50 protein-coding genes and 4 pseudogenes (1 of these 54 running past the window's edge) are annotated in these 57,671 nt (G+C 32.3%); 16 read left to right on the forward strand and 38 right to left on the reverse strand.

Translation table 11 applies throughout. The features are described from left to right. The first annotated feature begins 71 nt into the window (after positions 1-71). Together ACTG3Y_RS01725 and ACTG3Y_RS01730 are read left to right on the forward strand one after the other, a co-directional pair. The gene (locus ACTG3Y_RS01725) at positions 72-761 is read left to right on the forward strand and encodes a hypothetical protein (protein ID WP_439151200.1); all 690 of its coding nucleotides are present in this window, start codon (positions 72-74) and stop codon (positions 759-761) included. Between the two features lie 80 nt (positions 762-841). Then, entirely contained in the window at positions 842-1,060 is a 219-nt protein-coding gene (locus ACTG3Y_RS01730; RefSeq protein WP_439151201.1) for a hypothetical protein, read from the forward strand. Here the strand turns inward: ACTG3Y_RS01730 and ACTG3Y_RS01735 are convergent, their stop codons facing one another. Continuing rightward, entirely contained in the window at positions 1,061-1,735 is a 675-nt protein-coding gene (locus ACTG3Y_RS01735; protein ID WP_439151202.1) for an ABC transporter ATP-binding protein, read from the reverse strand. It lies immediately after the preceding gene. Between the two features lie 39 nt (positions 1,736-1,774). Beyond that, positions 1,775-4,138, reverse strand: a complete 2,364-nt coding sequence (locus ACTG3Y_RS01740) for a DUF5916 domain-containing protein (RefSeq protein ID WP_439151203.1) — start codon at positions 4,136-4,138, stop codon at positions 1,775-1,777. Positions 4,139-4,451: 313 nt separating this feature from the next. Between ACTG3Y_RS01740 and ACTG3Y_RS01745 the strand changes: the two are divergent. Beyond that, positions 4,452-4,730 (forward strand): annotated as a pseudogene (locus tag ACTG3Y_RS01745) (hypothetical protein). Here ACTG3Y_RS01745 and ACTG3Y_RS01750 read toward each other — a convergent pair. From ACTG3Y_RS01750 to ACTG3Y_RS01805, 12 genes and pseudogenes are all read right to left on the reverse strand, one after another. Then, a complete protein-coding gene (locus tag ACTG3Y_RS01750) occupies positions 4,725-5,486 on the reverse strand; it encodes a CDP-alcohol phosphatidyltransferase family protein (RefSeq protein ID WP_439151204.1) in 762 nt (253 codons plus the stop codon). The pseudogene ACTG3Y_RS01745 and the gene ACTG3Y_RS01750 overlap by 6 nt on opposite strands. 37 nt (positions 5,487-5,523) lie before the next feature. Continuing rightward, positions 5,524-5,991, reverse strand: coding sequence for a DMP19 family protein (locus ACTG3Y_RS01755; RefSeq protein WP_439151205.1), 468 nt, complete (start codon positions 5,989-5,991; stop codon positions 5,524-5,526). A gap of 127 nt (positions 5,992-6,118) precedes the next feature. After that, the gene (locus tag ACTG3Y_RS01760; protein ID WP_439151206.1) at positions 6,119-6,673 is read right to left on the reverse strand and encodes a type 1 periplasmic binding fold superfamily protein; all 555 of its coding nucleotides are present in this window, start codon (positions 6,671-6,673) and stop codon (positions 6,119-6,121) included. A 24-nt stretch (positions 6,674-6,697) separates the two neighbouring features. After that, positions 6,698-9,097: a TonB-dependent receptor gene (locus ACTG3Y_RS01765; RefSeq protein WP_439151207.1), complete on the reverse strand. Its 2,400-nt coding sequence runs from the start codon at positions 9,095-9,097 to the stop codon at positions 6,698-6,700. 79 nt (positions 9,098-9,176) lie between these two features. Beyond that, positions 9,177-9,518, reverse strand: a complete 342-nt coding sequence (locus ACTG3Y_RS01770) for a hypothetical protein (RefSeq protein ID WP_439151208.1) — start codon at positions 9,516-9,518, stop codon at positions 9,177-9,179. Continuing rightward, on the reverse strand, positions 9,515-10,009 hold the full coding sequence (locus ACTG3Y_RS01775; RefSeq protein ID WP_439151209.1) for a DUF6787 family protein: 495 nt from the start codon (positions 10,007-10,009) through the stop codon (positions 9,515-9,517). Before ACTG3Y_RS01775 ends, ACTG3Y_RS01770 begins: the two co-directional genes overlap by 4 nt. 26 nt (positions 10,010-10,035) lie before the next feature. Beyond that, the gene (locus ACTG3Y_RS01780; RefSeq protein WP_439151210.1) at positions 10,036-10,470 is read right to left on the reverse strand and encodes a DUF6146 family protein; all 435 of its coding nucleotides are present in this window, start codon (positions 10,468-10,470) and stop codon (positions 10,036-10,038) included. A 212-nt stretch (positions 10,471-10,682) separates the two neighbouring features. Further along, positions 10,683-10,958 carry a hypothetical protein gene (locus ACTG3Y_RS01785; protein WP_439151305.1) on the reverse strand — a complete coding sequence of 92 codons (276 nt, stop codon included), beginning with the start codon at positions 10,956-10,958 and terminating at the stop codon, positions 10,683-10,685. A 3-nt stretch (positions 10,959-10,961) separates the two neighbouring features. Next, positions 10,962-11,317, reverse strand: a pseudogene (locus tag ACTG3Y_RS01790) (DUF937 domain-containing protein); the annotation flags it as partial. A 91-nt stretch (positions 11,318-11,408) separates the two neighbouring features. Continuing rightward, positions 11,409-12,362, reverse strand: coding sequence for a D-2-hydroxyacid dehydrogenase (locus ACTG3Y_RS01795; protein ID WP_439151211.1), 954 nt, complete (start codon positions 12,360-12,362; stop codon positions 11,409-11,411). Between the two features lie 96 nt (positions 12,363-12,458). Next, positions 12,459-13,520: a 3-phosphoserine/phosphohydroxythreonine transaminase gene (gene serC, locus ACTG3Y_RS01800; protein ID WP_439151212.1), complete on the reverse strand. Its 1,062-nt coding sequence runs from the start codon at positions 13,518-13,520 to the stop codon at positions 12,459-12,461. A gap of 63 nt (positions 13,521-13,583) precedes the next feature. Next, positions 13,584-14,660, reverse strand: a complete 1,077-nt coding sequence (locus ACTG3Y_RS01805; RefSeq protein WP_439151213.1) for an acyl-CoA reductase — start codon at positions 14,658-14,660, stop codon at positions 13,584-13,586. Positions 14,661-14,830: 170 nt separating this feature from the next. Here ACTG3Y_RS01805 and ACTG3Y_RS01810 point away from each other — a divergent pair, with 170 nt between their 5' ends. Continuing rightward, on the forward strand, positions 14,831-15,184 hold the full coding sequence (locus ACTG3Y_RS01810; protein WP_439151214.1) for a 4Fe-4S dicluster domain-containing protein: 354 nt from the start codon (positions 14,831-14,833) through the stop codon (positions 15,182-15,184). A 123-nt stretch (positions 15,185-15,307) separates the two neighbouring features. Next, on the forward strand, positions 15,308-15,484 hold the full coding sequence (locus ACTG3Y_RS01815; protein WP_439151215.1) for a hypothetical protein: 177 nt from the start codon (positions 15,308-15,310) through the stop codon (positions 15,482-15,484). Positions 15,485-15,554: 70 nt separating this feature from the next. Here the strand turns inward: ACTG3Y_RS01815 and ACTG3Y_RS01820 are convergent, their stop codons facing one another. Further along, the gene (locus tag ACTG3Y_RS01820; protein ID WP_439151216.1) at positions 15,555-16,661 is read right to left on the reverse strand and encodes a carboxypeptidase-like regulatory domain-containing protein; all 1,107 of its coding nucleotides are present in this window, start codon (positions 16,659-16,661) and stop codon (positions 15,555-15,557) included. Between the two features lie 136 nt (positions 16,662-16,797). Here ACTG3Y_RS01820 and ACTG3Y_RS01825 point away from each other — a divergent pair, with 136 nt between their 5' ends. The 6 genes from ACTG3Y_RS01825 (at position 16,798) to ACTG3Y_RS01850 (ending at position 24,147) form a co-directional block, all read left to right on the forward strand. Then, positions 16,798-17,238, forward strand: coding sequence for a lipocalin family protein (locus ACTG3Y_RS01825; protein WP_439151217.1), 441 nt, complete (start codon positions 16,798-16,800; stop codon positions 17,236-17,238). Between the two features lie 143 nt (positions 17,239-17,381). Continuing rightward, positions 17,382-18,476, forward strand: a complete 1,095-nt coding sequence (gene ychF, locus ACTG3Y_RS01830) for a redox-regulated ATPase YchF (protein ID WP_439151218.1) — start codon at positions 17,382-17,384, stop codon at positions 18,474-18,476. Positions 18,477-18,549: 73 nt separating this feature from the next. Continuing rightward, the gene (locus tag ACTG3Y_RS01835) at positions 18,550-19,014 is read left to right on the forward strand and encodes an SRPBCC family protein (RefSeq protein WP_439151219.1); all 465 of its coding nucleotides are present in this window, start codon (positions 18,550-18,552) and stop codon (positions 19,012-19,014) included. Positions 19,015-19,135: 121 nt separating this feature from the next. Next, positions 19,136-20,995, forward strand: coding sequence for a DNA topoisomerase IV subunit B (locus ACTG3Y_RS01840; protein WP_439151220.1), 1,860 nt, complete (start codon positions 19,136-19,138; stop codon positions 20,993-20,995). After that, positions 20,992-21,465 carry a hypothetical protein gene (locus ACTG3Y_RS01845; RefSeq protein ID WP_439151221.1) on the forward strand — a complete coding sequence of 158 codons (474 nt, stop codon included), beginning with the start codon at positions 20,992-20,994 and terminating at the stop codon, positions 21,463-21,465. The genes ACTG3Y_RS01840 and ACTG3Y_RS01845 overlap by 4 nt, the downstream gene beginning before the upstream one ends. Then, on the forward strand, positions 21,466-24,147 hold the full coding sequence (locus ACTG3Y_RS01850) for a DNA gyrase/topoisomerase IV subunit A (RefSeq protein ID WP_439151222.1): 2,682 nt from the start codon (positions 21,466-21,468) through the stop codon (positions 24,145-24,147). Here ACTG3Y_RS01850 and ACTG3Y_RS01855 read toward each other — a convergent pair. The 6 genes from ACTG3Y_RS01855 to ACTG3Y_RS01880 form a co-directional block, all read right to left on the reverse strand. Next, positions 24,139-25,104, reverse strand: coding sequence for a hypothetical protein (locus ACTG3Y_RS01855; protein WP_439151223.1), 966 nt, complete (start codon positions 25,102-25,104; stop codon positions 24,139-24,141). The two genes, ACTG3Y_RS01850 and ACTG3Y_RS01855, sit on opposite strands and share 9 nt — an antisense overlap. Before the next feature lies 1 nt (position 25,105). Continuing rightward, entirely contained in the window at positions 25,106-26,554 is a 1,449-nt protein-coding gene (locus tag ACTG3Y_RS01860; protein WP_439151224.1) for an MBOAT family O-acyltransferase, read from the reverse strand. Positions 26,555-26,661: 107 nt separating this feature from the next. Beyond that, positions 26,662-27,486 carry a sialate O-acetylesterase gene (locus ACTG3Y_RS01865; RefSeq protein WP_439151225.1) on the reverse strand — a complete coding sequence of 275 codons (825 nt, stop codon included), beginning with the start codon at positions 27,484-27,486 and terminating at the stop codon, positions 26,662-26,664. Next, entirely contained in the window at positions 27,486-28,277 is a 792-nt protein-coding gene (locus ACTG3Y_RS01870) for a TerC family protein (protein WP_439151226.1), read from the reverse strand. Before ACTG3Y_RS01870 ends, ACTG3Y_RS01865 begins: the two co-directional genes overlap by 1 nt. 5 nt (positions 28,278-28,282) lie before the next feature. Next, positions 28,283-28,669 carry a hypothetical protein gene (locus ACTG3Y_RS01875; protein WP_439151227.1) on the reverse strand — a complete coding sequence of 129 codons (387 nt, stop codon included), beginning with the start codon at positions 28,667-28,669 and terminating at the stop codon, positions 28,283-28,285. A gap of 41 nt (positions 28,670-28,710) precedes the next feature. Then, the gene (locus tag ACTG3Y_RS01880) at positions 28,711-29,079 is read right to left on the reverse strand and encodes a helix-turn-helix domain-containing protein (RefSeq protein WP_439151228.1); all 369 of its coding nucleotides are present in this window, start codon (positions 29,077-29,079) and stop codon (positions 28,711-28,713) included. 303 nt (positions 29,080-29,382) lie between these two features. Between ACTG3Y_RS01880 and ACTG3Y_RS01885 the strand changes: the two genes are divergently transcribed. From ACTG3Y_RS01885 to ACTG3Y_RS01895, 3 genes are all read left to right on the forward strand, one after another. After that, the gene (locus ACTG3Y_RS01885; protein ID WP_439151229.1) at positions 29,383-30,537 is read left to right on the forward strand and encodes a M14 family zinc carboxypeptidase; all 1,155 of its coding nucleotides are present in this window, start codon (positions 29,383-29,385) and stop codon (positions 30,535-30,537) included. Positions 30,538-30,602: 65 nt separating this feature from the next. After that, positions 30,603-31,082 carry an Lrp/AsnC family transcriptional regulator gene (locus ACTG3Y_RS01890; RefSeq protein WP_439151230.1) on the forward strand — a complete coding sequence of 160 codons (480 nt, stop codon included), beginning with the start codon at positions 30,603-30,605 and terminating at the stop codon, positions 31,080-31,082. A gap of 73 nt (positions 31,083-31,155) precedes the next feature. Next, positions 31,156-31,671 (forward strand): DinB family protein, encoded by a 516-nt coding sequence (locus tag ACTG3Y_RS01895; protein WP_439151231.1) that lies wholly within the window; start codon positions 31,156-31,158, stop codon positions 31,669-31,671. Here ACTG3Y_RS01895 and aroB read toward each other — a convergent pair. Further along, the gene (aroB, locus tag ACTG3Y_RS01900) at positions 31,668-32,741 is read right to left on the reverse strand and encodes a 3-dehydroquinate synthase (RefSeq protein WP_439151232.1); all 1,074 of its coding nucleotides are present in this window, start codon (positions 32,739-32,741) and stop codon (positions 31,668-31,670) included. The genes ACTG3Y_RS01895 and aroB overlap by 4 nt on opposite strands. A gap of 91 nt (positions 32,742-32,832) precedes the next feature. On the opposite strand from aroB, the pseudogene ACTG3Y_RS01905 reads away from it, so the two are divergent. Further along, positions 32,833-34,005, forward strand: a pseudogene (locus ACTG3Y_RS01905) (proline dehydrogenase family protein). Between the two features lie 22 nt (positions 34,006-34,027). On the opposite strand, the gene ACTG3Y_RS01910 reads toward ACTG3Y_RS01905, so the two are convergent. The 16 genes and pseudogenes from ACTG3Y_RS01910 to ACTG3Y_RS01985 form a co-directional block, all read right to left on the reverse strand. After that, positions 34,028-36,406, reverse strand: a complete 2,379-nt coding sequence (locus tag ACTG3Y_RS01910; RefSeq protein WP_439151233.1) for a GumC family protein — start codon at positions 36,404-36,406, stop codon at positions 34,028-34,030. Positions 36,407-36,426: 20 nt separating this feature from the next. Further along, positions 36,427-37,203 carry a polysaccharide biosynthesis/export family protein gene (locus ACTG3Y_RS01915; protein WP_439151234.1) on the reverse strand — a complete coding sequence of 259 codons (777 nt, stop codon included), beginning with the start codon at positions 37,201-37,203 and terminating at the stop codon, positions 36,427-36,429. Positions 37,204-37,231: 28 nt separating this feature from the next. Continuing rightward, on the reverse strand, positions 37,232-39,127 hold the full coding sequence (locus ACTG3Y_RS01920; RefSeq protein ID WP_439151235.1) for a polysaccharide biosynthesis protein: 1,896 nt from the start codon (positions 39,125-39,127) through the stop codon (positions 37,232-37,234). Continuing rightward, complete coding sequence (locus tag ACTG3Y_RS01925; protein ID WP_439151236.1) at positions 39,124-40,248, reverse strand: DegT/DnrJ/EryC1/StrS family aminotransferase; 1,125 nt, start codon at positions 40,246-40,248, stop codon at positions 39,124-39,126. The genes ACTG3Y_RS01920 and ACTG3Y_RS01925 overlap by 4 nt, the downstream gene beginning before the upstream one ends. Positions 40,249-40,453: 205 nt before the next feature. Then, complete coding sequence (locus tag ACTG3Y_RS01930; protein ID WP_439151237.1) at positions 40,454-41,434, reverse strand: polysaccharide deacetylase family protein; 981 nt, start codon at positions 41,432-41,434, stop codon at positions 40,454-40,456. After that, a complete protein-coding gene (locus ACTG3Y_RS01935; RefSeq protein WP_439151238.1) occupies positions 41,435-43,522 on the reverse strand; it encodes a peptidoglycan bridge formation glycyltransferase FemA/FemB family protein in 2,088 nt (695 codons plus the stop codon). It lies immediately after the preceding gene. 33 nt (positions 43,523-43,555) lie between these two features. Next, positions 43,556-44,169, reverse strand: a pseudogene (locus tag ACTG3Y_RS01940) (sugar transferase). A gap of 6 nt (positions 44,170-44,175) precedes the next feature. Beyond that, positions 44,176-45,327 carry a glycosyltransferase family 4 protein gene (locus tag ACTG3Y_RS01945; protein WP_439151239.1) on the reverse strand — a complete coding sequence of 384 codons (1,152 nt, stop codon included), beginning with the start codon at positions 45,325-45,327 and terminating at the stop codon, positions 44,176-44,178. 4 nt (positions 45,328-45,331) lie between these two features. Further along, positions 45,332-47,233: an asparagine synthase (glutamine-hydrolyzing) gene (gene asnB, locus ACTG3Y_RS01950; protein WP_439151240.1), complete on the reverse strand. Its 1,902-nt coding sequence runs from the start codon at positions 47,231-47,233 to the stop codon at positions 45,332-45,334. Between the two features lie 4 nt (positions 47,234-47,237). After that, positions 47,238-48,389 carry a glycosyltransferase gene (locus tag ACTG3Y_RS01955; RefSeq protein WP_439151241.1) on the reverse strand — a complete coding sequence of 384 codons (1,152 nt, stop codon included), beginning with the start codon at positions 48,387-48,389 and terminating at the stop codon, positions 47,238-47,240. Between the two features lie 5 nt (positions 48,390-48,394). Next, entirely contained in the window at positions 48,395-49,474 is a 1,080-nt protein-coding gene (locus tag ACTG3Y_RS01960; protein WP_439151242.1) for a glycosyltransferase, read from the reverse strand. Next, the gene (gene asnB / locus ACTG3Y_RS01965) at positions 49,461-51,311 is read right to left on the reverse strand and encodes an asparagine synthase (glutamine-hydrolyzing) (protein ID WP_439151243.1); all 1,851 of its coding nucleotides are present in this window, start codon (positions 51,309-51,311) and stop codon (positions 49,461-49,463) included. The genes ACTG3Y_RS01960 and asnB (ACTG3Y_RS01965) overlap by 14 nt, the downstream gene beginning before the upstream one ends. Positions 51,312-51,315: 4 nt before the next feature. Continuing rightward, the gene (asnB, locus tag ACTG3Y_RS01970) at positions 51,316-53,166 is read right to left on the reverse strand and encodes an asparagine synthase (glutamine-hydrolyzing) (RefSeq protein ID WP_439151244.1); all 1,851 of its coding nucleotides are present in this window, start codon (positions 53,164-53,166) and stop codon (positions 51,316-51,318) included. Positions 53,167-53,172: 6 nt separating this feature from the next. Continuing rightward, positions 53,173-54,297 carry an O-antigen ligase family protein gene (locus ACTG3Y_RS01975; protein WP_439151245.1) on the reverse strand — a complete coding sequence of 375 codons (1,125 nt, stop codon included), beginning with the start codon at positions 54,295-54,297 and terminating at the stop codon, positions 53,173-53,175. A 6-nt stretch (positions 54,298-54,303) separates the two neighbouring features. Beyond that, positions 54,304-55,683 (reverse strand): murein biosynthesis integral membrane protein MurJ, encoded by a 1,380-nt coding sequence (gene murJ, locus ACTG3Y_RS01980; RefSeq protein ID WP_439151302.1) that lies wholly within the window; start codon positions 55,681-55,683, stop codon positions 54,304-54,306. Then, a complete protein-coding gene (locus ACTG3Y_RS01985) occupies positions 55,670-56,761 on the reverse strand; it encodes a glycosyltransferase family 4 protein (RefSeq protein ID WP_439151246.1) in 1,092 nt (363 codons plus the stop codon). The genes murJ and ACTG3Y_RS01985 overlap by 14 nt, the downstream gene beginning before the upstream one ends. Before the next feature lie 413 nt (positions 56,762-57,174). Here ACTG3Y_RS01985 and ACTG3Y_RS01990 point away from each other — a divergent pair, with 413 nt between their 5' ends. Further along, positions 57,175-57,671 carry the 5' end (the start) of a T9SS type A sorting domain-containing protein gene (locus tag ACTG3Y_RS01990; RefSeq protein WP_439151247.1) on the forward strand. 3,439 nt of this gene lie beyond the right edge of the window, so the window shows 497 of its 3,936 coding nt (coding positions 1-497); it begins with the start codon at positions 57,175-57,177; its stop codon lies off the right edge, out of view.

Consider the following 57,671-nt stretch of genomic DNA (forward strand, 5'->3'; position numbering starts at 1 on the left):
AACAATGTATAAAAGCCATTGAAACGGCTTTTATACTGGACCGTTAAGCGCAATATTTATAAACATATTAAATGAACAGATTTTCACTTTTTATTTTTACTGTTTTGCTAATTTCATGTGGAGTTCAGAAAAAAGCAGTGACTCCTGAAATGGCGACAAAATTCTCGCCTAAAATAAATGAAATCAATAATGCGGAGATTGGTATTACTCTTGTAACGAAAGAAAAAGGACGGTTTAATGATGCAATTGAAATAACAAAAGAATTTAAAACAAAAGTAGGTTACGATTTAAAGACTATTGCAGCTGGAACGGTATTTATTAATTATCACTATACCAATAAATACAATTTATATAGTAATCCTAATTTTAGAACATTCGGTATAGCAATTCCAAGAAATGGAGATAACACTATAATTTACAATACCAATAGCGACCCTAATGGAATTTATACTTCTAGAATGGGAAGTAATAACGTAGTCTTTATACCACTTAAAGAAAAAATTGAATTTAAAAAAATACTATTTCCAGATAAGCAAAAAGATTACTTTAAACAAGAATTTATTTATAATGGTCGTGTTAGCGACGCTATTAAATTCACTTATCGAGAATATGCAGATAACTATGCCAGACCTGCCTTTACGCAAGATTTACAGTATGACTTATCTGAGAGTGAGATTATTGGATTTCGTGGATTAAGAATTGAAGTTATTGATGCAACTAATACCAAAATTGAATATAAAGTGTTAAATCACTTTGATTAAAAACATGCAGCGCAACAGTCTGTGTAAATACATTCAAGCATAACCTGTTAAACCCCAACCCTAAAAAGAATATCTAAAATATGAAAGCAAAATTTTTAGTAAATGCCATAATTATAGGTTTTCTATTAAAGATGGCATTCAACTTATCTATGGAATTACTTTTAAGTGATTTAAAAATAGATATTATTACCTATGGTTTAATTGGTGGAGCTATAAACTTATTTTTATTTGTGTCGGTTGCTGGCTTACTCATTAAAATTTTTAGATATCACAACAAAAAGGATTTTCTAAACTCGTGATTAACCCACAATCTTCCCATCGACCATAGTCAGTTTACGGTCTGCCATATTAGCGAGTTCTTGGTTATGCGTCACAATCACGAAGGTTTGTTTAAACTCGTCGCGTAGCTTAAAAAAGAGTTGGTGTAGTTGCTCAGCAGATTCGCTGTCTAAGTTACCAGAAGGTTCGTCTGCAAAAATAATATTGGGTTGGTTAATCAACGCTCTAGCTACTGCGACACGCTGTTGCTCACCACCAGATAAGCTATTAGGCTTGTGGTGTAAACGGTCTTTTAGTCCTAAATAGTCTAAGAGTTCTGTAGCACGTTTTTCGGCTTCTGCTTTAGGAGTGTTATTTATAAATGCTGGTATGCATACATTCTCTAAAGCAGAGAATTCTGGTAATAACTGGTGAAACTGAAAAATAAAACCAATGTTTTTGTTTCTAAACTTAGCCAAAGCTTTGTCGCCTAGTATTTTTATATTTTGGCTGTTTATGGTTAGTTCGGTGTCTTCGGTATAGTCTGGCTTATCTAGCGTACCCAAGATTTGTAATAAGGTGGTTTTACCTGCACCAGAAGCACCAACAATGGATATGATTTCGCTTTCGGCAATGGTAATATTAACGCCTTTTAAGACGTGTAAATCGCCATAGGCTTTCTTAATCTGCTTTGCTAAAATTACAGGTGCACTCATACAGCGTGAAAGTAATACTTAATGTAGAATAACGCAATATTAAGATGGTCTTTTGTTTTTTCCAAACACGGATTTGATGCCGTTAAAATCAATGAAGTATTGCAGACGTAATGAAAAGGTGTGTTGCACAGGTTGTTCAAACAGAAGATTCAGACTTTCATTAAAATTATCGTCGATGTTCTCATCATTACTAAACAACTGGTTTCGGTATAAGAAGGTTAAGAAGCTGCCTTGTACAAACTGCCATGAGTAGCTTAAATCAATATTCCAGGTACTAAAATTAATGTTAGGGTTATCATTCACATTATTAATGGTATACCCAGAATCTGTGGTTAAACGGCCGTTATCTAATAAGGTAAAAAGATTAGTGTCATAATCTACCGTATCCCAATAATGTCTAAAGCTCAGCGAAATAGAGTGGAAGGGATCGAAATTATAGTTCACTCTCAGCGTATTGGTTATACGTTGTCTGTTACGCTCACCGAAAATAGGTTCGTCATTTTCGCGTGTGGCATAGCCTCTGTCACCATTTCTAAAATCGAAATTAAGCCCATAGGTAATCAATAATTTGTCACTAAGTCTAAGTCGTGGTTCAATTTCAAAATCATATCTAAACAAATCTCTACCATCTTCAAAAAGTGTCCCGATATTGGCTCTTACGTCTATCGCAAAAACACGGTTATAGTTGGTAGACACCCAACCACCAGTGCTGACAAAGTTTTCAAAAATAAATGGTCTTCCATCTCGAGATTCGAAAAAATCGTATTGTTTCCCAGGATCTACATTCAATCTAAATCCATAGGAATCTAACTTTATGGACGTTGCACGAAAGCCTCCTCCAAAATTCATTCTGGAAAATGTATTAGGATCGACTAAGCGTCTGTAATTGAAAAACGTATTAATTCTATAGCTATTTAAGCGACCTGAAGGCTCAAACGTTTCGTAAGACGCATCTGCACCAAAATCGTTTTGGTTATTTCTAAAATTAAGCCCTATATCGTTAATGTTGTATTTGGTATCTGCAAATCGATGATCGAAACTATATCTTAAATTACCATGAATTTTACCAACTCTAAGAAAGCTACTAAAACCTGTTTCCAAGTCTGCATCCTGATAATTAACATTACTCATTCTGAGTTCGGAATCAATTCTGTAGGTATTTCTTTTGTTAACCAGATTGGCCACTAAGGCTGTGGTATTCGCATCTCTAAATTCGCCAACTCTAGTCACATTAGTATTGATAAGACTAATGGCAGAGTTTCCGTTAAACTGCTGATCGACCACTAAGATGTTATAATTGGTAAATGGCTCCACAACTTCGCGACGACTTTCACCTGTTTCTGTATTTCTTATGGTGGCTTCGGTTTTCTCCGTAATGGCGTTAAAAAAACCGATACCAAGTCCTTTTTTGGTTCTACCAGATACTTTTACAGCATTAAGTACTTTAACATTATCAGGTACGTCGGCGACTTCATTTTCATCAAGGTCTAACTGACCTGTTGGTCCATTACCAATTCGTCTGGAAAAGAACAGACCACCTTTAGAAAATAAATCCAAACCTTCTGTAAAAAACTGACGTTGTTCCCTAAAGGTTTGCTCAAAAGGGCCTAAGTTTAAAACGACATTATCAAAACCTGCCTGACTAAAGTCTGGTACAAGCGTAGCATCCAAGGTAAAGTTATCTGTAATACCATATTTTACGTCCATACCAAAGGTAAGATCGGTTTGCGTATCTCCATCAAAACTATTTAGAATGCCTGTTGAAAATGGATATAGGTTAAGACGTACAGGTGGTTTTATTTTTTTGAGTCCTTTTAATTGACCATGATATAAACCTTCGTTTCCTTGTGTAGGATCGATTGGATTCCACGTATATCTCGCTCTGGTTCGTCTAAATTCTCTATGAAACTGAACTCCCCAGGTTGGTTCATCCTGTTCTGCAAAACGTAAGGTTCTGTAGGGTATTTTCATTTCAACAACCCAACCATCGTCCATCATTTTTACGGAACTGAACCAAACGGCATTCCAGTTAAAATCATCTCCAACACTTGGATTAACTATAGCATCTGCCTGTTGTCCAGAACTAAACACAAAAAATGCGGTATCGTTTTGAGAGTCATTAAGCGGATTTAAAACCAATAAGAAAAAATCGGATTGTCCGAAATTATCTCTATCGGTGAGTTGAGACATTATTTTTGAAGGATCATCGTATAAATAAGCGGCTACATAGATTGCTTCGTCGTCATAGGTCATTTTTACTTCAGTACGCTCTTCTGAAGGCATTGTTTGACCAATTGTAGGTCTAAATGATACAAAGCCAGTAGCGACCTCCGCATTTTCCCAAACGTCATCATCTAAAACACCATCAATTTTTGGTGCTTTTTCAGCACGAACAATATTCAATTGCTTTTTATCCTTAAGTAATATCTCATTATCTTGGGCAAAAACAACTGTAGTTGCTACTAATAAAATTAAGAGTAAAGTAGCACGTACAATACCATAGTACGGCGTAAAATTGAGATTTTTATCGAAATTAAAGTAGTTCAGGCGTAGTTGGTTTTTTGCGACACAAAACTACATTCTCTTATTTATCTAAGCTCATAATTAAAAGTTAAAAAGACTTAAGGAATGTTAAGTGAAATTATGCTGCTTTGGCAGTGTTAGAATTTGGAATACTTATTGTGTTAAACAGATATAGAAATACTTAAACAATTTAATGAAGAAATATCAAAAATTACTACTCGGCATTTTATTTGATGCCCTTGGTTTTGTGTCGTTTATTGTACCAGGAATAGGGGAGTTTTCAGATGTCATCTGGGCACCGATTTCGGCATGGTAAATGACAAAGCTCTATAAAGGTAAAACTGGCAAAATTGCCGCAGTTGTGGCGTTTGTGGAAGAAGCCTTGCCTGTTGCAGATGTGGTACCAACTTTTACGCTAATGTGGGTGTATACCTATTGGATTAAAAAAGAAACGCCTGATTTAAAATCATAATAATTTTCTGATAATTATAAAAATAAAGACCATTACTGAGTAGCTAATAAAGAAAGGGATGATAAATTCTTTTAAACCTACAACCAGCATAACAGCAATTATAAGTAACTGAAAACCCAAACCAAAAGTTGATAATGCGGTCATGAGCCACTTAGGTAATATTTTACCTTTGGGAGCCGATTGGTCTAAAAAATAGATGGTCTTATCAAAACTACCATAAAACAGTTTGTATAGTCTGAATAAAGTATTCACGTTTTTCTGTTTTTCACCTTTTAAGGCAATAGGAGTGGAGTCCTCAAATATTCTGCTCGTTGTATCTCCATTAAAGCGATTTCTTAGAATAACATAGTAGTAATTATACAGTGTGCCTTGTAATTGAATACCTAAAAATGCTAAAATCGTATACCAGATATTAGCATCAGTGATTTGCCAAAGTGCTAAAAATATGATAGCATTAAGAATAATATCTGCAACAGAATCTAAATAGCGTCCTGTATAGGATGGTGTTTGTTTGATACGTGCCAATTCTCCATCAGCAGCATCTAGAATTGATTTGAAAATAAGAAAAAATGCTGCTAGCCAATAATAACCATATATGATGCAGACTACGGCAAACAGGCCAGAAATAATGAAGCCAATCGTGACGTGGATTGGTGTAAAACGCGTGTCTTTTAATGCTGTAGAAATAATTCTTGCGGCTGGTCTTCCGTAATCTGAAAGATCAATAAATTTATTCGCTTTTGGTAATTTTGACATTTAATTTTGTCATTATAAAAGTCTTGAGGAAAATACCCTAATATTCAAATTCAGTTTTGTGTAATGTAATGTAAGCAATTGTTAAATCGACAATATTTTCTTTAGAATTTACCAGATCTAGTTCTAAGTTAGACCAGGCTTCTAAATCTTCTAGTTGTAATTTTTCCATCAATTGCCTGCGCAAAATAATATCTTTTGGCACTGGTAATTCTGTAAATCGTCTGAGTGCTTTATCTACGATGTCAGCTGTTTCAGAAGCATTTATAGCCATGTATGCTTGTAAAACTTCGTGAGCAAATGCACCAGACGTATTATAGAAAAACCCATACAGGCCTTCATTATTAATTTCACTTTCAAAAATATCTATAAAGACAAAATTACGTTCAGCTTCAGATAAATTTTGAAATGTTTGATTTGCGTTTGCCTTATTCCAAACAACAGTACCAACTAATTCTATAATATCAGTAGGCTTGGTTTGATCTAAAGCAAAATCAATTTCAGTCATTATTTTTGAACTCAATTTGAAGCTGCAAATATAAGCTAATTTTTCAGTGCGGTTTCTTCAAATAATTTAAATAATAAACACAAAAAAGCACTCAAACGAGTGCTTTTTTATTCTATTTAGTAAAAACTTAGTTGACGTTATACAGAAACGTAGCCTCTACATCTGTTTCTCCACCTGCATCTGCAGCTGTACCATTATTTGGTTTTGTTGGTTCGTGTCTTAGCACTATAGTCATTGTATTATTGTCTGCAGCCACACCAGAATTTAACGAGACACTAACACCAATTGGGTTACTATCTGCGTCCATATCTTCATATAATATGGTGCTACCAGCTGTACCCGTAAAGCTGTAAAACACCTGATGCTCATCGCCTTCTTCTAATACTTCCGTTGTGATATCTTCTGCAGGTGTCTCTAATTCATTTAAAAATTCTACAGTACCTGAGTATTGTGTATTTGCCATAAGATCACCTGTTAAAATAACCGGAGCGTCTGGTCCATCACCATCAGCATCTCTGGATTGAAAAACTACTGAAGTACCACCTCCTTGTGGAGATAAAGTCAGCGTAACTGTTGTAATCACTTCTTCTTCATTTACCGGATCTGGATCATCATCGTCACTACAAGATGCGAAAAGGCCTAATGATAAAAATAATAGTAATAGGTATTTAAAAGTTTTCATATGTATAATTTTAATTGTGTTTTGTTAATAATTTAATTGTAATTGTAAAGTAATATTTCTTCCTAAGTCATCAGCAAAATAACGTAGTCGGTTTAAGTAAGCTCTGTAGCTTGTATTGAAAATATTGTTTACACTTAACCCAATATTTAAATTGGTGTTTTCACAAAGATTGAAGGTGGCTTCGCTGTAAAAATGTAACAAATGAAATGCTGGTGGAGGTGTACTAATATCTACCAAAACCATTTCATCTGTAGTTGCGATAAAGGTTTCAAAATTAAAATCAGGATAATTGTTTTGTTCAAAAACCCACTCTGATTTTAAACTGGCCGAAAAACTATTCCAGTTCTCATTGCTATAGGTTATTGTGTTTATGGTATTAAATGCAGGAATATCGATTAGATCAATATTCTCATTAATATCATCTCCTTTGGTATATGATGATTTATTAGACCATTGTACCTGATCTGTAATCGTGTAATTAGCAGAAAGATCGACACCATAAAGTGCAGCATCGGTTTTTTCAAACTCCCATACAGGAAAGGCACCTCTAATAGTTTGCTCAATACCTGTAGGTCTTAGATACATAAAATCATTGATTCTGTTGTAGAACACTTCCAACAGTACATTGAAACTGTCTTTGCTAAGTTTATAGCTTGCAGAAAACCGATTTGAAATTTCTTGTCCTAATCTTAAATCACCTAACTCTATTCTTGCAGCGGAGTGGTGTAAGCCATCGCTAAATAACTCCGATGGATTCGGTGGTCTACTAGATAGACTGTAATTGGCAATAATGCTATTTTCTGTATTTATTTCATAAGAAATACCAGCTGCTGCCGATAGGTTATGATAATCGAATACAGGGTTTGTGAGTAATTGCGTTCCTAAGTCATCAATAACTAAATCTGCAAAGTCCTCATCATAGCTACGTTCTTCCCAACGACTTGTTTGATAGAATTTTTTAGCATCAATTCTATTAAAATCATATCTCAGACCTGCATCGATAGTGGTATTATCATTTAATTCCCATTCTGAAGTCACATAAGTTCCTAAATCATATTTATCATAATCTGGAATTAATCGTCTTACACCAGTATCTGGATTGGCAAAGTTATTTTGATACCTTCCTAAAATCCCAAAATTAATTTTTCGTTTTAAATTAGCATCTAACTGAACATCTGCCATTAACGTATGCGTTTGAAGGTTTAGATCTAAAGCGGCTTTGTCTCTATCATCTCCAACTCGTATATCGTACTCAAAACGTTGGTTATTTTGGTAGTCGTATTGTAAATTTAATTTACCGAAATTCTTAAAACGTTTATAATACAGCGCTTTCACCAAGTGATGTGTCACCTCTTGTTTTGGTGAGTTGATATCATAGCTAAAATCTTCAATAACCAGAGGTTCCTGAGAATTTATCGCTGTTACCAAATCTGCAATATTACCAATATGTGATGCTCTCAAAATTCCTATTTCATTAAAGAGATAATTGTAATAAACTTCAAAACCACTCTCAAACGTTTTTTTACCAGCTTGTAGCGTCACACTATTAGATTTAAAACCTGTATTGGTAAGCACATAGTCTGGTGTTTCAAAATCGCCATTCTGTTTTATAGAGCCTTGAATACTGGCAAACCATCCTGAAGTGAACGATTTGTTCAGAGATGTACTTACATTATAGCCACGTCCATTCGTTTGTCCACCAAATACGGTTTTACCGAAGAGCGAGTCTATGAGGTACGTTTTCGCTGGTTTAATAACCACAACACCACCAACGGCATCACCTCCATAAGCTAAGGCGCCAGATCCTTTTATTACAGAAATCTGATTAGCACTATTGATATCTACATTTGGTGCATGCTCAATTCCCCATTCCTGATCCTGAAGTCTAACATTATTATTTAAAATAAGCAATCGGCTACTGTGCATACCGTTAATCATAGGTTTGACAATGGCATTTCCTGTATTAATAGAAGATACACCAGGTACTTCTTTTAAAGCATCTCCCAGACTCTGATTACTATATTTTCTTATAACATTAGACTTTATAACCGTTTCTTGTGCTGTTGTTGTTTCTTTTTTGGCTAAAGTCGTTTTAACCGAAACTTCATTGAGTTCTTCTATATGATGTTCTAACTCAATAGTTTTAAAAGCATCTCCATCAATAGTAAATGTCACTGTTTTGGTTTCGCAACCAATGTGAGATATCACCAATGTGATGTCACCTTTGCAAAGATTTTCTATTTTAAATTTGCCATTCTCATCAGAGGCTTTGTACTTATCAAGATTTTTGATGTATACAGTTGCTCCAGCAATAGGCGTATTGTCGTGGAAATCTCTAATTTCTCCAAGAAATACAGCATCACACTGTTGGGAATATCCAAAAAAAGGTAATATAAAAAGTACTATATAAGCACAATATTTCATCTTAAATGAATGATGTAATTAATTGATTGTAAATATGTTATTTAAATCAATGTTAAGTGTAAAATTAAATCGTAATTAATTACACTAAAGCCGGTGGACCTCTTAAATAACATGTATCTTGCTGATGCGTTCGTAGAAATAAATAATAAGACAGAAGTGTCTTATTATTGAATATTTTAGAAATTTTGTTTTCTGGATTAAGATCCAGGTAGTAAGTATTGGTAAGTTTAAAATTGTAAAACTCACAGTCCAGATCAGCTTCATGAAAGTGCGTTGTACTATTCTCATCATTTTCACAAACCTCATGTTTATGATGGGTGAAAACATGATTTAACTTAATAGCAGAGGGTAACAGTATTGCTAGAGTTAAAACAAGAGCGAATAATCTAAAAGTTGTTGCTATTACTGTTTTTAAGTTCAATCTAAAAAGCGTTTAAAACCAAATCGTTTTAGCATTTTCTTTTCAAATTCCCAGAAAAATTTAAACTGACCAAAGAGCCAACCAAATGTTACTAATAGTATTTGATAGAAAATCAATCCAATGATAATGAATAAAATCCAGTATAGAATAGGGTTTAAGTTTTCTTTAGTAATTCCAAGAAGTTTTATTATCGGTCTGCCAACAAATAAAGAAGATGAACCTGTAACCGCAAATACAATAAAGACTCGGATCATTTCCCATTTGTAATCAAGAATCCATTTTTTTTCTAATTTTTTAAACAAGAAAAGTGTAAATTTCAATATCAGATAATATCCTATTAAAGCACCAATGATTACAAAAGCCAAACCATAATCACTCAACAAGGCTTTTGAAATTTTAAATGAAGAATATCCTAGAATTACAATACCTAAAAAGGGAAATATCAACTGCCAATTGTGTTGAATTTCCCAATGTTTTTTAAATTTTTCCATAGCACTAAAAGTGCTGCAAATTTACGCTAAATTCTAGGAACAAACGAAGTGAGTCGCTGCTTATATTTTAATTGAAAATAGATAAAATAATTAAAGAGTTTATAATTGACTTCGTAGCCATAATCTGTACGCGTATCATAGTCTATACGTAGTTCGTATAAATTTGGATCATACACTTGTGGTTGAAGATTTCTTTGATTCCATGCCTGTACAAACAAAGCATTTCTGGTTTCTAAAAACTGTTGAGAATGAAAACCTCTTGGTCTGGCTGTACCTACTAGCCATTGATTAAAACCAGGTTCTATAATAATAATTTCATAATCTGTTTCATCACTGCTAATAGAAACGGTATCATTTTGCACTAAATTGGTATCAGCATTGTTAATGGTTTGATTAGAGTTGTAAGATTTGCAACTAGCAATTAATGCAAGGATAATAATAAAGGGTACAAGCTTTTTCATAATACATAAAGATATTAAAATTTTGTGAGTGTAATTCTTCAATAGTTTGATTTAACACTACAAATAAAGCTTAATAATGTCTATTCTAAAACCACTAATTCGTGAAGTGTTATGTCCAATGAGTAAACTTAGCCTTTCGTGAAGTTTTCTAAAAACTGAACATAAAAAAAGCAGCTCAATCTGAGCTGCTTTTACTGTATATTTATATCGACTTATTTACCAAATAATCCGCCTAATAGACCACCTAGTCCACCTTTTTTCTTAGCGCCACCTAGAACCATTCCTGCAACATCATCAACAACGCTACCATCGCCATCTGCATCTAATATCTTTTCTAAGAAACTTTGTTCTTGTTGAGTGTCATTACCGCCAAGTAAACCTCCTAAAAGTCCACCTAAGTCATTCTGAGAAGATACATTGTTTTGTTTTGCTTGTTTTCCTAAAACACCCATTAAAATTGGTGCAGCTACTTTTAAGATATTAGCCACGGAGCCAGAATCTAATCCAGCTTTCTGGCCAATAACCTGCTCAACGCCTTGTTTTTTTGACCAAGAATATGACCTAAAATCTTTTCGCCATCAGTTTTTACTTCCTCATCAACTCCACCTCCAAATAGACTTCCTAAGTTATCTAAGATGCTACCATCGTGTTTGTTGTTTAATGCTCCCATAAGACCTTGTGCGCCTTCTGCAGTACTAGCGTTACGTTCCATAGCTTTCATTAATACTGGTAAAGCCATAGTTAATACACTACTTGTTTTATTTTGATCTGTTCCAGTAGAACCAGAAACGCCACTAATGATTGTCTTTCCTAAATCACTGTTTAATAAGTCTAAAATTCCTGCCATTTTTTATAAAGTTTAAGTTAAAAATTGTGTTTTTAAGGTACAAAAAAAGTCCTAACATTAGTAGGACTCTTTTTTTTACTTTAAGTCACATTTATTTTCCTAATATATTGATTATCTGTTGCGCAAGCTCGGTGCCAATTCGGTCTTGTGCTTCATTAGTAGCTGCTCCAGTATGTGGAGTAAGCGACAAAGCAGGGTTCATTAATAATTGAACTTCTGGTTTTGGTTCTTTTTCAAAAACGTCTAACGCAGCTCTAGCGACTTTACCGCTTTCAATAGCTTTTACAAGAGCAATTTCATTAATAACTCCACCACGTGCTGCATTAGCTAAAATAACACCATCTTTCATCTGACTGAATTCCTTTTCATCTATAACATACTCCTTTTGCGCAGGCACATGTAGTGTTAAGAAGTCAGCTTGTTTTAAAACACCTTCTTTTGAAATTGTATTAATTTTAAATTTTACTTTCTGACCATCGAAAAATTCAAGTTCTAAATCTGCTTTTTCCATAAACGGATCATAGGCAACAACTTTCATTCCAGCTCCAATGGCTACTTTAGCGGTAGCTTGCCCAATGCGACCAAATCCTAATACACCAAGAGTTTTTCCTTTCAATTCAGTTCCTTTAGCATAGGCTTTTTTAAGAGCTTTAAAGTTAGCATCTCCTTCTAAAGGCATATCTCTGTTAGAGTTATGTAAAAATCGCGCAAGTCCATAGAAGTGTCCAAATACTAATTCAGCAACTGAATGCGATGAAGCTGCAGGTGTATTAATAACATGCAAGCCTTTACTACGAGCATAGTCAACATCGATATTATCCATACCAACACCACCACGACCAATGACCTTTAAGCTTGGACAGTTGTCAATTATATTTTTTCTTACAGTTGTTGCACTTCTCACAAGTAGGACATCAATCTCATTCTCATTGATGTAATTTTCTAATTGTTCTTGGGCAACTGTGGTTGTTATCACTTCATATCCTGCGGCTTCAAGAGCCTTAATTCCACTCTGTGAAACTCCATCGTTTGCTAATACTTTCATGTTTATATTTTTTGTCATTACAATGAAGTATGATGTTGTAATCTTTTTAAATAGATTCCTTATACTTTGTTCGGAATGACGATTCTTATTTATTTGTTACGCTTTACTTTCTAAATCACTCATTATTTCAACAAGTGCTTTTACGCTATCTAGTGATAGTGCGTTGTACATTGAAGCTCTATAACCTCCAACACTTCTATGACCATTTAATCCATTGATACCAGCTTCTTTCCACATAGCGTCAAATGATTCTTTAAGATTTTCGTTTTCTAAAGTAAACGTGGCATTCATACTTGAACGGTCTTCTTTTACGGCATAACCTTTGAATAATGGGTTCAAATCTATTTCAGAATAAATGAGTCTTGCTTTCTTATCATTCTCTTCTTCGATAGCTTGTATGCCACCCAAATCCTTTAACCACTGCATCGTTAGCATTGATACATAAACCGCAAAAACAGGTGGTGTATTAAACATGCTACCTTTACCAATATGTACTTTGTAATCCATCATTGATGGAATTTTACGTGACACCTTCCCTAAGATATCTTCTTTAACCACTACTAATGTAGTACCTGCAGGACCCATATTCTTTTGAGCCCCAGCATAGATCAAATCGAATTTTGAAAAGTCTAACTGACGTGAAAATATATCACTACTCATATCACACACCATTGGAATAGGTGAGTCTGGGAAATGCTTCATTTGTGTCCCAAAAATAGTGTTATTAGAGGTGCAGTGAAAATAATCGTAATCTTCAGGAATATCAAAACCTTTTGGAATGTAGTTGAAGCCCGCGCTTTTAGAAGAGGCAACTTCGTAAATATCATCATAAATTTTCGCCTCCTTTATTGCTTTATCAGACCAGGTTCCTGTATTTAAATAACCAGCTCTTTTCTCTAATAAGTTTAAAGCCACCATCAAGAATTGCGTGCTTGCCCCACCTTGTAAAAAAAGTGCTTTATAACCTTTACCTTCTAAACCTAATAATTCTAATGCCAATGACCTAGCATTCTCCATAACATCTACAAAAGGTTTGCTCCGATGTGATATTTCTAATAAGGATAAACCTTCGTCAAAGTTTAATACGGCTTCAGAGGCTTTTTGCATTACCGATTGAGGTAATATACAAGGACCTGCACTAAAATTATGTTTTTTCATGATCATATTTGATTTTTTACATCTACAAAGGTGCTAATTTATTGGGTATAAAACATTAAGAAATTAATAATTTTTAGACGATGTTTTTAACAAGAATTCAACAGTATCTACATTATCTGCGTAATCCCATAGTTGCGGATTTTGTGTGCTACCAAAATCCACTTCGTTCAGTTTAAAACAATCATTTACAATACATTGTATGTTTTCTTTTTCTGCAGCGAGCTTAGCTTTTAAACCATCAATATCTTTATAGTGCTCATAAAAAACAGTTGCAATAGGTGAGGCGTAACTTACATCTTCTTTTAGCATTAAAAAGCCATTGTCAAGCATATCGAATTCACTCATTAAGTAAACCGCTTTATTGTAGTCGTAATTATTAGCATACTTCGCTTCGTGTATAATTGGATGCCATTTGTAAACGGCATTAAAAAATGCATCAAAATTATAGCCTTCTGGGACGAATAATTTGGATACGTTTCTACAGCCAAGTCCATAATATCTAAAAATATCCTCAGAAAGTGCTTTTAGCTGCTCTTTTGTTTCATTTCCAGTGAGCACTGCCACAGAATTTCTGTTTTTTCTAATGATAGATGGCTTGTCTTTAAAGTAATATTCAAAATAACGTGCTGTATTGTTGCTACCTGTAGCGATGACCGCATCAAAGTTTTCTAGTTTACCTTCTGTAAATGTTATCCTACCTTTTAGTTGCGGCTCTACATGTTCTAAATATTTCGCTAAAATGGGAAGTAAGTGTTTGTCATTGGAAGACTGTTTTACTAATACATGGTGTCCTGTTATAAGTACTGATAAAAAATCATGAAAGCCTACTAAAGGAATATTTCCTGCCATGATTATGGCTATTTTTTTTGGTTCTTTTGTATTAAAGTTATACTTATCTATCCACGTATTAATATTGTTAATAGTCAAAGCATTAGACCAATTATTTAAGGCAAATGAAATATTTTCATTAGTGAACCAACCGTTATTTTCATTAGCAAGTTTTATTTGGTGCTTAAAGGCGTCGAAAAACAAATCATTATGAGAAATATCAGTTTTTTTTTGTGCTGAGATCGTTGCAAATTGACTCATAAATTTGCCTAATTCTACAAATGCTGCACTTATGTAATTTATGTTATTCATTATAATTTGTATAACAGCCTTTTTGGTTTTATTTTTGTAACTGCAAAATTAAGCAAAGGAAATGAGCAAGAAAAGGCTTGGTTTTGATAAATGAATAAAAATTTGCGAATTCAATCTGACAATAAAAGAAATTTTAGGATAACAGATTAAAAAGAAAAAAGAATAATACTATGGCAATTATAATCACAGACGAATGTATTAATTGTGGTGCTTGTGAGCCAGAATGTCCAAATACTGCTATATATGAAGGTGCCGATGATTGGCGCTATAAAGATGGTACAAGCCTTTTAGGTAAGGTCGTTTTACCGAATGGTAAGGAAGTTGATGCAGATGAACCACAAGAACCTATTAGCGATGAAGTCTATTACATTGCACCAGATAAATGTACAGAATGTATGGGCTTCCACGAAGAGCCACAGTGCGCTGCAGTTTGCCCTGTAGATTGTTGTGTGCCAGATGAAGATGTTGTAGAAACAGAAGAAGAACTCTTAGGAAAACAGAAGTTTATGCATCCTGAAGATTAAAAAGTTAATAACTATGGCTAATTAAATGATAATCCTGAGTTTTTGACTTGGGATTTTTTATGCGTAACATTTCTCTACAAATTACTACTAATAATGTAGTAGTTACATTAACTTGAAGTAAATATGAAGAAAGAAAACCAGTATACTAAAGGAATAGGCATAGGAATGCTGATTGGAGCTGTAATTGGTATAGTAACAGATAATATTGCCTTATGGTTAAGTCTTGGTCTTGTGTTTGGCGCAGGTTATACTAAACATAGGCAAGAAAAAAATAAAGATAGTAAAGATAATGAGGTTTAAACCTCAGTTTTAATAACATAAAAACCGAAACATTTACGCTTCGGTTTTTTTATACAATTAGTTAAATATTTTATTTTAAATCAGCCAACTCAAAAACCATATACTGAATTAATCGTGCAACATTAGAATCCTCTTCTGTATTGTTCTCAGTATGAAATGACGAATAAAAGACACCGCCATCACCATGTAAAAAAGTAAAGGCTAAATCTTTGTTATCCGTTAGACCATTATAATCAACTAGACCGTTTAGCCAAGGTAAAACTGTATTCTCATCATAACTATCCACGACTTGCCAACCTGGAAGAAATTCATCGATAACTATGTTGTTATCTACAATTGTGATATTAAAATTTAATTCTAACCAGTCGATTAGGTCATTATTTAAAATTTCAGCTTCAGTAGACAATGAATCTCCTGTTCTGTATGGTTCATAAAAATCAATATAATCTTCACCATTATTGGTGATATCATTTAAATACACAAAAGCATAATCCGTAGAATAGAGTAGACCACCATTAGCTACGTAATCGGTAATATTATTACCAAAATCAGTTTTACTTTCACTTAATCCGCAGTTTAAGAAGATAATATCATAGTCATCCATGAGGTCTGGAGATTCAATAAAATCTGCAAATGTAAAGTCTACATTAGGTTCTAATATAGGATTGTCAGGTCTACTCATAGTGCCATGTGTATGAGATACGTTATGGCTTCTGTCTAAAATATTATTTCCTTCAATAATATCAAAAAGAGGTTCTTGTGTAATTGGATTAACTAAACCCAAATTATATAAAACACCTTCTATATTATCAAAAGCTCCTGTGACGACTGCAATATTTGGGAATTCTGTAATTGAAATATCGCTTAGGTCAATATCAAAAATATCATCTAAAGTGATGGATCTTGAAGCTGAAAATAAGCCTTTAGAAATCTTAACTTCGTAGTCTCCAGTATTTACACCATTTAAAGTAAAATTGCCTTCACTATCTGTTATTGTCTGCTTAATTTCAGTATTGCCTCTAAATAATTTTACTGTGGCTTTAGAAACAGCATCTATTCCATTTGGAGTTAAAAATTTCCCTGAAATGCTGTAATCTCCATCTGCGTTTCCTGAATTGTCTTCGGAACAAGACACAATTAAAAATAAAGCGAGTAAGAGTATGATTGATTTTTTCATAGCGGTTTAATTTATTGATTAGTTTCTTAATAGATGTAAAAAATGTAAATAGGTTGCGTGAGGTTTTTACAAGATACTAAAATTGTACTATTTTTAAAGATAATCTAGTTTAGATTATAAAAAAGAGTCTTATAAGATGAGGATTTTACAAAAGTATTACTTAATGTTATTGGCATGCCTTGCTTTAGTCGGTTGCAGTAGTGATAACGATGACAATACTAGCACTCAAGACCCAATTATAGGTGCATGGTATTATATAGCACAATTTGAAAATAATGTTGAAACCACTGTAAACGATTGTGAACCATCAACATTGGAATTTACTGCAGACGGAGACCGAACAGATGTATACTACGATGATAATTCGGGAGATTGTGTAGTTGTTGATACAGTCAATATAACCTGGGAACGGTTAAATGATGGTAATTATGAGTTTACACAGAATGGATTCACATTTTCAGAGACTGTTATTTTCGAAAACGATAATACTACATTAACCTTAGAGTCCTCTGATACTGATGGTAATGGGAATATTATTACTTACAGATTCGTTTATAATAAGGTTTTACCTATTTAAATAGTCTTTCTTAGGTTTACTTTATTTAAAACTATCGAAATTAATTTACCGTAGTGTTCAATTCTATAGATATTATTTCAAAAACTTTTGATTAAAACTATACTGTTATTTAACTACATTTGCAATCGCAAAAATAACAATATATGAAAGCCGGAATTGTAGGATTACCAAACGTAGGAAAATCAACATTATTCAACTGTCTATCTAATGCCAAAGCGCAAAGTGCCAACTTTCCGTTTTGTACTATAGAGCCTAACATTGGTGTGGTAAATGTACCAGATCCTAGATTATCTAAATTAGAAGAATTGGTAAACCCTGAGAAAGTTATTCCTGCAACTGTTGAGATTGTAGATATCGCTGGCTTAGTAAAAGGAGCGAGTAAAGGCGAAGGATTAGGTAATCAGTTTTTAGCAAACATTAGAGAGACTGATGCTATACTGCATGTATTGCGCTGTTTTGATAATGAAAACATAGTGCATGTCGATGGCTCAATAGATCCTATACGAGATAAGGAAACTATTGATATGGAATTACAATTAAAAGATCTGGAAACGGCAGAGAAGAAGCTAGATAAAGTAAAACGTGCTGCAAAAACTGGAAATAAAGAAGCGCAAAAAGAAGAAGCTGTGCTTTTAAAAATAAAAGAAGGGCTTGAAGCGGGTACTTCTGTTAGAGCTTTAGAATTTACTGATGAAGATTACGAAGATTACGTAAAACCTACACAATTTATTACAGATAAACCTGTAATGTATGTATGTAACGTCGATGAAGGTGCTGCAACTACAGGAAATGCTTACGTAGATAAAGTAAGAGACGCTGTACGAGATGAAAATGCCGAAGTTTTAGTTTTAGCCGTAGGTACAGAAGCAGATATTAATGAATTGGATGATTACGAAGAACGTCAAATGTTTTTGCAAGATATTGGTTTAGACGAGCCAGGGTCAGCAAAGTTGATTCGTTCTGCCTACAAGCTATTAAAGCAACAAACCTATTTTACAGCTGGTGTAAAAGAGGTTAGAGCTTGGACTGTAAACATCGGAGCTACTGCGCCACAAGCTGCTGGAGTCATTCATACAGATTTTGAAAAAGGTTTTATTAGGGCAGAAGTGATTGCTTATGATGATTATGTTTCTTATGGCAGTGAAACTAAGGTTAAAGAAGCCGGTAAAATGCGTGTTGAAGGAAAGAATTACATTGTTAAAGATGGTGATGTAATGCATTTCTTGTTTAATATATAGCTATTGGTCTTATACCATCTAAACTTTAAGTGACACTTTAATCATCTTTGGGTCTAAAGGTTAAAATACGTTTATGCCCCAAATTATTATTAAGACAGAAATTAGTGTCCAAATAGATATTTGTTTCGATTTGGCTAGAGACATAGGGTTTTACTACAATTCACTTAAGAAGATAACAGAAATTCCGGTAAGTGGCAAAATAACTGGTTTGATTGAAGCTGGTGAGTATGTTACTTGGGAAACTAACCACCTCAATTTAATGCAACACCTGACGTTAAGAGTTACTGAGTTTAACAAACCATACCTGTTTGTAGATGAAATGGTAAAAGATAAATTTAAGTCCTACAGACATGATCATATTTTTGAATACCTTAATGGAAAAACAATAATGACTGATAAGTTTTATTTTGAATCCTCTTATGGAATTCTGGGAAAGATTATAGACAAACTATTTTTAAAAACCTATTTTGAGAAACAAATTAAGACGAGGAATGAAATTTTGAGACAAAAGGCTGAAGAATTATCTTGTGTAGTATAAGGTCTTAATGTTCTCAACAACATTGCCATTTTATTGTTAATTACTTTGTATAAAGGGTGTTTCATTTTTTAAGCTATAGTCTTATATTAGCGTTTCATCAAATTTTTTCGTCCTTAATTTTATGGCAGAACAGTCTAACTATACTGAAGATAATATACGCTCACTCGATTGGAAAGAACATATCCGTATGCGACCAGGTATGTATATCGGTAAATTAGGTGATGGCTCTTCGCCAGACGATGGTATTTATATTCTCCTTAAGGAAGTTTTAGACAACTCTATTGATGAGTTTGTAATGGGAGCTGGTAAGAGTATAGAAATCTCTATTCAGGGCGAACGCGTCATTGTACGCGATTACGGTCGTGGTATTCCGCTTGGTAAAGTTGTAGATGTAGTATCTAAAATGAATACAGGTGGTAAATACGATTCCAAGGCCTTTAAAAAATCTGTTGGTTTAAATGGTGTTGGGACAAAAGCGGTCAATGCTTTATCCTCATATTTTAGAGTAGAATCTACCAGAGATGGTAAATCGGCTTCTGCAGAGTTTGAATTAGGAGAATTAAAAGATGAAGAATTTTTAGATGATACTTCTCGCAGAAAAGGGACTAAGGTTAGTTTTATACCTGATAATGGTATTTTTAAAAATTATAAATACCGCAATGAGTATGTCGTAAAGATGCTTAAAAACTATGTGTATCTCAATCCTGGATTGACCATAGTTTTTAATGGCGAAAAGTATTTCAGTGAAAATGGACTCAAAGATCTTTTGTCTGAGAATATTAATGATTCCGATTTGCTTTATCCAATTATACACCTTAGAGGTGACGATATTGAAGTCGCGCTTACACACAGTAAAACGCAGTATAGCGAAGAATATCATTCGTTTGTTAATGGACAAAACACCACACAAGGTGGAACACATTTAGCGGCATTTAGAGAATCTTTAGTAAAAACCATTAGAGAGTTTTTTGGTAAAAATTACGATGCTTCTGATGTTAGGAAGTCAGTAGTGTCTGCCATTGCTATTAAAGTTATGGAGCCTGTTTTTGAGAGTCAGACAAAAACCAAACTAGGGTCTACAGATATGGGTGGAGATTTACCAACAGTAAGAACTTATATCAATGACTTTGTAAAAACTAATTTAGATAATTATCTGCATAAAAATCCTGATACTGCTGAAAAAATACAGCGTAAAATCCTTCAAGCTGAGCGCGAACGGAAAGAATTATCAGGTATTCGAAAATTAGCAAAAGATAGGGCAAAAAAAGCAAGTCTTCATAATAAAAAATTACGCGATTGTCGTGTGCATTTTGGTGATACTAAAAACGAACGTAGTTTAGAAACGACGTTATTTATTACAGAGGGAGATTCTGCTTCTGGAAGTATTACAAAATCTAGAGATGTGAATACACAGGCTGTATTTAGTTTAAAAGGGAAGCCATTAAACTCGTATGGTTTGTCAAAGAAGATTGTATATGAAAATGAAGAATTTAATCTTTTGCAAGCAGCTTTAAATATAGAAGAATCAATAGAGGATCTGCGTTATAACAATATTGTCATTGCAACTGACGCTGATGTCGATGGCATGCATATTCGACTGTTGTTGATTACATTCTTTTTACAATTTTTCCCTGAGTTGATTAAAGAAGGGCATTTGTATATCCTTCAAACTCCACTGTTTAGAGTGAGAAATAAAAAAGAAACGATATACTGTTATTCGGAAGACGAGCGCAAAGCCGCTATTGATAAATTAAAACCAAAACCAGAAATCACCCGATTTAAAGGATTAGGTGAGATCTCACCAGATGAGTTTAAGCATTTTATAGGTGAAGACATTCGTTTAGATCCTGTAATGCTAGATAAAGACATGTCTATTGAAGAGTTGTTGTCATTTTACATGGGAAAAAACACTCCTTCACGTCAAGAATTTATTATAGAAAACCTTAAGGTAGAACTCGATATTGTTGAAGATACTATATGAGAACAGACAATAGAAAAGTAAAAAATACGGTAATTTCTATTTACTTTATTCTGATTGTATCGGCAATATTGCTGGCTACAGTTTTTAAGTATCTAAATGTGTTTACTAATAGCTCATTTATAATTTTTATTAGCGTTTTTGCTTTGATAATTATATTTCATTCTATAGCTGGCTATTTTGAATACGATAGCGATGGCGCAAAAGTAAGTGTAATAAACAAAGGGTTAATATTAACCGAATACGTTAATTACAGAGAGCGCAAGATTGAATTTACACGAAGTCAACTCGTTGGTTTTAAGGTTAGAAATTATATTATATACAAGTCATTGGTATTGATGATAAAACATCAAGACGGACAAAAATCTAAGGAACGCTTTAATATTACTTTAGTGAGTCGAAAAAAACTAAAATATGTAAAGCAATCCTTGAATAAAACAATTAGACAAAACAGAAAGCGAAAAGTAGGATAGATGACAGAAGAACATGACGATATGTTAAATGAAGATTCAGGTAACCAGGAAACCATTACCAAGGTTACAGGTATGTATAAGGATTGGTTCTTAGATTACGCCTCTTATGTAATCTTAGAGCGTGCTGTACCTGCTATAGAAGATGGCTTTAAACCTGTACAACGACGTATAATGCATTCTATGAAAGACCTGGACGATGGTCGTTATAATAAAGTAGCGAATATAGTTGGTCATACCATGCAATATCACCCACATGGTGATGCCAGTATAGCAGATGCCATGGTGCAAATTGGTCAGAAGGATTTATTAATTGATACTCAGGGAAACTGGGGAAATATTCTAACAGGTGATAGAGCAGCAGCCTCTCGTTATATTGAAGCCAGACTCTCTAAGTTTGCCTTAGATGTTGTTTACAATCCTAAAATCACAGAATGGCAGGCGTCGTATGATGGACGTCGTAAAGAGCCTGTAAATCTTCCAGTAATGTTTCCGCTATTGCTAGCGCAAGGAGGAGAAGGAATTGCTGTAGGTTTATCCACTAAAATATTACCACACAACTTTATTGAGCTAATTGATGCTTCGGTAAAGCATCTAAAAGGAAAACGATTTACGCTTTTACCAGATTTCCCAACAGCGGGAATAGCAGATTTCACTAACTATAATGATGGTTTACGGGGTGGAAAAGTTAGAGTGAGAGCTAAAATTTCCCAACGCGATAAAAACACCTTGGTGATTACTGAGATTCCATTTGGAACCACAACATCATCATTAATTGATTCTATTCTAAAGGCCAATGATAAGGGTAAGATAAAAATCAAGAAAATTGAGGATAATACAGCTGCTGAGGTTGAGATATTAATTCATTTACCGTCAGGTCTTTCACCAGATAAAACAATTGATGCGCTTTATGCTTTTACAAACTGTGAAACATCCATATCTCCTCTAGGTTGTGTTATTGAAGATAATAAACCATTTTTTGTAGGTGTTTCGGAGATGCTACGTCGTTCTACAGATAATACTGTCCAGCTTTTAAAGCAAGAGTTAGAAATAAAACTGGGTGAATTTGAAGAACAGTGGCACTTTGCGTCTTTAGAGCGGATTTTTATTGAAAATAGAGTATATCGTGATATTGAAGAAGAAGAAACGTGGGAAGGTGTAATAAAAGCCATTGATAAAGGTCTTAAACCGCATATAAAACATTTAAAACGTGCTGTGACTACAGAAGATATTGTGCGTTTAACAGAAATTAGAATTAAGCGTATTTCTAAATTTGATATTGATAAAGCCCAACAGAAAATCGATGCCTTAGAAGACCAAATAGCTGAAGTAAAGCACCATTTAGCAAATCTTATAGATTATGCGATAGCCTATTTTGAGCGATTAAAGAAAGAATACGGTGAAGGTAAGGAACGTAAAACCGAGATTCGCATTTTTGATGATGTCGACGCAACCAAAGTTGTTATTAGAAATACAAAGCTTTACGTTAACCGCGAAGAAGGTTTTATTGGTACCTCTTTAAGGCGTAATGAATATGTTTGTGATTGTAGTGATATAGATGATATTATTGTGTTTACCAAAGAAGGGAAGATGATGGTGACTAAGGTAGATTCTAAAACCTTTATTGGTAAAAATATTATACAAGTTGCGGTATTTAAGAAAAAAGATAAGCGTACCATTTACAATATGATTTACCGAGACGGTAAGAAAGGACCATCTTATGTAAAACGATTTGCCGTTACTAGTATGACAAGAGATCGCGAATATGATCTAACTAACGGAAATAAAGGTTCTGTAGTTTGGTATTTCTCTGCAAATCCCAATGGTGAGGCTGAGGTTGTTACCATTATGTTACGTCAGGTTGGTAGTATTAAGAAATTGAAGTGGGATTTAGATTTTGCAGATATTCTTATAAAAGGTAGGAACTCAAAAGGTAATCTTGTCACTAAATATTCCATAAAAAGGGTAGAGCTTAAAGAAAAAGGTGTGTCTACGTTAAAACCACGTAAAATATGGTTTGATGACACTGTTCAACGTCTAAATGTAGATGGTCGTGGCGAATTGATAGGTGAATTTAGAGGTGAAGATAGATTGTTAGTGATTACTCAATCTGGTATTGTAAAAACAATAATTCCAGAATTGACAACACACTTTGAAAGCGATATGATTGTCCTTGAAAAATGGATACCTAAAAAACCCATCTCTGCAATTTATTTTGATGGTGATAAAGAGCGTTATTACGTTAAGCGTTTTTTAATTGAAAATGAAGGTAAAGAAGAGTCGTTCATATCAGAACATGCCAATTCACAGTTAGAGATTGTATCTACAGACTGGAGACCAATGGCTGACGTAGAATATAAAAAAGAAAGAGGGAAAGATCGTAAACCTAATATGGAAGTAAATCTTGAAGAATTTATAGCCGTAAAAGGTATAAATGCCTTAGGGAATCAATTAACAAAAGAGAAAATAAACCAAATTAGTTTACTAGATCCACTTCCTTATGAAGAGCCAAAAGAAGTCCATGCAGATGAACTTGAAGTTGTAGATGAAGAAACTGTTTCTGCAGATAATAAATCTAACTCTGGCGCTAAAAAAACATCTGAGGCGAAGTCAAAATCTAACGATAAGGGTAGTGATGATGATAATTTAGATACAAATGACCAAGGTCAGGCAACCTTATTTTAATTGTTCTACAGAATTTTCTGTGTTAAATTTGCTTACGGATCTATCGATAAGCTGTTGTTTATTGTTAGACTTTAATAAACCTTGTTGTATAAGATCATTAAATAAAATTGAAAAGTCCTTTGCACCTTCATAATTTAAATGCTGAGGATCTAAATAATGACTGTTAGGAAAATTCATAGCATCAAAGTCTAAAAATGGAACGTCATTAAACCGATTGTTCAACACATCTTTAAAAACCTTTTCATTACTTGTATCAGGATAAATAGGATGCTGTGGACTTCTAATTAGGAATACCTCTATATTATTTATTTTAAATAAATCAACCATCTTTCTCAGATAAAGTATATTTTTTTCAGATAGAGCATGGCTCGAAGAAATGATAGGTTCAACTCTGTTATTTTCAATCATTTCATCAATTTTGCTTAGTTTGGTAGCGTCATAACCACCTAACTCATCTATATAGCTGTAATCGTTTTTTATGATTCTAAACAAATTCTTTCGTGTTGCAACAGAATAACTAGACAGTAAATCTGTAGAGTTATTTTTAAATAATAGCTCAAACTCATCTCGCTCCATAAATGGGCTATAAAATGGAAGGAAATAAGACATTTTTTCATAACTCCAAATCCAATCGTCCATAACACTATCTACCTGATTATTGGTAAATTCTATAAATACAGTTTTTATATGATTGTTATCCGAAAGCAGCTTCTGTGCCTTTTGATAATTGTAAAAGTAGGATTCACCCGAACCTGAAAGATTAATAGAATTTGTAACTATTGAATCATTTAAAGAACATGCAGAATGTGAGTGACCTAGTATTAATGTGGTCTTAGTATCGCTAATTTTAAAACTAGCTTTAGATTTTACAACAAAGTTCACCAATAAAACAATGGTGACTATTGCTATAATTGCAATGACATGAAAACTAATTATTTTTTTAATAAACTCTTTCATGTTAAAACTGGAAATATATAAATTCTTGTTCTTTACCAATGAATAAGAAAATTAAACATACGATGACTAAATAAAAGCCCATTCGTAGACTTCTATTCCATTTCAATCCTAATTTTTCAATTCCATATTGATTCTCTCTTCCCAACCATTCAATTAAGAGTAAAAATCCAATTAAAATTAATACCTCTACGGCATGCGTTCTATTTTCAAATTCTGGAATAGAAAATAAACTTTGAGAAAATATACCTTTTAAATAACTAATGGCATGAGCGACTGAATCTGCTCTAAAGAAGATCCAGGCAATAACAGTTAGTCCGAAAGTTATTAATATACTAACTATAGTTTTAAACGCTGGAATTAGTTTTCCTTCCGCTGCTATTCCTATATTATTTCTATTAAGATTGGTTAATAATAACGGTAAAAAATAAATGGCATTAAGTGCTCCCCAAACTATGAATGTCCAATTTGCGCCATGCCAAAAACCACTCACAATAAAAATGATAAATGTATTTCTTACTTTCATGGCTGTACCACCGCGACTTCCTCCAAGCGGAATATACAAGTAGTCTCTAAACCAGGTTGATAACGATATGTGCCAACGTCTCCAGAATTCCGCAATATCTCTTGAAAAATACGGGAATGCGAAATTTTGCATTAAATTAAATCCAAAGAGCCTTGATGTACCAATCGCTATATCAGAGTAACCAGAAAAATCACCATAGATTTGAAATGTGAAGAATAAGGCTCCGAGAAGCAGCCCACTGCCTCCATAAGCATCAGAATTATTAAAAAATTCATTAGCAAATTCAGCACAGTTATCTGCAATAACCACTTTTTTAAACATTCCCCAAAGGATTTGTCTTAGACCGTCAACAGCTTTATGGTAATTAAAATTTCGTTTGGTATAAAATTGTGGCAGTAGATTTGTAGCTCTTTCAATTGGTCCTGCAACTAACTGAGGGAAAAAGCTAACAAATGCTGCGAAAACGACAAAATTATTAGTTGGTTCTAATTTTCGTCTATAAACATCTATAGTATAACTAAGCGTTTGAAATGTATAAAAACTAATTCCTACTGGTAGAATGACCTGTAACGAGTTGGCGTTTAACTCAGTACCAAATAATCGGAATGATTCTACAAGATTGTCTAGAAAGAAGTTATAATATTTAAAAAACCCAAGAAATCCTAAATTTACCAAGATACTTATCCAGAGATAAACCTTTCGCTTAGATTGATTGTCTTCTTTTAATATTAATCTACCGACAGTAAAATCTACAATGGTACTAAAAACAATAAGAGATAAAAATCTCAAGTCCCACCAGCCATAGAAAACATAACTAGCTATTACAATAAGTAAATTTTGAAGCTTTAAATTCTTTTGGCAAAAAAACCAATACAGAACAAAAACCACAGGTAGGAATATTGCAAAGTCTATTGAATTAAATAGCATTACTCATTATTTACAGATTTGGGCTAATATATTTCTTAAATATTCGAGAAATATAGGAATTGGTAAATTTCTAAACACAATAATCATTAAAATTTTAGTTAAGTGGGCTAATTATCACGTTCTATTACTAAAACATTCTCTAATATAGTGCCAAATCGTTTACCTAATTTTAATAATGCAGATTCTGAATAATGCAAGCTGTCAGATTGCAATTTCAAATCATTAGTTCTGGTGTAATAGGTGTGAGGGATCGTTTTAGAAATTCTTAATAATGATGTATTCAAAATTTCTTTTGCATTCGGTTTAACGGCTTTAGCTGAAAGCTCCGTGTAGATAATAGGTAGATTGTTGTTGTTGAATTTAGATCGTGTTTGGCTTATTAATTGCATGAAGTATGCTTCATAATCTCGACTTAACGTTTCAGAAGTAGCGTCAGTTTCACCTTGAGACCATAACAGCGCACAAACTCGATGATTATAACCATTTAGAATATCATCTGTAAAACTTTTCAATTCATCTAACAGGTGTCCAGTGCTTTGATTATTATCTCTATTCAAACCATCAATATCAACCCAATCTTTAATTGAGGAACCTCCAATAGCGTATTTAATTAGGATAAAGTTTCGATTTGGAAATCTTTTATTAAGGTATTGCGATAAGCTTATTTCAGGTCCAAACGTATTTGTTAAGATATTAAATTCTGTATCTGTACCATGATTGATATAAACGATATTATTTGGTAGTGTATCATTTTCAAGCTCCTTTAAATCGCCCAGACCAACCATGTTAGACTGCCCAGCCATTATTACAACATCATAGAATTTAGTTTTGTCTAGTTGAGTTTTATTTATTATTGAAGATTTATCCTCTTTGCAACTTATGCTAAAAGTTAAGATAACTACCAATATCAATATATAGTGTGTTCTCCACATTAAGCTTTGGAGTTTTTCTTTGATTTGTGGTTTAAAAATTCAACAAACAATGAGAATGCTATCGCAAAATAAAGATAGCCTTTTGGAATAGCACCTACAGATTTGCCGAAGAATTCTGTATGTGATAAGTGAGCTGCTTCTGTTATAAGCATAAATCCGATTAAAATTAAAAATGCTAATCCTAAGATCTGCATACTTGGATTCTTGTCAATAAATTTTCGGATAGGATTAGCAAAACCAATCATAACGACAATAGAAATAACAACAGCTATAACCATTAAAACAAGATTATAGTTATTGTTAGGATGTAGACCATTAGTCATACCAACAGCTGTTAAAATTGAATCTACGGAAAAAATAAAGTCAATAATTAATATCTGTACTATGGCTTGAGATAATGATTTTATATTTTTTGACTTGACTTCATCTTCATCATGAGAGGGAGTTTCTACCTTTTCTCTAATCTCAGAAGTGCTTTTATAAATAAGAAACATACCACCTGCAAATAATATAATAGCCTGCCAACTTATGGCAATAGACAACCAATCTGTGTTCAATTTATAAAAAGGCTCACTTAAACTAACTAAAAAAGATACAAACAACAGGAGTATAATACGCTGTACCATAGCTAGTATTAATCCTATGTTTGTTGCTTTACCACGCTGATTTTCTGGTAATTTGTTCGCTGCAATAGATATGAAAACTATGTTATCTATTCCCAGAATTATTTCTAAGAACGTAAGCGTTATCAATGCCATTATTGCATCAGTTGTAAATAAAAATTCAAGCATAATGATTAATTGATCTTAGTTGCAATACCCTTCTGTACGTTGAGTGGTTTATTCGGTTTCTTGACAGCAAGTTTATATTCAAAAGTATATGAATTGTCTGAAGTCGAAAGGATTTTCATGTGTATAGCATCTTTGTCAGCGTTACTTTTTGGATTTAATTTTTTCAATATAAACTCACAATCGTTAATCCAGCGCACTGAGGATGAATCTACTTTTCCTTCGTAATAATCAATATTTAAAGAGTCTGTCCTGGTGAATTGGCCTGTTTTTTCAATACCATTGATAGTGTAATTAAATTCAAATTCACCTGTTTTAAAATCTACACAATTACGCTCTACTTCATAACATCCAACTAATATTATAGCTGATAAAACAATAAAAAAACGCTTCATAAAATCTCTTTTAACAAAGATAATGAATAGAATAATGATTTTTAAGGCTTGTAACTTTTAAAAGTACCATCCTTATAGAAGATAACAATTTTGTCAATTTCTGAGTCCGGTGTTACTTTTTTTGAAATTTCAGTTGTATTGCCTTCAGAAAAATTAGATTCAGGGACTTGAGATATTTTTTTTGTTTTAGGAAATTCTCCTTTGCCATTTAAAAGCCAATACAATTCTACTTCGGGATAGGAGTGAAGTACCTTCATTACAAAATCTAAACTTGGTTTATTTCTACCAGATAATATGTGCGAAATACTAGAGCGTTGTACACCTATTTTTTCGGCAAAACCAGAAGCCGTTTCGTCGTAAAAATCAATGACCTTTTGCAGTCGTTTAGTAAAATCACTTGAGTTTATCATTGTAAACCGTTGTTTGAGTAAAATAACGTTACAAATGTAATCAATCGTATAATCATTCTATTAATTTTGACTAAAAAAGAATTATAAATATTAAATAATTAGTTTAACTAAAAATTTTAGTACACTGAAAATAAATACAATATATTTTAAAAAATAAAAGCATTGAATTATTTTCAATTGTAAAGGTTGAGCAGGAGTAATAATCTGTGTCAACTGTATACGGTTGTAACAAACGTATATCATTTCGCTGTTTACAAATGTAAAATAACAATTGACTACATTTGTAAAGCATTAAAAAAGCATATGGAATTAGATTATCTAAATAAGCTGTATAAATCGAATAAAGTAAACGAGGTTTTTGGAAGATATATTACAAACAATCATTTAGAAAATTTTATAAAATCTCATCCAGAATTTACGTTTATAACTATTGGAAAGTCTGTTAAAAATAATCCTATTTACGGTATTAAAATTGGAGCTGGTAATAAAAAGGTGTTACTGTGGTCTCAAATGCACGGAAATGAACCTACTACAACCAAAGCAATATTGGATTGTTTAAGTCTGTTTTCTCTCGATGAAGATGTAAAAAAAGAAATTCTGAGTGCCTGCACACTTTTTATCATCCCAATATTAAATCCTGATGGTGCGTATAATTATACGCGTTTTAATGCCAATGATGTTGATTTGAATAGAGATGCATTACATCTATCACAACCAGAAAGTAAGGTATTACGATCTGTGTTTAATGATTTTAAACCAGATTTTTGCTTTAATCTTCACGGTCAACGCACTATATACAATGTTGGAAAGACTAAGAATTCAGCTACTTTGGCATTTTTATCTCCTTCTGAAAATGAAGAACGATCCCTAACAGATACTAGAAAAGTTGCTATGTCTATAATAGCAGAAGTAAATGATTTGTTACAAAAAGAGATTCCAGAAAGTGTAGCGCGTTACGATGATAGTTTTAACCTTAACTGTGTTGGCGATATGTTTCAGAGTTTAGAAGTACCAACATTATTATATGAAGCAGGTCATTGTAATAACGATTACCAGAGGGAAGAGGTTAGGCGTTTAGTGTTTTTTGCTATTTTAAAAGGATTAAAAACTATTGCTACTAATTACGATGTTTCAAATTACAAACGCTATTTAGAAATACCCGAAAACAATAAAAAGTTTCATGATATTATAATAAGGAATGCTAGGGTAGACCTCAATTCCTCGGATTTACAAGATATAGCTATACAATATAAAGAAGTTCTTATTGAAAAGAACATTGTATTTATTCCACAAATTGTTAAGATTTCAAGTCTCGATGAGTTTTATGGTCATAGGGAAATTGATGCTAAAGGAAATATTGTAAAATCAACTGAAAATTTGGAATTAAAACTAGCTAACGAAAACGATTTCGTACTGATAAATAATGAAAAAATCTCATTAAAACCTCTAAATTATTAGCTTTTAGTGCGTAATTGTTAATGAAAATGTCTTAATTTTGCATTTAGTTTAAAGATTATTCAATTATGCCAAAGTTTAAATTAGACGATATTGACCACCAAATTCTTGATATGTTAATCGATAATACGCGTATTCCCTTTACGGATATTGCGAAAAAATTATTGATTTCTGCAGGTACTGTCCATGTACGAGTAAAGAAAATGGAAGAAGCAGGAATTATTAAAGGATCTTCCTTGACCTTAGATTACAAAAAACTAGGTTATTCTTTTATTGCCTACGTAGGTGTATTTCTTCAAAATACTTCACAAACACAATTCGTCTTAGAACGTATTGCTAAAATACCATATGTGACTGTAGCACATATTACAACTGGAAAATTTAATATCTTTTGTAAAATTAGAGCACAAGACACTATGCATGCGAAGGAAATTATTTTTTTACTAGATGATATTGAAGGAGTTTACAGAACGGAAACAATGATATCATTAGAAGAAAGCATTAATGATAAAAAGCGTTTAATGCACACTATTTTTAACGAATTATAATTAACACTTAATAGTATTTCAAAAATCCTTAGTTAATTGATTATCTAGGGATTTTTTGTTTCAAACCAAACCTATGATTTCTGATTTACTGAATTCAACCGAATATAATCCATATTATAAGTCATATATAGACTTTGCTGCACATTCAAATATTATCTTGGGTTTAAAAGCGAATTTAGACTCTGTGGTTCAGTTTTATTCTAACATAGAGACAGAAAAACATAATTATGCCTATGCTCCTGATAAATGGACTATAAAAGATATATTGTTGCACATCATTGATACAGAACGTATTTTTTCCTACAGAGCGTTACGCATCTCAAGAAACGATATGACTCCAATGGCAGGGTTTGATCAAGATGATTATGTTGTAGCAGGTCAAGCTAATAAGCGTTCTTTAGAAAGTTTAATCGCAGAATTTAAAACTGTACGGGAGGCCACGATTTCTTTATATAGTAGTTTTAATGATGATATTTTACAGTTAATAGGTAATGCGAGCGGCTCTAAAATCTCTGTAAGGGCAATAGGTTATATTGTTACAGGCCATGAAAACCACCATAATCAGATTATAATAGATCGTTACCTTTAAACTGATTTATAGTATTCAAACGCTTCAAAGATGAGGTCATTACTCACTTCAGAATCAATTTTGGCCTTTCCAATAGATTCTAGAAGCACAAACTTTATGATTCCATGACTATTCTTTTTATCGTACTTAAGTAAATCAATAATAACATTGAGGTCATTATCATTAAATTCTACCTTAGAAAAAGAGTTTAGAATCCCGTTGGTAATAGTAATTAATTCTACGGCTTTAAGACCAGTTAACTTAGATGAAATATAAGCTTCTAATATCATTCCTACAGCAATAGCTTCGCCATGAAGAAGTGTAGTTTTTTCTTCATTTTCTAAGAAATAACTTTCTATCGCATGACCTAGTGTATGACCAAAATTTAGTGTTTTTCTTAAACCTTGTTCTCCAGGATCTTCACTTACAATATTATTTTTTATAATAACAGAATCGTAGATTAACTGATCTAAAGCAGAAATATCCATTTGTTCTAAATTTGTTAATCGCTCCCAATAAGCTCGGTCTTTTATTAGTCCGTGCTTTAACATTTCGGCATAACCAGACACCATATGGTTTTGTGGCAAGGTATTTAAAAACGACGTATCTATTAGCACCATACTTCCTTCGTTTATTATACCGATTTGATTCTTTAACGCTCCTAAATCTACTCCAGTTTTTCCTCCAACTGAAGCATCAACCATAGCTAATAAAGAAGTAGGCACATTTATGTAGTCAATTCCACGCATATAGGTACTTGCAACAAATCCACCTAAATCGGTAACTACACCACCACCTAAATTTATTAATATGCTTTTTCGATCTGCATTATACTCTGATAACGCTTCCCATACACCAGTGCATATGTCTATAGTTTTATGATCTTCTCCCTCTGGCATTTCCATTACTTCCACGACAATATCTCCAGATTCCATATGAGATAAAAATTGAGGTAGGCAATCTTTATGAGTATTAGTGTCTACAAGAACAAATATTTTTGAAGGATGTTTATCTGTAATATACTTATTTAGCTGACTAAACACTTCAGAATTAAAATGTATAACAGCATTTTTTGTGGAAATAGAATTCATTTTTTAAGTAAAATTGAAGTTGTGAAAATACTTAGTTTTCTGAAAAAGAAAGCGTGATATTAAATATATTTGCAAAAATAAATTGCCAGAAATGATAAATCACAATCTTTTTGAAAATACTGCGACTGCATTCACATTAAAATCAGATACAGAATTAGAACGTGCGTATTTTTTATTTAAAATGATTTCTTCACAACCATTAGTACGCATAGGTACAGCGGCTACAAATTTTGCAATAAAAGCAAATTTACCAGTAGAAGGCTTAATTAGATCTACTGTTTTTGATCATTTTTGTGGTGGAGTTAGCGAAGAGGATTGCTTGCCAGTTATTGATAACTTGTTTACAGAAGGTGTGAGCTCAGTTTTAGATTATTCCGTGGAAGGCAAGGAAACAGAGGAACAATTTGATAATGCCGCTGAAAAAATATTAAAAATTATTCATTTTTGTGATGAGAGAGAAGCCATGCCAATTGTAGTTTTTAAACCTACTGGTTTTGGACGCTTTTATCTATATCAAAAAAAAACAGAGGGTAAGGAATTTACTGAAAGTGAACAAATAGAGTGGAATAAAATAGTTTAACGTTTTGATGCGGTCTGTAAGTTAGCTAAAGAAAAAGATGTCGAAGTTTTAATAGATGGTGAAGAAAGTTGGATGCAAGATGCTGCAGACGAATTAGTTGCGGATATGATGCGGGTATATAATAAAGAAAAAACCATAGTTTATAATACCTTGCAGTGTTATCGTTGGGATAGGTTAGATTATCTCAAGAAACTGCACGAAAAAGGTAAAGCAAACGGTTTTAAAATAGGTATGAAAATTGTACGCGGCGCATATATGGAGAAGGAACGAAATAGGGCAGAAGAGATGGGATATGAGTCTCCAATATGTGAAACTAAGAAAATCACCGATGATACTTTTAACGATACATTATCTTACATTCTAGAAAACTTAAATGATATCTCAGTATTTATTGGTACTCACAATGAAGCTAGTTGTTATTTAGCGATGGAATTGATGGAAAAATATAATATACGTAAGGAAGATAACAATGTATGGTTTGGGCAATTGTATGGTATGAGCGATCATATTAGTTTCAATTTGGCAGCGTCAGGGTATAACGTCGCTAAATATATTCCTTTCGGTCCTGTTAAAGATGTTATGCCATATTTAATTAGAAGAGCAGAAGAGAATACATCTGTTGCTGGTCAAACTAATAGAGAACTTTCATTACTAAAAACAGAGAAAAGAAGACGAAAGTCATAAATCCGTAAACTGATTACTATTTTCAGGCTTTCTTTTTAGAGAAAAGGTCATACCATTTTTTATTTCTCGAAGGATTGTTTCCGTACCCATAACCATAGCCATAACCCTTTCTGCCTTGTTTTGTGCCATTTAGCAACATAGTCATATGTGGTAATCGTTTGTCTTCGTACATGGTTTTAGCGACAGCAACTAGCTCTCGCTTATCAATGTCTTCTGCACTTACAACATATATAAACATGTCAGCATATTTAGAAATTAAAAGTGTATCACTGACTATACCAACAGCAGACGTATCTGCTATTATGTAATCATATTGACTCTCTAACTCATTAAAAAGTTCACCGACTCTATTGCTCATTAATAATTCTGAAGGATTTGGTGGTATTGTTCCAGAAGGGATGATATCTAAATAAGAATTATCCTTGTGTTTAGTTATAATTTGATTTGGTTTTATGGATTTATCTACAATATAATCAGAAAGACCTTTTTCAGATTTAGGCTTTAGATTTAAATAATCCATAATCTTTGGAACTCTAATATCCATTTCAATCAATAACACAGATTTTTCTGAATATGCTATCGACATCGCTAAATTGGTACTTGTATGCGATTTACCTTCTTGTGGTCTGGTAGATGTAATAAATAGCTTTTTTGCACTTTTATCTAAACCTTTGAGCATAAAATCAATATTAGAACGTATAATTCTATAAGCTTCAGCTTTTGGCGAGTAATCTACCTTTTTTACTAGTTGCTTCTTTTTACTTGTTCTTGGTACATCTCCTAAATACGGAATATCTAATATTTCTTCTAAATCATCTTTATCGTAGATTTTTGTATCTAATAAGTCTTGCACAAAGATGAAGCCAAAAGGAATTGCAAGCCCTAGTAAAAATGCTGCGATATACGTAAACATTTTATTTGGAGCTACAGGTTCAAAAGAAGAGTAGGCTTGATCTATAATTTTTGCATTCGGTGAAAACATCCCAAGTCTAATAGCAGACTCTTCTCTTTTTTCTAATAAGTATAAGTAGAGTGATTCCTTAATACCTTGCTGGCGCTCAATACTTCTTAACTCTTTAGCTTTTGTTGGTGCTGTATACAATTGGCCTCTAATACGAGCATCCTCTTGATTTAATGTATTCAATGTGATTTCATTGGTACGTTTCATATTCTGTAGAGAATTTTCTAAATTAACCTTTAACGCATCTATCTGGTTATTAAGGTTAATCACAACCGGATTGCTTTCACTAGAATTTTGAAGAATACGATCTCGTTGTGCGACAAGTTCATTATGATTTTTAGTAACCTGAGCTATGTTAGGGTCACCTATACCAATATCTGCAGGTAATAAGTCTGATGATTTACTATTTTGATTTAACTCTTCACTTAGAAATTCAATCAGCTGTATTCTATTAGCAACATTGGTAATTTGAGCATCATTTTGCTTCTCGGCTTGTAAGTATATATCTGCTTGTGTTCCAAGAGCGGTTAATTTATTTTTTTTCTGAATTTGCTCGGCTGTAAAATCTACTTCTTCAAGCTCTTGAAATACAATCTGTAGTCTATTATTAATAAAATCAGAGGTTACCTTGACCACATCTTCTTTATCTCTTATTACATCTTTGTTATATTCTCTTATGAGTTGATTAAGTATATCTATAGCTTTTTGTGGTATATTTTGATTTAGCTCTAAAGTAATTACACTAGAGCCTTTGTCTGTCGCCATCTTAATGCTATTTTGATACATCCCAACAATAGCACTAACATTTCTTATCGATATTTTTAGGTTGCTTCCTATTTTAGGCGAAAAAGCACCAATATTTGGAACTAAAACAATATCTCCAAAACCTGTTTTTATTCTATCACCAAATGCAAATAACTTAGCTTGTGCCTCATCTCGTTCTAAAATCGACTTTCCATCATTTTTAAACATTAAGAAATCTGATTCTGATTTTATTTTAATGTAAAACGTGGTATCTACTTGGTGAATTATAGAATCGCTTGCAAAAAAACTAAGTTCAAGAGGAGGGTTTTTGTACAACTCTTGTTCTTTTATTTTGCCTTCTTCAAAATATTGGATATTGAGTTTTAATTGTTTAACCACATTAGCAATCAAGGTTCTTGATCTAATGGTTTTAATTTCATCAATAATTTTATTTGTACCATCGGAAAACAAACCTTGAGTTTGTATATCCTCAATTCCAGGTAGTTTTTTTGATTGTCTCTCGTCTTTAATTTTAATTGTTGCAACAGCTTTATATTGGTATGTAGCATATCTTAAATATGTATAGCCTAAAGCTAATGAAAGCACTAAGCAAACTACGATTAACTTCCTTTTTGACAGAAATAAATCGAACTTTTTTCTTATTTCATTAGATTTTGATGCAACGTTAGATTCCATATTAAAAACTTATAAATTAATTAGCGTATAAGAAATACTGCCAGAATTGTAGTTAGTGTTCCAATAGCCGATATTAATACACTATTGTTTTGATTGTATGTAGATTGTCTAATTCTTGCATTATTTGGCTCAACATAAATGACATCATTTTGTTGCAAATAATATGCTGGAGAATTAATAGAGTTAATAGATGTCAAATCAATTTTAGTAAACTTCTTGACTCCTTCAATTTCTCTTATTATCATTACGTTTTTACGACTACCAAATATTGTAAGGTCATTTGCTAATCCTAAAGCTTCTAATAAAGTAATACGTTCGTCTTGAATAGTAAATGTACCAGGTCTAGATACTTCACCGATTATGGTTACGGTGAAATTAGCTAATCGTATATTTACAATTGGATCTTTGGCCATTGTACTGATCTTTTCGGTTAAAAACTTTGTAAGTTCTGTCCTTGTCATACCAGCAACCTTAATAGTACCTAATACTGGAAATTCAATATTACCATTATAATCCACCAAATAGGTTTGCATTTGAATGTTGCCTTGTGCAACAAGTAGGTTAGTAGCATTATTTGATATTACAGGTAAATTAAAAGGTCTAACAGTGTCTGGATCTAAGGCTGATACATTAATAGTCAATATATCGTCTGTTTTGTAAATTAACTGTTTTGGCTTAGATGCCATTTGATTGTCTTCTACTAATTCATCTTGAAAATAAACTAAGTCCTTACGCGAGGCACACGATGTCGATAAAACAAGAGTTAAAATTGAGACTATGAGTATGCGTGTTTTCATTTAATTGTTGTTTAGTTATAATTGGGGGTTATTTTTTAGAATCTAATACTTCATAAGTCGAATTATTAGATATGTATTCTGGAATTAATGCTTTAATAAAAGAAACGATTTCTAAAGGCTGCGTTAATGTTTTTATGACTGTTAATTTATTGATTTGGTTCTCAACGGTTTCAATATCTATATGACGAGATTTTGCAATCATTATTTTTTCATGATATGTTTTTTTAGTATTTTCACCATGCGCTAATAATTCTTCATAAATTTTTTCACCAGGTCTTAACCCTGTAATCTTAATCTCGATGTCTTCTGGGTAGCGCAGGCCAGACAGAATAATCATATTTTTTGCAAGATTAAAAATCTTAATCGGTTTACCCATATCAAACACAAATATTTCCCCGCCGTTGCCCATTGCTGCTGCTTCTAAAACCAATTGACATGCTTCCGGAATAGTCATGAAATATCTGGTAATATCCTTATGAGTCACCGTTAGTGGTCCACCTTGTTCTATCTGTTTCTTAAATAAAGGTATAACAGAGCCGTTTGAACCTAATACATTTCCAAATCTCGTCGTAATAAATTTCGTATTACCTTTTCCTTTTAGACACGTTACGTATAATTCAGCAATTCGTTTAGTCGCACCCATTACATTTGTTGGGTTTACTGCTTTATCTGTTGATATTAAAACAAATTTGTCTACGCTGTGCTTAACTGAAATATCTGCTACATTTTTAGTACCACCAATATTTACACTAACTGCTTCAAATGGATTATTTTCCATTAACGGTACATGTTTATATGCTGCAGCGTGAAATACAACTTTTGGTTTGTATTGATTAAATATGTGATCAATTCTGGTTTTATTTCTAACATCAGCAACAATGACGTCTATATTAGTTAACCCTTGTTGTCTAAACTCTTGTTGTATATCATATAATGCAGATTCAGCATTATCGACAAGTATGAGTTTTTTATAGTTATATAGACTTATTTTTCTGGAAATCTCGCTACCTATAGAGCCGGCAGCACCAGTGATAAGAATAACTTTATTGTCGTATTGATCTTCTAAATCAGGGTTTTTAATATTAATGGGTTCTCTACCTAATAAATCTTCAATTTTAACCTCTTTTATTTGCCCAACGCTTAAATCACCATCAATCCAACTCTGAACAGGTGGAACGATTTTTACTTTAAGGCCAAGTGTAAAGAGACTTCCAGTGATTTGTAATAATCTAGCTGGATCAATATTTTGAATTGAAATTATAACATCTTCAACATTATGCTTTTTAATAAAGGCTTCATCAATAGCCGAAATATGGTAAACCTTAACCAAATTAATTTTTTTACCAATTTTACGCTCATCATCATCAATAAACCCAACTACCTCTAATCCGTTTTTAGTGTCATTTTTAATAGCGTCATAAGTAAGCATGCCAGAATTACCAGCACCAAAAATCAATACATTTGAAATTGTAGTAAAGTCTTGGGTAATATAATTATAAAGGGATTTAATAAATAATTTGGCACCTATTAAGAATAGTATATTTAGTAATAAGTGAATATAAATGATGGAACCAGAAATATTAAAAATGCTATCATCAGCGCTAAACTTTCTACTTATAAAAGTCACACAAATTAAAAGTGTTGCTAATATGTTTGTACCAATGATAAGATTTACAATGTCTTTAAAACCAGTAAACCTAACCACACCCTTATAAGAACCAACAGATAATAAACTAATTACGGACACTAAGGCAACATAAGGCAGTTGCTCTAGTAACATGTAAATATCAAAATCGAACTTAAAATTAAAACGTATGAGATAGGCTAAGAAAAACGTCACTAAAATGATTGATACATCAAATAATAGCACAAGCCATTTTGAGGCATATTTTTGAGAGATTCTATGTAGAAACTTCACCATCATACTGCAAAATACGTTTTTATAGCTAAAATCACTCTATTTAATTCGTTGTCAGTGAGATTAGATCCACTTGGAAGACATAAACCACGGTTAAACAAATCGTCAGAAACACCATTTTTATACATTGGTGCATCTTTAAATATGGGTTGTTGGTGCATTGGTTTCCAAAGAGGTCTCGATTCAATATTTTCTTTTTCTAATGCTAATCTTAACTCTTCCCTTACCTTTAAAGAAGGGAGTAATATGCATGTAAGCCATCTATTAGAAAAATAACCTTCTGGTTCCTCTAAAAATGTAATAGCATTGTTATTTTTAAATGTCTGTTTATAAAACTCATGGTTGCTTCTGCGCTTTGCGACGTGACTGTTTAAAATTGTCATTTGACCACGACCAATACCAGCTACGATATTAGACATTCTGTAATTATAACCAATATGAGAATGTTGATAATGCGGTTCATTATCTCTTGCTTGTGTAGCTAAGAATACAGCTTTATTTTTTAAGGCTTCACTTCGTGCAACTAAAGCACCACCACCAGAGGTAGTAATAATTTTATTGCCATTAAATGAAAGAATTGAGATGTCTCCGAACGTACCACATTTTTTACCATGATAGGTACTTCCTAAGGATTCTGCACTATCTTCAATAATTGGTATTTTGTAATTATCAGCAATAGCTCTAACTTCATCGACCTTATATGGCATACCATATAAATGAACTGCAATAATTGCCTTAGGTGTTTTTCCTTTGGATATTCTATCCTTTATAGCAATTTCAAGTTGTTCTGGGCAAATGTTCCAGGTGTATTTTTCGCTGTCTACAAAGACAGGTGTGGCTCCTTGATAGGCTATTGGATTAGCTGAAGCAGAAAATGTTTTGCTTTGGCATATAACTTCATCTCCTTGTGTAACATTTAGCAGTATTAAACCTAAATGTAACGCGGAAGTACCAGAAGCTAATGTGGCAACATAAACATCGTCATTTAAATAAGCTTGAAGATCGTTCTCAAAACCATTTACATTAGGACCAAGAGGTGCTACCCAATTAGTGTCAAACGCTTCTTTTATGTAGAATTGCTCTTTGCCACTCATATGCGGCGAAGACAACCATATTTTTTGGTTCATAGGTTATTCTTTAAGTTTTAGCCTAAAGGTTTATATTTAATTTAAGGTGTTTGGGACCTAATAAATTAATAGCTCAATTATGCTAATATATGGTGTAATAAACTAATGCATCAAACAAATATTAATTATTACGACAAACGGTTTATTTTAAACGACATATAAAGACAGAGAGCAAACTAAACGTAAAAAAATCAGATAAAAAGTATTAAGAATTCAAGAATTGATTTGCCAAATTAGACATTGTAATACTATCAAAATTATTGCGTTCGTGCAATTGTTTATAATGCTTAAAAATGGATTCTAAATTCTGAAAATTTTCTTCTATGTTATTGGCAAAATTGTGAGGATGAAACCATAAATGAAAAATTTCATTGTTTTCTGCTGCTTTTGTCATCGATCTCTTAATTCGTTTTACCTTAAGTTTTTCAATAGCTTTGAGTTTAGCATTGTATGGTCTCAGGAAGCGGCTTGCTGGAATATTAATTATTCCAGAATTTTTAGAATTGTAGTCTTGAAGTTTATAGGTATTTTTGCCTGAGATATTTACATAGCTATCAATGACTCTACAAGCCATCATGGCGTATTCTTTGATTTGTATTTGCCTGGAATCATTGTTGAAATTAAACCAGCAATTACCACGATATGTTGAAATACCATATTCTTCACACACCTTTATATATTCAGGTATTGATTGGTTTCTTGGGAAAACAATGCTTGAAATAGTTGTATTCTGAGATTTGCTTATTTCTATCGCAGAACTAATGTCATCTTTAAAATCATTAATATTCTGACCATCTTCATGACAATAATAATGGCTAAAGGTATGTGTGCCTATTTCATGTAAGGATTGGTTGGCAACTTTATTTACCAGTGATTTTGCAAAATAATATTTTTCATCTTCAGGTTGAATTTGATCTAGTAGCTCATAGGTATTTAGTAACTTGTTGGTATAATTAGGTTTACGTTTTGGGAGAAAAGCTATTATTTCGCGTTTATTTTCAGCAAAAAGCATACCTACGGTAGCGAAAGTAATACTGACATTATATTGGTTGCATAACTCCAATAATTTTTCAATAACGTTTTCAACATTAGATAGTTGTGATTTGCTATCTTCTAAAGTTCTATTGTCAAAAAAACCCCAATGCAACTCAAAATCTAGTGATATTACAAATTTCCCTTCATTCATTTAGGCTCGGTATTTTGGAAAATAATCAGTGTTACTTTTATCTTTAGAAAGGTCGCTATAAACGTCTTCATTTACAACATATTTCCAGATTTTAAATGCTCTAAAATCTTTAGAAAACGATGCCTTAAACTCAAATAGAGTATCTTTTTCACTACCTAATCCACCACCTAAGTTAAAGAATTTATAACCTTGGTTATGGGCTTGAATCCGCATTTCATCTAAAAATAATTTAGAAGGCTTTAATCTTAAAAAGTCCGTTCGCGTACCAGATAAATGAAACTGAACGATATCTTTAGTTTTAATAAACATTGAGCCTGCAATATATTTTTGAGTTTCGTTATCCTTTACCATTAATATATCCGTTTCAAAATCTGTAATTTCCATAAATTTTAAGAAATAAGATTCGTCAAAATAATAATGATCATCGGCGTTCAATCGTTTCATGTTTTCGTAATAAATACTAATAAAATCTATAATATCTTCTTTCGTTTCTGCTTTTACAACCTCACATTGACGTCTTAGTTTATTTATCTGATTTTTATTAGACTTACTATAAGCTCTTCGCGATTCATCTAGTGGTAAGGTGACATCTATATTTACAACAGCGCCCAATTCAACGACTTCACCCAAACCATCTAATATTTGATTTTGTTCAATGTAAGGATGTAACCTACTAAAAACTGAAACAATATTTTTGCTGATTAGGTACTCATTTAAAGATTCCTGAAATTTAGTTCTTTCTGCTATTTCAAGTTCACTGGTATTGCTCAAAGGTCCGGCATAGCCGTAAACTGAAGTGAAATCAAAATATTTAGTATTGGGAATTGATCTTAGGACTAATGGTAATAAAATAGTAATGCCTTTAGTCTCGTATTGCAGCATAATTGGACTTTCATTTTCACTACATGAAATCTCATGATAATCATAAGTATGGTAAAAGTCGTAATTATTTACTTCTGCTAAAGCTTTAGCCCATTCTGATTTTGAGGTTATTTCATTAATTTCGCTTAGTTTGTCAGTAAGCATTGATTGATATTGAGGAAAAAAATCGGTCATATAATTTATAGGGCTTTCAATTCCCATCTTAATCATAACTAATGATTTATAAATTTCTGGATTAATGACTTTTCTGCCAGTAAAATACTTAACAACACCATTTGGAAAAAACGACTTCTTATATTTAAAAATTCCATCATCACTGCCGTAGCCACCACCTAAAGTAAAACTTTCGAAACCCTGTTGATTAGCCCATAAAATGATTTCATGCTTTAATAGATCGTTTGGTCTTTTTTTAAAATAATCAGATTTTGTTCCTCCTATAAAAGAAAATATTTCTGAATTAGAGCAAAGAATTAGTTCTGATGCTACAGGTATGTTATTATAATATGCAACTGCAATGGCATTATTATCTGGATACTTATCTATGAAGCTAAGTACTTTTTCTTGGCTAAAAAAGAAGGTTTCTTGTGCTTGCTTTCTTCGCATCGTTTCTAGATAAATATCGTAAAATGTATTAAATATTTCTGAAGTTATATTGTTGTAATATATTTTGACACTAATACCTTCTCGAGTTGCTTTTTTTATATTCTTCCTAACTTTTCTGTCATAATTTTCTAGAATTGTTGTCTCTTCAGATAATTTACCTTTAATATTTAAAAGTGTCTCTTTTAATTCGCCAGTGTAATCTAGATAATTTCCATTTAGGCTGAATCTTATAAATTCAGACACCACATTATTATTAGCATACCAATTATCTACTAAATTCCAAAACGCCTTTATAATTTCAATTTCGGTATTTTCTTTAATCAAAGGACCATTATAGCCATAAGTAGATTTTACATCGTAATACTCAAGACTTTCAATGTGACCTTCTATGGGCTTGTAATAAAAAGGCATTAAAACCAATGGTTTGTTGGTTTTATCTAATAGAATAAATGCAAAACAATCGTTTAATCCAGATGAAAACACATCAATAAAATCAATCTTGTAATACGGATTGTCGTCTTTAAAGGGTGCAAGTGCGTCTTTGTATTTGTCTACATCACCAGAAATCGTAAGGTTTAGAATTTGTAATGTAAAGTTGTTCATAATTAGATAATAGCCAGGTTTTAAAATTTTATCTTAGCTGTTATTTTGTTCTGTACCTGTAAACAAAGGCATGTCTAAGGATTCTGAATTATTGATATCGCTCTTCTTTATGACCTTATAAAATGTTAACCAAAGTATTTTTAAATCTAATAAAAACGATTGATTATCTACATAGTAGACATCGTACTTAAATTTCTCTTCCCATGTAATGGTATTTCTTCCATTAATTTGGGCCCAACCGGTAATACCTTGCATAACATCATGTCGTCTATTTTGTTCCTCACTGTAATGTTCTAAATATTGAGGAATGAGTGGGCGAGGACCGACAAGGCTCATATCGCCTTTGAGGATATTTATTAATTGCGGAATTTCGTCGAGTGAGTATTTTCTGCAAAAGTCTCCGGTTTTTGTAACACGTTCTAAAGCTGGTAATAAACTACCATTAGCATCAGTTTTATCATTCATGGTCTTAAACTTAATGATGGTAAATAGTTTACCTTGTTTACCAGTTCTGGTCTGATAGAAAAATGGTTTACCATTGTTTGAAATACTCAGTATACTAAAACCAAGAAAATAGGCGAGATAATAATTAAGCCTATTAGTGTAGCAAAAAAATCAAAGAGTCGTTTAAAAAGTTTTGAATACAACATAACTTAAGCCTCTAAAGATTTATAAAGTTTTAAAAGTTCGCTCCAAATCAATTCACGATTATAATTTTTTAAAATATTTGATCTGGCTGCATTAGCATAAGCTTTAGTTTTTTCAGGATTATTTAGTAGAAATTCCATGGCGTTTATGATGTCTTCTGTAGATTTTGGTTGTATAATAATTCCATTTTTATCATTGGTGATTATCTCATTACACCCATTAATATCTGTTACTATACTAGCTATTTCCATAGCGCAGGCCTGCATTACAACATTTGGAAACCCTTCTCTGTAGCTAGGAAATACTAAAGCATTAGAAATAGAAAAATAAGGTCTAACATCGGTTTGCCAGCCTACAGAAATTATATTTTTATTGCTTTCAATACTGCTCAAAGTAATGTCTTTTAGTGGGTCTAATTCTGTTTCTAATGTACCGACCAATAAAAGCTTAATATTTTGATTTGTTTCATTTATTAGGCTGAATGCATCAATTAATTCGTTGATTCCCTTGTCAGTGACTAATCTTCCGACGAATGTAAATACAAAATCTGTATCTGATATATTTAGACTTCGTTTTAATTCATTCTGCTGATTTTTAGATATATTAGATTTTTTAAAATGTTCTGTATCAATACCATTAGAACTTCCTTTACCAATGACTTTGAGTTTGTTATCTTTTGTAAACTTATTTTCTTTTACAATTTCAAACAACCCAAATGAGTTAGGTAGAATTAGTGTGGCATTAGCATAGGTGATTTTTTCAACGATATTAAGTAAAGTTCTTTTTGCTCCTTTAGCTTCGAGTAAAGGTAATCCTGCAATGGTATGCAATCTATTAGGAACTCTTGCTAGTCTGGCCGCTATCATACCCAAAGTACCTGCTTTTGGTGTATGTGTATGAACTAAAAACGGTTTTTCTTTCTTTATTAATTTGTAAAGCTTATAAAGTGATTTTAAATCTTTAAATGGCGAAATGGTGCGTGTCATTTCTACGACTTGAGTGTTAATGCCTTCATTTTGTTCCACATCTTTGAGATGAGTACCAGAGCTAGAAACACCTAAAATTTCGTAATGATTATTCATATACTTTAGCTGACCTTTTAGCAAAATGCCCAAGGATGCAGGTACTGTCGTTATGCGCATAATCTTCTTTTTCATACAATTATAGCATTGAATACGTGTTTAAATACCATTTCTGAAATGCATAGAAGCTCCACACACGTAAACTGTTATCTTCTTTACCTGAAATATGATTTTTTACGAGATTACTGATGAAGTTCTCATTAAAAATTCCTTGGGTTTCTAAGAATTTAGGCTTGATAAATGATTCTAGTTCTGGTTTAAGACTTGCTCTCATCCAATCACCAACTGGGACACCAAAACCTTGCTTAGACTTTTCTAAAAATCCTGGAGGAAATTTGTCCTTAAACGCTTCTTTTAAAATATACTTTTTATTCCAACCTTTTAGCAAATAATCCTCTGGTAGTGAGTTGGTTAAATTCCAAATCGCTTTATTTAAAAATGGTGCTCTGCATTCTAACGAGCACAACATACTCGTTCTGTCTACTTTTACAAGCATATCTCCCTCTAAACTCACATTCTTATCAACCATTCTAAAATCTGTGAGATTTTTTGGGTTATGCTGATTGTATCTGGTTTTAAACTCTGCAAAAGTGTCTTCAATAAGTCTATTGCTTTTAAGTAGTTGCATTTTTTCCTGATCTGTAAATGCTAATGAAATAATATTCCAATATTGATTACCATCGTAGTTAAATGCTTTTAATAGGCGGTTTAGTTTAAATCGTTTTCCTCGATTATCATCTTTCGTATTTAATAATCCTGAAGATAATTTGAGTATTTGTTTATGTATGCCTTTTGGTACGATAGAGGTGTACTTATTATTAAGTTTACCCATATAATATTTATTGTATCCACCAAAAACCTCATCTCCACCATCCCCTGTTAAAGCTACCTTTACGTAGTCACTGGCATGTTTTGAAACTAAATAAGTTGGTAATGCAGAAGAATCCGCAAAAGGTTCATCAAAATTGAGAAGAATGTCATCAATGCCGTTTCTAAAATCATCTTCCCTAACAATAAACTCGTGATGATTACTATTGATAAGGTTAGCTACTACTTGCGATTTGTCAGTTTCATCATAGGTTTTCTTTTCAAAACCTATTGAAAATGTTTCGACTTTTTCTGAAGAAATTTCAGCTAAACTATGTGTTACTACTGAAGAATCTACTCCACCAGATAAAAATGTGCCTAAAGACACATCTGCAATTGATCTACTTTCTACACTTTTAATCACCTCATCTCGAACTTGCTTTTTAGCATCTTCAAATGAAATGTCTTGTTTTACGATTGGTTGTTGTTTTTCAATTTCGTGAATTGAAAATGAATCTGAACTTAAATCGAAATCAATAAAATGGTTACATGGTAGCTTAAGAATATCTTGATATATTGAATATGGCGCAGGTATGTATGTTAACCTAAAGTATAAATTTAAGCCTTCTTTACTAATATCTGGTTTGTTAGGAAGGTAATTTACAAGAGATTTTAACTCAGATCCATAAACAAAATCTGTTTTAGTTTTAGTGTAATATAATGGCTTTTCGCCAAAAAAATCACGAGCTATAAAAACCTTATTTTTGTTTTTATCATGAATACTAAAGGCAAACATGCCATCGAGATATTTAAAGGCATCGACTCCTTTTTGCTCATATAATTTTAAAATAACTTCAGTGTCGCTAGTGGTTTTAAATGTTACACCGTCCTCTTGAAGCTTAGCTTTTAATATTCTGTAGTTATAAATCTCTCCATTAAAAACAATACCTATTTGGTTATCATCCGTATACATCGGTTGTTTACCTGTACTCAAATCTATAATAGATAATCGACGCATAGCCATTGCCACGGAAGAAGATTCTGAAGTAGCTGTATAGAAGCCGTCTTCATCTGGACCACGATGAAAAATTAGCTGATTCATTTTAGCCAAATCTTCACGTAGTTGTCCTACGTCTTTTTTAGTATTACTTATTATTCCGTTAATTCCGCACATTCAATTAGCCGTTTAATAGATGTTTAACTTGAACATAAATATTTGGTATGTCGTTCTGTTTTGCTCTTTCAAAACCAACCTCACTGTAGTGTTGTCTCGCTTCAGTATTGTCTTTAAAGTATTCTAATGCTTTAGCCAATCCTATGTCATCATCTACATTGACCATCAAGCCATATTTACATTTTACAAAATCTCCATCTTTAATCTCAACAGGTTCGTTACCATTTAATAATTCTAATGGACCTGTTTTGCAATTTGTAGATATTACAGGTAAGCCAGAGGCCAATGCTTCTAAAACTACATTTGGAAACCCTTCCGTATTAGAGGACAACACAAAACAATCATTTTTTAATAAATAGTCTTTTACATTAGTAACATTACCTAAAAATGTAGTTTGTTCATTAAGTCCGAGATTATTAGTATATGATTTTAAATCATTTTCTAAGACACCAGCACCAGCTTGAGTATAATGATAGTTCACTTTTTTTAAATGAGACATGGCACTTACAATCATTTTTTGATTTTTAGCCTGGTATATACTTCCAACACTAATAAAGTTTAGTATTGGTTTCTCTTCTATTGATTCTGGCAAAATTCTTTTATTCTCATCAATACCTATAGGATTATAGATAACTGACATCGGTATTTCTACTTTAAAATTCTGTTTTAAATCCTCATTGATATTTATTGAGTTTGAAAATAAAGCATCATTCTGATTATAATATTTTGGTATAACAAAATTAGCTATAAACTGAGATGATTTGTTTGCTTTATACATTAATGACGGAAAGCACCTTTCGCTTATAACCGTTCTTAATTCTTTATTTTTCTTGCCAACAATTCCATTAACTATATTGGGTAAAGCCAAGAATGCCATCGAAATATCAATATTGTTTTCTCTAACAAACATGTTGTATTTTTTAGAGGCTTGCAGTGTCTCTTTAATTTTTGTAAAAAAGGTGTTTTTTAGATTATTTTCTGGAAATAAAATCTCAACATGTACACCATCTGGAATTTCGAAATCTATAAGCTCTTTGAATAGCACTAAGGACACATTATAGTCTTTAACCAAATGTGGTAAGAAGATACTTATAACACGTTGTGCACCGCCAAAAGCCATGTTAAGTGAGAGTATACTTAAGTTTTTCTTATCCATTATTACTAATTAACAAGACTTAAAAATAGGTCTTTATACTTTTTTAAAATTATCTGAGAACTGTAACGACTGCTGATAGTTTCGCTAACATCTTTAGCTTTAAAGTTATAGTCTTCATTTATTTTTTTTAAGCTTTCTAAAAATGCAGCTTCATCTTTTACAATATGTCCATTCACACCTTCATATATAATTTCATTAATACCACCTGGTGCATTAATGGCTAAAACAGGAGTACCAACCATACAACTCTCTATTACTGCATTTGGGAAGCCTTCAACATAAGAACCTTGTAGGTATAAATCACTCTCTGCTAACAGTCTCGGCACTTCTTTTGTAAATGGTATATGGGTGATTTTATCTGTTAAACCATAGTCTTGTATTAAGTCAAAAATAATTTTTTCCTGAGCACCTTTTCCAATAATAGTATAATGAAAGGGAAAGTCTAGTTGCGACAACGCTTTTAAAATTCGCGGATGGCCTTTTTCTTTATCAAATCGGGCAACAGTAATAAACCGTATAGGTTTGTTGACAGGTGTATTTTCTTTTACTTTAAAATTATTGGTAACCGGATTATTTATTAAAGCGAGCTTTTCTTCTTTTATTGAATACGACTTTTTTAAATCATCTAGCATATCCTGAGATTGACAAATAACTTTATCGAAAAAATTGAATCGTTTATCTCCTAAAAAATGAATTGGGTTTAACTTATTTGGTTGGTCAAATGTTTCTAGAACACTTAGTACATTAACTTCGCGCGCTACAAATTTAATTTTTGGAAAAAATAGAGACATGTATGCTGTTACGGTGTTGAGATGACCAATGGCACTAACTACAATATCTGGTTTTTCTCTTTTAATATATTTATATAACGGCAAAATGCCATTTAATACCCTAGGTTGCTCTAAATAAACGATATTAATATCACTGATATCATAAGAAGCATCACTTCTATGACCAACAATTAATAATGTTGAATTAAAGGTATCACTATCAATATTTTGAGCAATAAATGATATGACACGTTCAGCACCACCAGGTAATAAATTTGGAAGTGCAAAAGTTATATTTACTTTATCTGATGGCATGCCCTTCGCTGTTTTTATTTAACCATTGTTTAAGCACAAGTAGTTTCCAGATTAATGGATAATGATTCCAAGTACCTTTTAGATGCTGATCAATTTTTCCTTGTACATTTTTTACGTCAATACCTGGTATTTGTTGTAATCCATTTTCATTTAATTCTGATAAGACAAACTCTTTTAGATCTTCTCTAAACCATTTTTCAAATGGCATAGTAAAACCTGCTTTTGGTCTATCGAAAATCGCTTTAGGTACGTGTTTGTATAAAACATCCTTTAAAATTCGTTTCTGATTTCCCTTGTAATATTTAAATTCAGTAGGGAACGCTCTTGCTAGTTCTACAACACGATAATCCATAAGAGGAGCACGTGCTTCTAATGAATATGCCATAGTTGCTCGATCTACTTTAGTATTGATGTCCCAATTTAAATAGGTTTTAATATCATAATCTGAGACGCGTTCAAGCAAGTTTTTATTATTGTGGATTAAATATTTTAATTCCTCTGTATTTTTAAAATCTGAACCTGAACTAATCCATGATAAATCATGCCCTGTAATAGCATCAATATAGGCCTGACCAATATTTTTTGACTTCATTATTTCTGAAATAATTTTAAGTCTGTAATGTGGTGCAATTGACATCAATTTAGAAATTACTAATCTAATTCCGTATGGAATCTGAAGAATTTTAGATCCTTTTTTTATCCAATTGTATCTATGGTATCCTATAAAACTTTCATCACCTGCATCACCAGATAAAGCTACTGTAACCTGCTTTCTTGTATGTTTAGCTAGTAACATTGACGGAATAGCTGAAGAGTCTGCAAATGGTTCATCATAGTAATGACTAAAATTTTCAATTAAGTCAATCCCTTCATTATAATTACATTCTATAACGTTATGATCAGTTTTTAAATGATTTGCGACTTGCTGCGCATATATACTTTCATCAAATCCTTTATCGTTGAATTTTACTGAAAATGTTTTCACTTTAGCAGCTGATGTTGTTGTTGCCAATGCAGCAATTAAGGAAGAATCTATTCCTCCAGATAAAAACACACCAACAGGTACATCTGCAAAAAGCCTTAGTTTAACGGCATCTGTTAGGGTTGTAGATAATTCTTCTTGCGCTTCGTCATAACTTCCAGTGAATTTGTTTTTCCCTTCATGATCAATGTCCCAATAAACCTTAGTTTCTAGCTGTCCTGTGTTTAAATCAAACACAAGTGAATTTCCTGGCAGTAACTTTTTAACCTCATTAAATATTGATAATGGATCTGGTATAGTCTCCCAGGTGAGATAGGCATCTATTGATTTTTTTGAAATGCTTAAATTTTCATTATATAGCTGAATTGAAGATATCTGACTTGCAAATTCGAAGTCTTTGCCGTTATGATAATAGTAAAAAGGCTTTTGTCCTAATCGATCTCTCGCACCAAAAAATGTATTGTTTTTCTTATCGAAAATCACAAAGGCAAACATGCCATTAAAATGATTTACGCAGTCTTCACCATATTCTAGGTACGCCGCGCAGATTACTTCTGTATCACTTGTGGTATGGAACGCGTATCCTTTTTTATGAAGTGTGTCTTTAATTTCTTGAAAATTATAGATCTCGCCATTAAAAACAATTTCAATATTTTCTAAGTAAGAAAATGGTTGATTTGATCTTGCATCTAAATCTATAATAGATAACCTGTTATGGCCAAATATTATGGAGTAGTTGTCCGTTTTATAAAACTCCCAACCCATTTGGTCAGGACCTCTAAAAGCAGTACGAGCAAGTTTGTTTTTAACTTGCGACTCATTATATTGAACTGTACTTCCGTAAATTCCGCACATAGTATTATTTTATTTGTAAACCTTTGCCATTAACATTAAGCCATTGTTTAAGCACTAAAAGTTTCCATATCAATGGATAACGATTCCAACTACCGTCCATGTGTTGTTTAATTCTAAACTTAACTTCATCTACATTAATACATGGGATTTTTTGTAAACCCTTATCGCTTAATTCAGACAAAACATAATCTTTTAAATCGTGTCTAAACCAATATTCAAAAGGCATTGTAAATCCGGCTTTAGGCCGGTCAAAAATGTGTTCTGGTACATGTTTATACAGTACATCTTTTAAGATGCGTTTTTGATTATTACCTTTATATTTAAACGATGTTGGAAGTGAGCGTGCAAAATCTACAATACGATAATCCATTAAAGGGGCACGAACTTCTAGTGAAAAAGCCATTGAAGCTCTGTCCACTTTGGTGTTTATATCCCAGTTTAGATAAGTCTTAATATCAAAATCGCTAATACGTTCAAAAAGATTTTTATGGTTGTGCTCTAAATATTTCATTTCTTCAACCAAATTATAATCTCTATCTGTATCTAACCAGGACTGATCAACGCCATTTAATGCCGCTAAATAAGCTGAACTAACATCTTTTATTCTTAGCCCTTTTGCAATGACATTAGCACGATAATTTGAACTGAGATCAAATGCACTTGCAGCCATTTTTCTTAAAACTAATGGTGCTTTAAATAAATTACTTCTGCTTTTTGCCCATTGATATCTACCGTAGCCTATAAAACTCTCATCACCTGCATCACCAGAAAGTGCTACTGTAACTTGCTTTTTAGTATATTTAGAAAGTAACATGGACGGAATAGCAGAAGAATCTGCAAATGGCTCATCATAATATTGAGAGAAATTCTCTATTAAATCAATGCCTTCATTATAATTGCATTCAATGACATTATGATCTGTTTTTAAATGATCTGCAACTTGTTGAGCGTAAATGCTTTCATCAAATCCTTTTTCGTCAAATTTTACTGAAAAGGTTTTAACCTTAGCAGATGATGTTAGTGTTGCCATAGCCGTAATAGCAGAAGAATCTACACCACCAGATAAAAATACACCAACAGGTACATCTGCAAATAATCTAAGTTTTACAGCATCGGTTAATAATTCTTCTAGCTCATCTTTGGCATCGTTATAAGAGCCTTTATATTGGTTTTTGCCAGTATAGTCAATGTTCCAGTAGGTTTTTGATTTAAATTTACCAGTATTAAGGTTAAACGTAAATGACTTTCCTGGTTCTAATTTTTTAATTTCATTAAATATCGAAAATGGTTCTGGTATTGCTCCCCACGTTAGATAATATGAAATTGCCTCATTTGATATAGATAAATTAGAATGGTGTAATTGTATTGATGATATTTGGCTTGCAAATTCAAAATCTTTACCATTATGGTAATAATAAAAAGGCTTTTGTCCTAAACGATCTCTAGCACCAAAAAACTGTTCTTTTGTTTTATCGAAAATTACAAAAGCGAACATTCCATTTAAATGATTTACACAGTCTTCACCATATTCTAAATATGCTGCACAAATAACTTCTGTATCACTCGTTGTATGAAATTTATAGCCTTTTTGAGACAATTCTGTTTTTATATCTTGGAAATTATAAATTTCGCCATTAAAAACTATCTCAACCGAATTGTGATATGAGAATGGTTGATTGGATCTAGAATCTAAATCTATAATTGATAATCTGTTATGGCCAAAAACAATAGAGTAGTGGTCTGACTTATAAAAATCCCAACCCATTTGATCTGGACCTCTAAAAGCAGTACGAGTAAGTTTATCCTTAACCTCTTGCTCGTTATATTTTAATGTAGTTCCGTAGATTCCACACATGTGTTCTTATATATTAATAGGTTTTAAAAATTTAGGGTTGTCGTCTTCTTTCTTTTTATCTAATTTAAGATTATGATATACCCATAGTGTAATTAACATTACATAGGTTTGCTCTATAAAATTGTGTAATGTCAATAATAAACCCGATATACAAATTGTAAGTAACATGAGGTATATTTTTGACTTAAAAAGGGTCAATGATTTAAAAAATATGTAGGCATAAATACCAATAAAAAGCAAGAAAGGAATTATGCCTGCCTCACCAATAATTCTAAGGTAGGTATTATGTACACCAATGGTGTATTTTATTTCGTTTGTTTGCCCACTAAAATATTTATAACCTTTTCCTATTAAAGGTGCATCTAAAATGTCATCATAGTACATTTCCCAGGTTTCTGTTCTATTATCATCAGATGCTGTTTCTTTATCTAATTTGTAATCTAATAAACCAGTCAATAGTTCTAACCGTTCAGTATTTAGTTTTAATGCAGAGCTTAAACCTACAAACACAAACAACATACCTAGACCTAAAAACAAAGCCTTTCCATTTTTAGGATTTTGGAATATTGAAATAATATTCATTAATACCCATAAAACAAAGAATGTTCGGGAGAACGTTAATACACCACATAGGGTAACACTTAAAAGTAAAATGAGGCGGATTGTCTCATTCTTGAATGAATAAGTTAATGCACATGCCATTATACATATAAAACCAGCCGCATTAGGGTTAAAAAACAAACCACTATAACGACCAAAATTATTTGGAAAGAATACGGCGTTTATTAGAATGCTTAATGCACCTATAAAAAGTACAACGAATAGTTCTGTTAAACTGGTATGTCTAGCCAGTTCACTACCGCAAACAATAAGTACGATATACTTTATAAAATCAAAATAAAAGAAACTATCTGGTGAATAATTAATACCAGACAAAACGAAAAATAATATAGCAAAGACTAAAAATATCCATGGAGGATTATTTTTTTTCTCTAAACCATAATAAGTTAATAATAGTACAAAACTCACATAACTAAATAAACTACCCATACCAGCTCCAAATATCAAGAGAAAGAACCCTGGAATATTGAGTAGGATGATTATTAATGTTATGTATCTCAGTACTTTCATTATAAATTATATACCATTTTGATTACCTATTTTTATCGGAGTTTTATTAATCTGCCGAATATAAACATATAATGTTAAACAATTAAAGAGGTAAACTATTGATGTTGCAAGTGCTAGACCATATACACCAAGCGTTTCTATAAGAATATAATTAAATACAATATTGAGAATTAAACTCAACAGGGAGGTAAACACCATAAAATTATTCTTATTTATTGCCGTTAAGTATCTTACCATTACTATTGAACATATGTAAAATGGTATTTGTAATAAATACATTTGCTGAATTCTAGAAACAATTACAGTGTCTGCAGATGTAAAAGAATCTCTTTCAAAAAGTATACTAATAACTGGAGTACTAATTAAGACTAATACTATTACAATTAAAATACTTATAACTATAATATATTTTAAAGTTTGTATAAGTTTATCATAAACTAGTTTTTTGTCTTCTGCAGCAAAATTTGAGAAATATGGCAGTAAAACATTACCTATTGCAATGGTAAATACCGTTATTATAATTGCAGGTACTTTTATACCATAGTTTAATGCTGCTATAGAACCTATGACGAGTTGTGCAGAGAAATACTGATCAACAATTGGGTTTACACCAATTAACAATCCAGCAGTTATTTTAGAAGGAAATTGTTTTAGCATTTCAATAATATTCACCGAATGAAAATTAGGTTTGCCAATTTTTAAGATATTCTTGTTAAGCACAAAAAAGAGTGCAATTAAGAAACTTACAATACTGCCCGCTAGTGTACCAACTGCTAAAACTGTTTCACCAAGTTCCTCCTTAAAGAAAAATAAGCAAGTAAGAATCCCTAGTGGAATAAATGCATCACTAATTGAAGATGATTTAAAATCATCATAAATAGTTAACAACCCATTGAGGACAGATGTAAAACCCCAAAGTACAATACATGGAGCTAAATAATAAAATTGAATATTTATGAGCTCATAATACCGTTCCGTATGTCCGGAAAAGAATGTTTGAACATAAGTATCCGTAAATAAGACTGCTATAATCACAAATAGAATTGTAATAAAAGCAGTAATTAAAAATACTGTACTTTGAAATGAGTGTATCTCTTTAGTTGTTTTTCGTTCTTTTACGTAGTTAGGTATAAAGATGCTTGTTAATGCACCCATAAATACACTACTTATAAAACCAGGAATAAGGCCTGCGATAAAAAACGTATCTAATAGTTCAGATAATCCGAAATTTTCAGCAACTACAATTTCCTTAAAAAAGCCTATTCCTTTAACAACAACAGTTAATATACCAACAATAGCAATATTTCGTATTGTAGCATTCTTTAAAACAGAATTGGTGATATGTTTTACTGAAAATTTAATAGTTAATTTTTTAAAGTGTTTTATGTATTAGCTTGTTCCAACTTTCAATAACATGTATTGGAATGTACTTAGTGGCTGATTCGTGAGCGTGATTTCCAATTTCTTGTCTAAAGGTTTGATTGTCTATTAGTATTTGAAGTTTTTCGGTCATCTTATTCACATTATCTATACCTATTAACAAACCATTTTTATTATCCTCAATTATTTCTGATGGACCATAAGGACAATCTGTAGAGACGCATGCTAAACCAAAATACATAGCTTCTATCAAGACATTAGGAAATCCTTCTGACCTTGACGTAAAGCTAAATATGCTAGCCTTGTTATAATAGTCAAATACATTTTTTCTTTTGCCTTCAAAAATTACTTTATTTTTGAGATTTAAGTTGTAAACCAGATTCTCAAGATTTTTTCGCTCTTCGCCATCACCAACAATTACGACTTTCCAATCGTTTGTATTTAATTTTGCAAAAGCTTTAATCAAAATATGTTGAGCTTTATTAGCGTCCAGCCTTCCAACTGTTAGAATTATGTTTTCTCTATTAACAATTGCTTTCTTTTTATCAACTAAACTTTGTGCAATAGGGTTAGGTAAAATGGTAATTTGTTCAGGAGGAATAACACTATTAAAGTTGAGCTTATTTTGCTCGGTCTGTACCACAAGCCAATCAGCATATTTATAAGTTAACTTTCTTAAATTTCGCCAAAGTATATTTGGTATGTATACATTTGGATTAGACCTTTCGCTAATTATAGATTTTATTTTTAATCGTTTACTAGATAATACAGATAAAACATTAGCAGTAATCGTAAAACCAATAACTAGATCGATAGCATTTACTTTAAGTATCTTGGAAAGATTGGAATAAAGAGAATAGTTGTTTTTAATTGCAGCCCATATGTTTTTACTAATAATCGAAGCTTCAGAACAATTTATTTGCGTAATCTTTTTGTCTAAATTGTAAAATGAATCTCCTTGAGCTAATGTAATGACATACACATTATGAATATGGCATAAGCCATTAGCTAAGTTCACAGTAACGCGTTCTGCGCCTCCTGAGCTTAGACTAGGTAATACAAAGGCTATATTTTTAGTTTTCAAAATAAGATTTGAGGCAATTAATTGAATAACTGTCGGCTAATTTAATTTTTATACCCTACAAATTATACTATCATATCAAATTTTGGATGAAATTCAATAGATAATGGTTAAACGACAAAGAACTGTAATTTATGAGGTTTTAAGGTAATATCCTATAACTATTCGTTGGAACTGTTTGATTCAATGTTTTTAGTTAAGGTTTGTAGTATTTTATTTTAGAATGTTAAACTTTTTTAAAAAGCATCCAAAGGCATTAATTGGTCCGTATATAACCTAAAATGATCGTTAAAATTTAATTAAATAAATAAAATCTTACAAAAAATTACATTTCGTCGAAAAATATAGCGTTTTGACCTGTATTTGAAATATAATTTTTTAGATTGCCATTAGTTGCAAGAAAAATTGCGAAAATTATGAAAGCCCCAAACTCTGTAACAAATTACATTTGTAGTGTAATACCCTGCTTCGTATTAACACTTTTTCTAACATTATTAACTAACAATCCACTTCATGCTCAACTAGCATTTCCAACTGCTACTGGTGCAGGTGCCTATGTATCTGGAGGAAGAGGATACCCGGTTTATAAAGTGACCAATCTTCAAGATTCAGGTCCTGGAACATTCAGACAAGCATTATTAAATTGTGAAGCCAATGGTGGTGGTAATATTGTGTTTGATGTTAGTGGAACAATAATCTTAAATGGATTGTTAAGCATAAACAACCTTGTTAATGTTACAATTGCCGGACAAACAGCACCAGAAGGAGGAATTACTATTGGAGGTACAGGTACTGCGGATGGTCAATGGTCAACAAGTCCAAAGATTCTAATAAATAACTTAGACAATGTTATTTGGCGCTATATGAGATTTAGACAAGAATTTGTATCGTTAAATCATGACAACCTTATTCT

The sequence above is a fragment of the Winogradskyella sp. genome (assembly GCF_965656915.1).
Taxonomy (GTDB): domain Bacteria; phylum Bacteroidota; class Bacteroidia; order Flavobacteriales; family Flavobacteriaceae; genus Winogradskyella.

Bases quoted from the DNA above. Each gene is read 5' to 3' on its own strand.
- ACTG3Y_RS01920 (WP_439151235.1), bottom strand. From the start codon at position 39,127: ATGATGGTGAAGTTTCTACATAGAATCTCTCAAAAATATGCCTCAAAA.
- ACTG3Y_RS01805 (WP_439151213.1), bottom strand. From the start codon at position 14,660: ATGAATAACATAAATTACATAAGTGCAGCATTTGTAGAATTAGGCAAA.
- ACTG3Y_RS01835 (WP_439151219.1), top strand. From the start codon at position 18,550: ATGCCCCAAATTATTATTAAGACAGAAATTAGTGTCCAAATAGATATT.
- asnB (WP_439151240.1), bottom strand. From the start codon at position 47,233: ATGTGCGGAATTAACGGAATAATAAGTAATACTAAAAAAGACGTAGGA.
- ACTG3Y_RS01880 (WP_439151228.1), bottom strand. From the start codon at position 29,079: ATGATAAACTCAAGTGATTTTACTAAACGACTGCAAAAGGTCATTGAT.
- ACTG3Y_RS01955 (WP_439151241.1), bottom strand. From the start codon at position 48,389: ATGGATAAGAAAAACTTAAGTATACTCTCACTTAACATGGCTTTTGGC.
- ACTG3Y_RS01865 (WP_439151225.1), bottom strand. From the start codon at position 27,486: ATGTGGAGAACACACTATATATTGATATTGGTAGTTATCTTAACTTTT.
- asnB (WP_439151243.1), bottom strand. From the start codon at position 51,311: ATGTGCGGAATTTACGGAAGTACAGTTCAATATAATGAGTCGCAAGTT.
- ACTG3Y_RS01750 (WP_439151204.1), bottom strand. From the start codon at position 5,486: ATGTCAAAATTACCAAAAGCGAATAAATTTATTGATCTTTCAGATTAC.
- ACTG3Y_RS01795 (WP_439151211.1), bottom strand. From the start codon at position 12,362: ATGAAAGTATTAGCAAACGATGGAGTTTCACAGAGTGGAATTAAGGCT.
- ACTG3Y_RS01765 (WP_439151207.1), bottom strand. From the start codon at position 9,097: ATGAAATATTGTGCTTATATAGTACTTTTTATATTACCTTTTTTTGGA.
- ACTG3Y_RS01930 (WP_439151237.1), bottom strand. From the start codon at position 41,434: ATGAATGAAGGGAAATTTGTAATATCACTAGATTTTGAGTTGCATTGG.
- ACTG3Y_RS01960 (WP_439151242.1), bottom strand. From the start codon at position 49,474: ATGCCATCAGATAAAGTAAATATAACTTTTGCACTTCCAAATTTATTA.
- ACTG3Y_RS01730 (WP_439151201.1), top strand. From the start codon at position 842: ATGAAAGCAAAATTTTTAGTAAATGCCATAATTATAGGTTTTCTATTA.
- ACTG3Y_RS01825 (WP_439151217.1), top strand. From the start codon at position 16,798: ATGAGGATTTTACAAAAGTATTACTTAATGTTATTGGCATGCCTTGCT.
- ACTG3Y_RS01820 (WP_439151216.1), bottom strand. From the start codon at position 16,661: ATGAAAAAATCAATCATACTCTTACTCGCTTTATTTTTAATTGTGTCT.
- ACTG3Y_RS01810 (WP_439151214.1), top strand. From the start codon at position 14,831: ATGGCAATTATAATCACAGACGAATGTATTAATTGTGGTGCTTGTGAG.
- ACTG3Y_RS01775 (WP_439151209.1), bottom strand. From the start codon at position 10,009: ATGGAAAAATTTAAAAAACATTGGGAAATTCAACACAATTGGCAGTTG.
- serC (WP_439151212.1), bottom strand. From the start codon at position 13,520: ATGAAAAAACATAATTTTAGTGCAGGTCCTTGTATATTACCTCAATCG.
- ACTG3Y_RS01935 (WP_439151238.1), bottom strand. From the start codon at position 43,522: ATGAACAACTTTACATTACAAATTCTAAACCTTACGATTTCTGGTGAT.
- ACTG3Y_RS01870 (WP_439151226.1), bottom strand. From the start codon at position 28,277: ATGCTTGAATTTTTATTTACAACTGATGCAATAATGGCATTGATAACG.
- ACTG3Y_RS01780 (WP_439151210.1), bottom strand. From the start codon at position 10,470: ATGAAAAAGCTTGTACCCTTTATTATTATCCTTGCATTAATTGCTAGT.
- ACTG3Y_RS01895 (WP_439151231.1), top strand. From the start codon at position 31,156: ATGATTTCTGATTTACTGAATTCAACCGAATATAATCCATATTATAAG.
- ACTG3Y_RS01875 (WP_439151227.1), bottom strand. From the start codon at position 28,669: ATGAAGCGTTTTTTTATTGTTTTATCAGCTATAATATTAGTTGGATGT.
- ACTG3Y_RS01945 (WP_439151239.1), bottom strand. From the start codon at position 45,327: ATGAAAAAGAAGATTATGCGCATAACGACAGTACCTGCATCCTTGGGC.
- ACTG3Y_RS01975 (WP_439151245.1), bottom strand. From the start codon at position 54,297: ATGAAAGTACTGAGATACATAACATTAATAATCATCCTACTCAATATT.
- ACTG3Y_RS01735 (WP_439151202.1), bottom strand. From the start codon at position 1,735: ATGAGTGCACCTGTAATTTTAGCAAAGCAGATTAAGAAAGCCTATGGC.
- ACTG3Y_RS01925 (WP_439151236.1), bottom strand. From the start codon at position 40,248: ATGAACCAAAAAATATGGTTGTCTTCGCCGCATATGAGTGGCAAAGAG.
- ACTG3Y_RS01890 (WP_439151230.1), top strand. From the start codon at position 30,603: ATGCCAAAGTTTAAATTAGACGATATTGACCACCAAATTCTTGATATG.
- ACTG3Y_RS01760 (WP_439151206.1), bottom strand. From the start codon at position 6,673: ATGAAAACTTTTAAATACCTATTACTATTATTTTTATCATTAGGCCTT.
- ACTG3Y_RS01845 (WP_439151221.1), top strand. From the start codon at position 20,992: ATGAGAACAGACAATAGAAAAGTAAAAAATACGGTAATTTCTATTTAC.
- ACTG3Y_RS01915 (WP_439151234.1), bottom strand. From the start codon at position 37,203: ATGAAAACACGCATACTCATAGTCTCAATTTTAACTCTTGTTTTATCG.
- ACTG3Y_RS01755 (WP_439151205.1), bottom strand. From the start codon at position 5,991: ATGACTGAAATTGATTTTGCTTTAGATCAAACCAAGCCTACTGATATT.
- ACTG3Y_RS01815 (WP_439151215.1), top strand. From the start codon at position 15,308: ATGAAGAAAGAAAACCAGTATACTAAAGGAATAGGCATAGGAATGCTG.
- ACTG3Y_RS01850 (WP_439151222.1), top strand. From the start codon at position 21,466: ATGACAGAAGAACATGACGATATGTTAAATGAAGATTCAGGTAACCAG.
- ychF (WP_439151218.1), top strand. From the start codon at position 17,382: ATGAAAGCCGGAATTGTAGGATTACCAAACGTAGGAAAATCAACATTA.
- ACTG3Y_RS01885 (WP_439151229.1), top strand. From the start codon at position 29,383: ATGGAATTAGATTATCTAAATAAGCTGTATAAATCGAATAAAGTAAAC.
- ACTG3Y_RS01840 (WP_439151220.1), top strand. From the start codon at position 19,136: ATGGCAGAACAGTCTAACTATACTGAAGATAATATACGCTCACTCGAT.
- ACTG3Y_RS01725 (WP_439151200.1), top strand. From the start codon at position 72: ATGAACAGATTTTCACTTTTTATTTTTACTGTTTTGCTAATTTCATGT.
- ACTG3Y_RS01860 (WP_439151224.1), bottom strand. From the start codon at position 26,554: ATGCTATTTAATTCAATAGACTTTGCAATATTCCTACCTGTGGTTTTT.
- asnB (WP_439151244.1), bottom strand. From the start codon at position 53,166: ATGTGTGGAATCTACGGAACTACATTAAAATATAACGAGCAAGAGGTT.
- aroB (WP_439151232.1), bottom strand. From the start codon at position 32,741: ATGAATTCTATTTCCACAAAAAATGCTGTTATACATTTTAATTCTGAA.
- ACTG3Y_RS01855 (WP_439151223.1), bottom strand. From the start codon at position 25,104: ATGAAAGAGTTTATTAAAAAAATAATTAGTTTTCATGTCATTGCAATT.
- ACTG3Y_RS01910 (WP_439151233.1), bottom strand. From the start codon at position 36,406: ATGGAATCTAACGTTGCATCAAAATCTAATGAAATAAGAAAAAAGTTC.